The sequence below is a fragment of the Fibrobacter sp. genome (assembly GCA_024399065.1).
In the GTDB taxonomy this organism is placed as follows: domain Bacteria; phylum Fibrobacterota; class Fibrobacteria; order Fibrobacterales; family Fibrobacteraceae; genus Fibrobacter.
In genome coordinates this window covers 115,343-173,013 of record JAKSIB010000003.1, presented here as the reverse complement: position 1 = coordinate 173,013, position 57,671 = coordinate 115,343, and the positions used below count along the sequence as shown (strand labels likewise).

The following is a 57,671-nucleotide window of genomic DNA, read 5'->3' as shown; positions in this document are numbered from 1 at the left end:
TTAGCATTGGGATCCCAGTCGCAGTGAGCGGGGCCAATGGTACGGGGAGCAGCGGCAGCAGGTGCTGCAGCCGGAGCAGCGGCAGGAGCAGCCTTGACTGCGGGTGCCGGAGCCTTGTCCACATTGAGGCCAAGCTTTGCCATGACGAAGTTCATCAGGTAGCAAAGCAAGCAAAGGCCGATAATCACAGCCATCACTACGATAAGGCCAGTTGCCTGGAATTCAGCAAGCTTGCCGATAGTGAAGACTTCCTTTTCGCCCTGGCAGGTGCCTTCTACGACATTGCCATTGCAGTATTCCTTGCCCAAGGTTGCCTTGGCGATGGGGAGCACCTTTGCAGATGCATCGTCCTGAGCCTTGAGGGCATTACGGGCAGTCACGGACTGATCGTAAGTCTTGTAAAGAACCTGGTATCCACCGCCGTGGGCTTCGACAATTTCGAAGACAGCGGAATCGCCACCAGGAGTAAGGTCAAGCTGAGCCTGAACCTTGGCGGCATCAGTAGGAGACATCAAGCCGATCTGCTCGTCAAAACGTCCCTTAGCCTTTGCCGGGGTAGCCACTACAGCACCTTCGGCAGCGGGAGCTACCTGGGATTCTGCAGTATTCTGTTGCGTTTCATTCATATTGGATTTTATCCATTCTTTTAGGTGAACATTTTGATAAAAATCAACGATGGAAATGTAGTATATAGACGAGAGGCGAAAGACGAGAGACGAGAGATTTGTAGGGAAAACAAGGTGTTTTTTCCACAAGAAAAGGTCCCGCGAGAAACCCGGGGACCTTTCATTGGGAATACTTTACAAACTATGAAAAACTACAGCTTCATGGTGCCGGAATCAAGGCCACGGACAGGCACGTAGCGAACCTTGCCTGCGGTATTGTAAATCACGGCCACCCCCGCCAGGAAGTTCAGCCAGTTGCGGGTTCCCTGGACATCAAAGAAACGCAGGTCCACCTTTCCTTGGGAAGCGTAAACAGCAAAGGGAAGAACCATCATGTCATGGGAGATATAGAAGTTCACCTTTTGCAGTTTGTACTGTCTTGTCAAAATGTAGCTGGAAACAAATTCCTGACTGCGAAGTTCCAGGTCATAGAAATCACCGGCCGGCTTCCCTGTGTAGGCCCAGCTAGTCAGGGATTCAATAGACGGATCACCATTCTTGACATACCAGTTACCATCAAGACCATCAAGGATCTCCGGGCTAGCACTCACTCCCGCTCCAGAAGCGATGCCTTCGCAAGTTTCCAACGTGCGGGTGTAACCGGAATAGGCAAAATGTATGGAACCCGCATACTTGAACTTCGCACCAACGCTCTTTGCCTGGGCCTTGCCGTTATCGGTCAGATGTCCCTTGGAACCAGTTTCATTGGTACGTTCAGCATGACGGAGAACAAACACCACAGATTCATCTGCAGCCAAGCCATTGTAGACATCAGCGACATCAGTAAAGTCCATGATATCGTCGCTCGTTGCAGCACGCCACTGTTTCTTGGAAGCCTCGTAGATATAGCTCTTGTCCTTGTTGATCACGCCCGGACGAATTGCACCATCGTACTTGGAAGTATCTGCGCCAAGGCCCACCGTATCCTTTTCGATGTCGGTAGCTGCGCGCCAACGGCCGAGTTCCGCATCACAGGTAAAGCGAACCTTGGTCTTCGCGGTATCCTGGTAATTGCAACCAAAGTAAGAACTCTGGCTATAGCCGATGTGGGTAACCATGCCATCGTTAGATTTGTTGCAAGTGGGGAACTGGAATTCCGTGGTCCAGAACTTGCGCAGCAAGGATTCGAAATCAGGCACGTCACCCTGTTTCCAGCCGGCAATGTTCTTGCGAATCTTTTCAAAATCACCATTAACATCAAGAGCCATAAGCCAGTCGGCCAAATCGGCGCGAGAATTTCCGTCCACCCATCTTCCATTGCGGGCGATTTCCTCAGCAATCTTGCCAACGTACTGCAGCATTTCCTGACCGGAACCATTTCGCTGCATCATGATGGAAATAGCCACAAGAGCCTTACCAAATTCATCATCATCGAACAAATTGATTTCATCGGAAATCTTGGAAACAGTCTGGGTCGACCCAAAACCAAAGCCACCCTGACTCTGATTGAAAAGATTATCATTGAAGCCAGAAATCACCACACCAAAAGAGTAAAGAATTCGCTTCAAAGACAATTCCTTAACGGATCTAACCGTGGAATTGTAACCGCTCTGTTCTACCAGCAAGGACGTAACCACCGCATCAATATGCGTCAGGATGTTGACGTTCACGGAATCTCGTTCCGTCAAGTCGGTCACGTTTCTCAAGGTAATCAAGTCTGCAGAAAGACCGCCAGTCAATTCGCTCTTGAAATAACCGGAAGCCTCCACTCGAACATAAGGAGAAACAATATTGAAAGCGTCAAAAGTGTAGGAGCCATCACTGGTAGTAATACAGGTCGTGTGCTTTCGTTCAGAATCAGCCAAACGTTTCGCACTATCCAGTTCCACCACTGTTACGGAAGTTCCATGGAGGAACGTGCCCTTTTCTACAAGGCCTGCCATAGGCACGCCTTCGCGACGATAGACAACAGCTGCGGTCAGTGTGTCATAGCCGAAACTATCCGGGCCTTCTTCAACCGCCTCGACTTCAGCGGCACCAAGAATCAATTTTCCATCGGCACAGGATACCCCAAGAGTTTCTACGGCATCCTTGTCCCATTCACCCTTGACGCAGAAATACAGCGTATTTTCTGCAGCCACAAAAAAAGATTCACCTTCGTTGGAGGAGGTACATTTGGGAAGCTGGTTTACGTCGGAAACTGCGGTAGTATCTTCCACCACAGGCTCATCAGAAAGCCCTGTATCCGGAATACCGGAAGAACTGTCCGAACCATTATTCGATCCGGAATCTGAGCCACCCTTGTTATCTTCGAATCCTTCTTCAAATTCAGGTGCAAAATGCTTTTTGTCATCGCAGGCTGTCAACAGGGCCATGACAGACAACGCAACAAAAAACCACTTAAATGGAGAGGAATTTTTTTGCAAATCTTTCTTTCCAAACATCATAATTGGAGAATATAAAAAGCCAACCAAGGCTTTCCAACGAAAAAATTAATTACAACACCTAGATTGCGGTTTTTTAAGGCAATCTAGGCGGAATTTTACACTATTTGTTTAGAAATTGCTGGTCCAACTACAACATGCATCCCGTTTCCAGGAATTTTTGATGCATTTCGAAGGCGCGGTTAATAGCCAGAGGCATATGGATGCCCTTGGCATGCTTTAGACTGTATTCCAGGAAGTCGCTCAGCGGTTCCTTGAAATTGGGGTGGGCGCAGTTCTTGATAATCAAGCGGGCGCGATCTTCGGCGGCAAGGCCACGAAGGTCGGCAAGTCCCTGCTCCGTCACAAAGATCATGGTGTCGTGATCCGGATGGTCCACATGACTTACGTAAGGTACCACGGAACTGATAGTTCCATTCTTTGCAACAGAAGGAGTCATGAAGAATCCCAGCAGGCAGTTACGTGCAAAGTCTGCAGAGCCGCCGATACCATTCATCATGGCGGAACCCGTCACCAGGGAACTGTTCACGTTACCGAAGATATCCACTTCCAAAGCCGTGTTCATGGAGATGACGCCAATGCGCTTGATAACATCGGGGCTGTTGCTCACTTCCTGCTGGCGGATAATCAAATGCTTCTTCCACTCTTCAGCGTTAGCCACAAATTCCTTCTGGGTGCTTCCAGACAAAGTAAGAGCCGTGCCGGAAGCGATACCAAGTTTGCCATTCTTCAGCAGCGGAAGAACCGCTTCCTGGATAACTTCGGTATAAAGGTCAATCTGATGGAGGCGACTGTCCGCAGCCATGGCGGAGAGAACAGCGTTTGCAACTTTACCCACACCACTCTGGTAGGCAAGCCCCTTCAGGAGGCGACCCCGTTTTTCCTCGTAGCGAACAAAATCCAAAATGCGGTCGCCGATATTGCGGGAAATCTCATCTGGTTCAACAAAAGGCGTCACTTCATCGAAGCGGGACTGTTCCACAATGGCGACGACCCTGTTCGGGTTTACGCGGGCGAAAGTATCGCCAACACGGTCGCCAGCAGCATCAATAGGCAAAGCCTTTGCGTGAGGCGGAAGTTCCGGCAGCGCCACATCGTGAATGCCGATGCAAGCTTCCCCAAAGCGGGTGTTCAATTCCAGAATAATCTTTTCTGCAGATTCCAGGAAGGTAACGGAATTGCCGCCGGAAGTAGAAAGGCACACGCGGCCATCGGGCAAAATCTGGGTCACTTCCACAATGGCAACTGTGGGACGGGGCAGCGCACCCGTACGGATCCAGTAGCCCATCTTACCCAGGTGGGCGTCAATGTACTTGATGGAACCGGAGTTGATAGCCTTGCGGAGAGCGGGATTGGACTGGTAAGGCATGCGGAAGCTGACAGCGTCTGCTCGGGCAAGTGCTCCATCGCAGGAATCACCGGTAGAAGCTCCGGAGAAAAGCGTCACTTGAAAAGGCTTTCCCTCAGCATGAAGTCGCTCGGCACGGGCAGCAAGTGCAGTAGGCACCACCTTCGGGTATCCGGCCAGCGTAAATCCGGAAACGCCAAGAACATCACCATCGTTAATAAGGAGAGCCGCTTCTTCTGCGGTGCACTTTTTGTCTTCAATCCAATTCATGATACGACAAAATAAATATTTTTCGCACATGCTTCACTTCATTAAGTACAACATCATCGGCATCATGAACACCCTAATCACCCTTTTGGTGGTCTGGGTACTTCATCAGCTGCTGGACTGGAATTTGGAACTGTCCAATTTCCTCGGCTTCGTGGCCGGAGGTTGTAATAGTTACCTCTGCAACCGCATTTGGAATTTCAAAAGCCATAACGACAAGAAATCCGAAATCATTCGATTCCTGGTGGTGTTCGTCTGCGCCTATGGAGTGAACCTCGCCGTATTGGAAGGCTGCGTCTACGCCCTCGCCCACTTCAGCTGGCTTGCTGGTTTCAACGAGTTCGTATCAAAATTTATGAAGCCCAGCTATTTCGCCAACATCGTTGCAAATGTGGTCTACGTTCTTGTAAGTTTCACTATGTACAAGAAATGGGTTTTTAAATCCAAATAAAATTTCGGCTTTATATACAAACAAAAACGCCCGCCAGATGGCGGACGTTTTTATTTTTAATTCCTTTGAATCTCGCGAGAATTAGTCAAAGAACGGAACCAGTTCCACGCGACGATTCTTAGCGCGGCCCTGCTTGCTCTTGTTGTCGGCAATGGGCTTTTCGGGACCATAACCCACAGCGCGGACGCGTTCTGCAGCGATGCCCTTGCTAATGAAGTAGTTCACCACAGTTTCTGCACGATCCTGAGAAAGCTTCTTGTTGGTTTCTGCAGAACCGGTGTTATCGGTGTGGCCCTGAACTTCAAGCTTTGCATCCGGAATCTTGTTCATCAGTCGAATAATGTCATCCAAGGTTGCATAGCTGGGCTTGGTAAGCTTAGCGGAGTTGGTCTGGAAGGCAATGCCCTTCTTCAACTGATCCGGGTCTTCCTTCTTGTTAACCGGGCAACCCTTCTTGTCGATCTTCACACCAGCCACAGTGTTCGGGCACTTGTCTTCGTAGTCAGGTACACCGTCGCGGTCGGTATCGAGGAAGCAACCAGTGGAATCAACCGGAGCATCCTTCGGAGTATTGGGGCACTTGTCGTAGCCATCAGGTACGCCGTCCTTGTCGGAGTCAAGAGCGCAACCAGTGGAGTCAACAGCGAGACCGGAAACAGTGTTCGGGCACTTGTCCTGAGCATCAGGTACGCCGTCCTTATCGAAGTCGAGAGCGCAACCGGTTTCATCAACAGCAGTACCTTCAGCAGTGTTCGGGCACTTGTCAAGACCGTCAGGTACGCCGTCCTTGTCGCCATCGAGAGCGCAACCAGTGGAGTCAACCTTCACACCCTGCTTGGTGTTCGGGCACTTGTCCTGAGCATTGGCAACGCCGTCAGCGTCAAAGTCGTCATCGCAACCGTGTTCATCAACCTTAGCACCTTCACGAGTATTCGGGCACATGTCGAGACCGTCAGCAACACCATCCTTGTCGGAGTCAACCGGGCAGCCAACAGAGTCTACCACAGCACCGTTCGGAGTGTCAGCGCACTTATCCTGGGAATCAGCAACGCCATCCTTATCAGCATCGGCAACGCAACCAGTAGAGTCAACTACAGCACCCTGCAGAGAGTTCGGGCACTTGTCGAGACCGTCAGGTACGCCATCCTTATCAAAGTCAGCAACGCAACCATCCTGGTCAACAGGAACGCCAGCCGGAGTGTTGTCGCACTTATCAATACCATCGTAAACGCCATCCTTATCGGAATCCATCGGGCAACCGGTAGTATCGATGATTGCACCCTTCGGAGTGTTAGCGCACTTATCGAGACCGTCGAACAAGCCGTCCTTGTCGGAGTCGATGGGGCAGCCAACAGAGTCAACCACAGCACCTTCCGGAGAATGATCGCACTTATCCAGTTCGTCCTTCACGCCGTCCTTATCGGTATCCTTGTCAAGCTTGCCACCGAAGCGCCAAGTAAGAGTAGCAGTGCCAGCATAGTTCGGAGTCGGAACATAACCGTACTTGATGGTCTGTCCCTTGGAGTCGTAGTAGTGAACAGTGTACTTGTCCACATTTTCAAGTTCCTTATCCCAGTCCCAGGTAAAGTTTCTGAGGGTTCGGATAGAAACATCGAGACCTGCGGAGAATTCGAGGTTCCACGGCAAGTGGAAACGGAGACCCGGGGTCAAACGCATGGGGTCTTCCAGGAAGTTGATTTCGTAGTAGTCGCCTTCCAGACGGAATTCGCCAGAATATTCCACAAAAGCTTCCAACCAGTCGGTAGCGACGAAGTTCAAACCAGTACCATAGGTCAAGGTAGAGGAGCCTTCGTCAGCATAAACGATACCCACGTTGGTGTTCCAAATCAAAGGAATGCCCTTGTTGGTGAAATTCAAGGTAAACACCAAGGAAGCGCCAATGTTCAAGTCAGCAGAAGTGTACGGGAAAGTGGTACCACCAACATCGCTCAGGTACCAAGCATGACGGGGACGCATACCTACAGAAACGTCACCAGTGGGGAGGTACAAGTCAATGACAGTAGCCAAGGCGAAGACAGTGCTTTCGTCGCCAATCGGGTTGATCTTCATCCAAAGGTTCACGTCACCACGGGAAGCCTTCATCATGTCCATAGGATCCATACCCAAGGTATTGGTATGGTCATAGTACAGCGGCAAGGACATACCGATGTCCAAGAAATCGCTCAAACCGATTGCACCGTTAAAGTTACCAGTGATGGTTCCAGCCCATTCACTGATGCCAGCACCCTTTCCATCGCGGTACAGAATACCACCACGAGCAATTGCCCAAGAGTCCAAAGCGATATCGCCACCGGTACCAACTTCGATACCCCACTGACCCAACGTATAAGCGTTGTGCTGGTGAATACCAGAGGTTCCACCCATCAAGCCGGACTGAGCAAAAGCCATTCCGCCTGCGAGCAATGATAATGCAACGAATTTTTTCATCGTCTCTCCTATGAAATGGTAATCCGCATGCTAGAACAAGGAACCAAACCCACACGGACCACTTTTATTAAATTTCGGTGCAAATTTAGCATTTTATGAAACAGTGTCAAAGAGCATATTTTTTTGATACAACATAAAAAGACCGTAATTCACAACAAATTCACATTTTTTTTTGCAATAGCACGCAACTTTTTGCCCATCATAAGCATCCAAACGACTGAATATGCAAGAAAAAGACCCCATCCTTTCCATACAAAGTCTTAAAAGAGACTTCAAAATGGGCGAAGAAACCGTCCATGCGTTGAAGGGCGTTAGCTTCGATATTCATCGAGGTGAGTTCGTGACTATTATGGGAACCAGCGGCTCCGGCAAATCCACCATGCTCAACATCCTAGGTTGCATGGACAAGCCAACAAGCGGGCACTATATATTAGATGGGGAACACACGGAAACGCTTTCCCGAGACGCCCTGGCCCGCATTCGAAACAAGAAAATCGGTTTCGTATTCCAGAGCTACAATCTCCTGAGCAGAACCACCGCCCTGGAAAATGTGGAACTGCCTTTATTATATAATTCAAAAGTTTCTGCCGCAGAACGCCGCAAGCGCGCTATCAAGGCTCTTGAAATGGTAGGCCTTTCCGACCGAATGAACCATTTGCCCAACCAGATGTCCGGTGGCCAGCAGCAGCGCGTTGCCATCGCCCGCGCTTTGGTCAACGATCCCGTCATTATTCTTGCCGACGAAGCCACGGGTAACTTGGACACCCGTACCAGCTACGAAATCATGATGATTTTCCAGGAACTTCACCGTCAGGGGAAAACCATCGCATTCGTGACCCATGAACCCGACATCGCCACCTTTAGCCAGCGAACCGTCACCCTACGCGATGGCTTGTTGAAAAAAGACGCAATCAACGAAAATATCCAAGACGCCCGAGCCGCCTACGAAGCTTTGCCTCCGCCGGAATCTTTTGATGAGGAGGGAGACCAATGAGTCCGTTGACACTTATCAAGATGGCTTTGAAGGCTCTGCTCCGTAACCGCATGCGCACGGTGCTTTCCGTACTCGGCATTGTCATCGGTGTAGCTGCGGTCATCACCATGGTCGCTATCGGCGAGGGCTCTAAGCAAGCCATCAAGGACCAGATGACATCCATGGGCACCAACGCCATCATCATCATGCCCAACCGCGATCGCCGTGGCGGCGTGCAAACCGAATCCGCAGTTTCCCTGGAAGAGGCCGATGTCATCGCGTTGAAAAACGAAGCCCAATACATTGACGCCATTTCCCCCATGATATCCGCCAATGGGCAAGCTATCGCGGGCAACAACAACTCCCCCACCCAGCTTAGTGGCATTTCCAGCGACTACCTGAAAATTCGCAACTACGAAATTGAAGATGGCGTGATGTTCGATGATGTCTCCGACCATATGGCAAAGGTTTGTGTCATCGGTCAGACCGTGGCAAAGAACCTTTTCCCCGATGCAGACCCCATCGGCAAAACCATTCGCTACAAGAGCATTCCTCTAAAAGTCATTGGCACTTTAAAGTCAAAAGGTTCCGGCGATTTTGGACAAGATAATGACGATGTGATTTTCGCTCCGTACCAAACGGTGATGAAGCGTTTCAACGCCACCACGGAAATCCGAACTATCTACGCCAACTCTATCGGCGAAGGCTATGCCGACCAGGCTACGGAAGAGATCATGGGCATCCTGAAGGAACGCCGTCAGTGGACAAGACCCACGGACCCGTTCCGAATCTTTACCCAGGAAGAAATGATCACCACCATGACAGCCACATCCGACATGCTGTCCCTAGTGCTTACGGCCATTGCAGCCATCAGCCTTCTGGTGGGCGGTATCGGCATCATGAACATCATGTACGTTTCCGTTACCGAACGCACCAAGGAAATCGGTTTGCGCATGGCCATCGGCGCCCGCGGCCGCGACATACTTCTGCAGTTCCTTTTTGAATCCGTGATGATTAGCCTGCTGGGTGGCGCCATCGGAATCGCTCTTGGCTTTGGAGCATCCCAGGCGGTCAAGTCCATATTGAACTGGCCAACCATCGTCTCCATTTCCAGCGTTGTGGTAAGCTTCGGCGTGTGCTTTGTCACCGGCGTATTCTTCGGCTGGTACCCCGCACGCAAGGCAAGCAGGCTTGATCCTATCGAAGCCCTGAGATTTGAATAAATCTCCCATTAGCTAAAAATCGCCAGCATTTTCTTACATTTTGCTTGCATAATTTGGATGTAATTTTATATTTCCTCTTATATAGCGAGGAGATTACGGCAAGTATGAAGAAAAAGCTTTTTATAACGGCCTCAACCATTGCAGCACTTTCTGCCACTGCAGCTTTTGCAGCCACCACACCTTATGACTTGATTCGCCCCACATGGCCCCTGACCTGGGACGACAAGGTCATAGACAAGTTTGACATAACCATTACCAAAAAAATCGGTGTCCTCGATATCCCCAGGACCCCTGCTAGTTTCAAAGCCGGCGCCCTGATGCCCGATACCTTGGACCAGGCCTATCTCGACGCCATCAATACCAAGATTTCCCCTATCCGCGTAAACCAGGCAGGTTACCTGAAGAAGGATACTGAACGCCAGTTCTACTTTGTAGGTTCCGCCGAAGAATTCGAAGTGGTTGACGAAATGGGCAAATCCCTGAGCCCCAAGGTCACGGGAAACTTTAAGAACAGCGAAGTAGAAACTTCTTCTGACTGGACTATTATTGCAGGCACAAACAATACCAGCAGTGACAAAAAACGCTACCAAATTGATTTTACCGGAACCACAGGAATTATCCAAATAGGAAACATTCCCCAGTCCGTTCCTACCGAGAAGCGCCTTCGCATCAAGGTAGGCAACGAGATTTCCAGCACCTTCATTGTAAGCGAAGACGTTTACACCATGGTGAAGGACGCCTCCCTGAAATTCTTTGGCATCCAGCGTAGCGGTGATTCCCAATCCTGGTTCCACGGCCCCAGCCACACCAAGGATGGATCTGGCAAGGTTGTTAAAACAGAAGGTTATAAGTCCACCGTCGTTGAAGACATTTCTTTTGAGGCAGGTGATTTGCAGGGCGGTTGGTACGACTGCGGCGACCATCTGAAGGAATCACAGACCCAGGCATTTGCCTTTATGACTTTGGCCGTGATGTCCGCCACCAACCCCGCAAAGGACGTGGACCATTACGCCTACAACCAGGGCGATTTTGTAAAGACAGACGATGTTCCTGACGTTCTTCGCGAAGCAGCCCATGGAGCAGCATTCTTTGTCAATTCCTATCGTGCAGCCAAGGGTGTAATCGATAACATGGTCGTTTCCGTGGGTAATTACGGTTCCGATCATGGCTGGTGGGGACGCCCTGAAGTTCAGGACGCAATCACTGTTTCTAGTCGTGGTGGTGCCGCTGAACGAGACCTGCGCCTTGGCGAGATCGGTTCGAATATCGGTGGTGAAATTGCCGCAGGCCTTGCCATCGTAGGAAAGCTGTACGCCAAGTACGACAAGGATTTTGCAGACAGCTGCCTTACCATTGCCGAAAAGATGTACTACTTCGCCAAGTCCTTGGCTCTCGGCTTGGACACCTACGATGACGGCAAACCATTTGTTTATAACACAAAAGCTGCAGGCTGGAGTTCTTCCGCATATAACGGAAACAACGACTTCGAAGATGATATGGCTCTGGCTTCTGTAGCACTTCTTTATGCTACCGGCAAAAAGGAATACCTGTATGACGCCTTGTTTAACACGGAAACCGGTAAAACCGGGGATTCTGGCGCAGGCTTTTTTGAAAACGGATGGTTTGCCTATGAAGGCGAAAGAGGAGCACTTTTAAAAAACCGCAAAAACACTTCTTGGGCCAATAGCCATAGCTACGCCTTGTACGCTCTTTACAAACTGATTCTTGCGGACAAGGATAAGGCTGAGGCCTTTGGTTTTACAGAGGCTTCACGTTTGGCCGCCATTGAAGACTGCGTTGCAGACATGGTGGCAAACCTTGGAGACGTAAGTGGTGAAGGAAAAGGTTCCATTACACTTCCCAAAAGTGATATTGGCTGGAAAAGCAATACCGTCAACTATGGCCCTACCTGGTACTCCATGCTTACCGATCAAACCTGGATTTACAACCGCTGGCAAGCAGGCAACATCTTTGAAGTTCTGGCCTACGCCGACGTGGCTGCAGACATAGAAAAACAAGGCTTGAAGTTGTCATCTCTAAGTGGCAGCTTAAATTCCAAGGAAATGCTCCAGTTGGGAATCAACCAGTTGAACTACATGCTGGGCGTAAATCCCTGGGATATTTCCTTTGTCTACGGAGTTGGTGACAAGAACGATAACCATCCTCACCATAGGGCATCCAATCCCGAAGGCAAGAACACTCCTGCTTGGAATTACAAGTATGTACGTCCTGTCGGAGGACTGTTTGGCGGCGTAACCCCCGACAGCAAGAATTCCATGGTTCCCTATAACATGAGTTGGGAGGATTATCACATTTCCGAAATTTGTCTTGACGCCTCCGCAGTCCTTACATCCTCTCTCACCATTCTAAGCAATGGCGGCAACGACTACTACGAAAAGAAGTGCGACAACTGCAAAACTACCGACGCAACACCGTTTAGTGAAGACAATGTCTATGCGGCTGCATACCGTTATAAATTCGGTTCATTAGATTATGTCCATCTAGAAATTGTTAACGGAACTACAATTCAGCAAGACAGCGTTGTTACCTATATTTACTACGAAGCTACCGAAGATGACGTGAAAAAATGTGCTGTAACAGTTGATTCTGACATCTGTCAAGCCTACGATGAGGCTGGTTTTAATAAGCCCTGCAACGACGATGCTGCCCCTAGATATCAGTTACGCATTGATAGCTACAACCCGAAAAAAATTGACGGAACCTACAACGACGAAACCAAGACCTATACTTGGGCCCTGCCTATCGTTCTGGGTTCTATTGAAGCAGGAAACAAGATACAGCTTGATCTTTCCATCTCGAAAGGGTTGTATAATGGAGGCACCTGTGAAACCTTGCTCCAAACATCTATCGTCAAGCTGGAAGATGCTTGGAGTTTCTCCTCTCACTCCGCAACCAAGGATGCGCCTGTCTACGCAGGCGCCCCTATTTGGGATAAGGACCAGGGAGACTACCAGGAAGCCCCCGCCGACCCCTATATCGTTATCCGCAGCAAGGGCAAACTCCTGTGGGGTTACGGCCCCGGTAACGAAACCAGCGACAGAGTTATAGAAGAACTTGAAGCAATCAAGGTTGTCGCCCCTGCAGCAAGCGCCAAGATGTTCGTTACCGGCCAGAGCCTCCTTGTTCAAGCTAGCGCCCAGGGAGTAAAGACCCTCAAGATCTTCGACCTGCTTGGCAATCAGCTGATGAGCAGGTCTTTCGAAGGCACCTATGGCGAAGTCCGCTTCGAGGAACTTCCCAAGCGCGGAACCCTTATTGCAAAGCTGGTTTCTGGCAACAAGGTTCTTGCCTCCAAGGCTTTCAGGGTGAAGTAAACACCTCGATACTTTAAAAACATCAAAATGCCGGCGGTAAAACGTCGGCACTTTTCATATCCTGTAAAGTTTTCGTTCTTTTCAAAAACGGATAAAGTCAAAACATCTTTTTATAGTTTTCCCCTTCTATTTTTTCTTGTATATTTAGGGCATGGATTTACTTGAATTTTTAAAAGACATGCCGGTCATCGGCATCCTCCGCGACATCCCTAAGGGATCCGAGGAACTTTGTGCAAAGACTGCACACAAGTGCGGCCTCAAGGCCATTGAAGTCACCATGAATACCGATGGCGCTGCAGAAATCATCACCGCGTTACGCGATGCATGCAAGCCCTACGGCATCGCCGTCGGTGCAGGCACGGTTCGACACGACAAGGACCTTGAAAAAGCGTTGCTTGCTGGCGCCAGCTTCATTGTGACACCCAATACCCGAAGCAACATTATTCGTACTGCGGCGGCCCAGAATACACCGATCATTCCAGGGGCCTTGACTCCTACCGAAGTGCAGAAAGCCTACGATCTTGGCGCCACCGCCGTAAAGATTTTCCCGGTGGATTGCGTTGGCGGCCCCAAGTACATCAAGGCCCTCCGCGGTCCCTTCCGCGACATCCCGCTTCTTGCCTGTAGCGGCGTCAGTGCAGAAAACGCCGGCGAGTACCTGAAGGCCGGAGCCAACCTCCTTGCCTTTGGCGGAAGCATCTTTAGCGCAAAATTGATGCAGGAAGGCAACTGGGACGAAATCGGCAAACGCCTCACCGCCCTGCTTGACGCAGTTCGTAAAGCTTTATAATGACATGAGGGGCTCCCCTTCCAAGTGAACTCCTGAAAAAAAATTAAAGCAGGCCAAACGGTCTGCTTTTTTCAATAAAATCTAGGGGGAAGGGTTCAGCCCATCATCGCTTCATTACCTAACTCTATTGGGGTTGAGGGGAATGCCCCTCTATCGGAAATGTGCATCGCACATTTTCGTAGGGGTTCCAAGGGGGATCTTGTCCCCCTTGCATCTCATCGACCAGCTTTCATCTTCTTCTTGCACTCGTACATGGACACGTCTGCACTATGCATCATGTCGTCCATTTCCTTGTAGTCTTCAGAAGAATGCGCTACACCGTAAGCGAAGGAAACCTTCTTGTCCACAATGGTGATTTCCGAGATTGCCTTCTGCATACGATCCACACAAATGAATGCACCCTGCTTATCAGTTTCCGGACAAATCACCATGAACTCGTCACCGCCCATACGGAACAATAGGTCGGATTCACGAAGGATACCCTTGGCTGCGCTTACCACGGAGCGAAGCAACAAATCACCAGCCTGGTGTCCGTACATGTCATTGATAACCTTCAAGCCGTTCAAGTCAAAATAAATCAAGCCAAACTGGGTACCATAGCGTTTACTGCGGGCAAACCACTCACGCAAGGAATACATTCCATGGCGACGGTTGAAGCAACCGGTCATATCATCGGTCAGAGAAATATCACGAAGGTAGCGCAAGGAGCGGGAAAGTCGAATATGCACATTCACGCGGGCAAGCAAAATGTCGGAAAGAGCACTCTTGCTGACAAAGTCAGAAGCGCCAGAACGGAAGCCCTTGGAAATGCTGTCCGTATCTTCGCGGCTAGTCAGGAAAATCACCGGAAGATCATCCAATGCATAAGTCTGACGAATGCGCAAGCAAACTTCGTAGCCATTAAGACTGGGCATATTGATATCCAGAATGACCAGATCCACACGATTATCTTTCAGGAATTCCAGGGCGTCTTCACCGCAGTGGCATGCCGTTACATTGTAACCCACCTGGGTCAATAGTTCGCGAGTCTTTTCAAGAACCTCGGCGCTATCATCAACAATAAGAATCTTTTCTTCTACCATTTTATCCTCTAACCTAAGCCATCCATCTTGGCAACCCAATAATAGAAATTAAAGGAACTCAAGCAAAGGGACCTCTTGCACAAGACCCTTCTTTTGCGCATATTCAAAGAACAGGCTCAGGGATTTTTTTCGTTCATCTGTAAAACGATAATCAAGAGCCGTGTAGTAATCATCAATTACGGAACGAGGCAATTTCACCGGATATTTCGCAAGCCATTTATCCAAAGCCTGCTTGGGATCAGCCTTAAAATTTTCAACACTTCGCTTGGTAGCGTCCATGTAGTTCACGAGAGTTTTTTTCAAACCAGGTTGTAACGCAGATTTGGAAATAATCCATGCACCAAAAACAAAAGGCAACTTTTGCCAGTCCAGCCATAGGGAGCCCAAATCATAATCAAAGGCGAAACGATGACGTTCATTTTCTTCGAGAGCCTGGTCCCCAATCAGAAGGCAGGCATCGTCGGAATCTTCGTAGGCACCATTCAAGTATTCCGGACGAAGACCGTAGCGTTCTTCCAGAAGAATTCGAAGTAACGTTACCGAAGTCATGCTTTGTGCCGTCATGCGAACTTTGCAACCATCTAGTTCTTCAATAGGACGTTTTGCAAACAACTTAACAGAACGAACCTCGAAGGAACAGGACGTACAAATTTCAGGAGACAAAACGAATGCACCCGGCTTCTGGGCAAAAGTAATGGAGGACGCTGGAGACAAATGAACAGAACCATCTTTAAGCCCGGCGCAATGAACACTAGGCGGACCATCCAGAAACTCAACATCCGGATATTCCGACTCACGACCTAAAAAATCGTGAAAAAACGGCGCACAGACCAAAAATGGGATTCGACCAACTCGTAAAGTCATGTAAAAAAGTTAACTTTTATCCCACGCCAATTTGTGGCTTCAAGATAATTAACTGATGAATAACTGATAATGGCTAAGGAATAATGGCTGTATTTCACGTGAAAAAGACTTCGCTGGGCGACGATCAGACAAGCCTGGTGTTCAAAGGCAAGATTATTGAAGGTCCCATCAGCAAGGGCATGACTATCGAAATCCCTGTGACTCAAGAAGCCGTCGTCAAGATGAAGATTTACGACGTAGTCCAGTTCGATAAGCAGAAAGACGAAGACAAGAAGGTCGGTTTGGTGGTCGACTTCTACAATCTTCCCGACGACATGGAAGTCATTATGGACTTGAACATCGCCGACGAAGACTTGAACATCGTCAACGAATAATTTTCTAAAAAAAATTGCGATCAATTCCGGTCGCATCAGTATGAGGATGACACAATGAAAAAAGAAAGGCTGCGTGGAGTGAATTTGGGTGGCTGGTTCAGTCAGGTTGACTGCATCCAGGAAAAAGACCCCGTAGGTTTTCCTGGGGTCGTCCCGCACATCAAGACCTTCCTTGGCGAAAGCGATTTTAAGCGCATCCGCGAGGCGGGGTTCAACCACGTTCGTTTGCCGGTGGACTACTTCAACGTGTTCAAGGGCGAAGAACTCAAACCCGATGAAGAAGTCTTCGGTCTCTTGGACAAGGCATTGAAGGACATCCAGGCTGCAGACCTGGACGTGATTCTGGACTTGCACAAGTGTCCGGGACACGATTTCCATCTGGCAAGTTACGAAGAACAGGCTTTCTTTGCCAGTGCCGAAGCCCGAAAGGACACCAACAAAGTGTGGTCCTACCTGGCTGAGCGCTATAGCGGAGAATCTCGCGTTATGATGGAGCTTCTGAACGAGCCCGCAGCATCAGACTCCAAGATTTGGGATAAAGTAAAGGATGAAATTTTCTGGACTATCCGCAAGCACGCTCCCAAGAACACCATCGTGGTGGGCTCCAACAAGTGGAACAGCGCTCGCGAATTCGAGTTCCTCACACCCATGGACGACGACAACGCCATCTACAGTTTCCATACCTACACTCCGGTGACATTCACTCACCAGGGCGCCGCATGGATCAACGACCCGTTCTTCAAGATCACCCGCCCCTGGCCCGGTGACTACGCCGCACCTCAGGAAGGCGCTACCACACGTCTCGACGTTGAATTCGGCAAGTGGGACAAGGCCCGTCTCCAGGCAAGCATCCAGAACGCTCTGGATTTCCGTGCCAAGTACGACCTGCCCGTTGCATGTAACGAATTCGGCGTGTACGTTCAGGTGCCCCGTCAGTACCAGATGGCCTGGATGCGCGACTTCATGGATATTCTCCGTGAAGCTGACGTAGGCTACAGCTACTGGAACTACAAGAACCTGGACTTCGGTCTGGTTTCCAAGGGCGAATCCCTGCACAACGACCTCGCTCAGTACAACAATCCTGACCGTCTCGACAACGAACTCATGGATTTGTTGGCTAAGGGCTAATACATAAAGCAAAGGCTCGCACACGTGCGGGCCTTTATTTTTCTTAAAGGAACAATAAATGGAAAATATCACCGCAGATCGTTTTGAAGCCATCAAGAACTTCGTCATTGACAACAACCTCATTTACAAGGTCGCAGCAATCTTTCTCGTCCTCGTCGGATACAAGGTCGCAAGGATTATCATTCACAGAATGCTGAACCGCGCACAGACCAAGGGCCTGGACTCTTCCGCAAGACCCCTCGTGGAATCCCTTGGACGCTACGCCGTCGGAATCGTGGCATTGCTGCTGATCCTGAACATTCTCGGAGTGAACACCGCAAGCCTGGTCGCAATGGTTGGTGCCGCCAGCTTGGCCGTCGGTATCGCATTGAAGGACATGCTGACCAACATCGCCTCTGGTTTGCTGCTTCTCTTCTTGCGCCCCTTCAAGGCTGGTGACTACATTGAATGCGGAAGCATCAAGGGCAAGATCACCGGCATCGGCCTCTTCAACACCATCTTTGAAACCCTGGACGGTCTCTACGTTTCCGCTCCTAACGGAAGCCTCTGGGGAGCACCTATTGCCAACTTCAGCAGAAACGAAAAGCGCCGTATCGACCTGGTCGTTGGCATCGGCTACGATTCCAATACCGACAAGGCCATGGAAATCATTCGCAACCTCATCGCAAGCGAACCCAAGTTCCTCAAGGAAGGCTCCGACGTATTTGTTTCTGAACTGGCAGACAGCTCCGTCAACATCAACATGCGCGTGTGGGTGAACAACGCCGACTTCTTCCCTCTCAAGGCTAAGTACACTGCTCTTATCAAGGAAGAATTCGACAAGGCCGGCATCGAAATTCCGTTCCCGCAGCGCGTTGTCCACATGGTAAACGCCAAGTAAGGATTTCGTCAGACGCGGTTGCAAAAAGCCGCTTTGCAGAAAGACTGTTTATGCAAAAGGTCGCACATCCGTGCGGCCTCTTTTGATTTCGCTGAAGCGCGTTGTCCTAGATTTCTACAAGTACACCGACTTGCAAAAAGACGTAGCCCTTGCCGAAGTTATCCAGGAACTGGTAACCAGCAGTAGCCAGCAAAGAGGAATTGTCACCGCACTTGATATCGGCACCGCCTGCGACACGCCAGAACATCTGATGGTGTTTTCCAATGAGGTAACCCCAGTCCGCAAGCATCACCGGCATTACATGAATGCCCACCGGAAGGCGCATCCAGAAACTTGCAGAAACGGGAACAAGACTTTCGTTATTGATTTCTTGGTAGCCGCTTCCCACACCCACAAAGAACATCTGGTCGATGGGATACCACCAGTGTCCAAAAACGTTCAAGTTGAACTTGGTAATCTCGCTGACATGATTCACCACACCGCCCTGCAAATCCATGGTGAAGGGGCGGGCGCAAGCAGCGGACGCTCCAACAAAACAAAAGATCAGCAAAGCCTTTAAGAGGTTCTTCATACCATTTACACCAAGAATTCGTAGAGATTACGCTTCGTCGTCACTACGAGCTTCACGGGCCCAGCCACCGCTCTTTTCACGAGTAAAGGCCAGGAAGAAACCCTTGAGCATAGCGAAGTTCATGGACAAGAAATAATATCCGCTAGGAACAATCTTGAACAAAGCCACTAAAAGAGCCAAGGTCATAGCGCCAAAGAAAATCTGGTAAATCAAGCCGCTAGTCAAAAGCAAGGCGTTGGCCACAAAAAGCAAAATCAAGATGTGGGGAGAGAACCAGCGCAAAATCTTGTGAGAGAAGAACAAGTAGGCAGTCAACGGGCGGAACGGGCTCAGCAACGGCAAATAGGAAAGCAGGAAATTGAAGTTTGCTCGGCCGATACGAACCTTACGGCGGAATTCACCGCTGGACTCCTTGGAAGTCTGTTCCGTACCGATGGCGCTGGAAACGAAGGTACAGAAATAACCTTTCTGCAAAACCTTGGTTGCAATGAAGAAGTCATCCATGACGCTCTTCTTTACCGGAAGCTCCGTGTAGAGTTCACGACGAATTGCGTACAAGGCGCCGTTACCGCCAATAAGCCGGTCCAGGATTCCTTCGAACTTCTTGATTTCAGATTCCAAATCCCAGTAGGAACTTTCACCACGTCCAAGAACGCTGCCGCTCTTATCGGACAAAATCAAGTGGCCACAGGCGCATCCGATTTTCTTGTCCTGGAAAGGCTGCACCAGTTTGCGGACCACGTTGGGGAAGAACATGGTGTTTGCATCGCACAGCACAAGAATATCATTTTTGGCAATGCTGTTCAAACGGTTCAGCATGGCGGCCTTGCCGGCATTCTTGGGAGCCTTCACCAAAGTGATGCCCTGGTCGGCATAACGAGCAACAATTTCTGCAGTACGGTCGGCGGAACCATCATCGCCAATCAGCACCTCGAGCTTATCCTTGGGGTAGTCTATTTCAAGGATATTCTGAATCTTGCGTTCGATGACCGCCTCTTCGTTGTATGCAGAAATCAAGATGGATACTGTCGGAAGATCACCAGTAACATCCGCAGTTTTTTTCTTGCGCTTGAAAATTTCGCTTACAAAGGGAAGCGTCACCGGGAACAGCAAATAGCAATGCAGCGTCAAGACGAGCATCACCCAAAAGACAATCTGAACCACAAAAAGGAATTCTTCACTCATCGCGCAAACCACTCCTTCTCTTTTTCTAGAAATTCATAAAGTAAATATTGCATTTCTTGCGGGGACATGGACTGTGTCACCGTTAAAATAGAGTTTCCCTTAGGCGCCAGCAGTACGAATGCAGGCAAGGCTTCCAGTTCCCACACATCAAAATAGCAGCGTTGGATGGTATTCTTCTTTCCATCGCACACAATGGAATCCTGGGATTCGGCATCAAGCTTTACCGGATAAAAACGGGTGTTCAAAAGGGAAGCCACCGTCGGGTCGGTATAGACACTTTGATCCATCACTCGGCAAGGCACACACCAATCCGCATACATATCCACGAAAACCAGCTTGGGAGTCTCCTTGGCCTTGGCCAGGGCGTTCTCGTATTCCATCCAGCGGACCATGCGCTTGGGAGATTCCGCGGCAATAGCGTACACCGCAAGTAATAGGCACAAGACGACAAGAATCTTTCTCATCAGTCCTCCCCTCTACTCTTGGGAGCGTTAGGAACACTGGGCGGCGGAGTCTTTCTTGCATTATTAAGTTCTGCGACCAATGAATCCACACGGACCGTTACAGCCTTCTGGAACGGAACCCACATACTCTCGTCTTCAAGAAGAGCATCTGTCTTTGCAAGGAATTTTTCGATAGTGTAGCCGTGCTTTTTCAGCACATCCTGTCGCACCATGCGAGCCATGGGAGACGTAGCACCATAGGTAACCTCCACCACTCTGAGTTCAATGAAGGTATCTACGAAATTCTGGTCCACAGACACTTCGCCGGAACAGCCGATCATTGCAGCCACAACGAAAGAAAGGGCAAGTAACTGCCCTCCCCTCAATTTTTTCGCGATGCAAGACATGCGGACCATTATGGAATTTTCCTACTCGGATTTTTCTTCCAGTGCGTTTTCGAACAGACCTTCCACATATTCAGCCTTGCTGAACGGCACCAGCTGATCAATGCGTTCACCCATGCCGATCCAGCGGATAGGAATCTGCAGGGAACTTGCAATGGAAAGAACGGCGCCACCACGGGCGGTACCATCCAGCTTCGTCACCACAAGACCCGTCAGCGGGAAGCTCTGGTTGAAAATCTTGGTCTGGTTGATAGTGTTCTGTCCGGTGTTGCCATCGATGACAAGCCACATGTCCTGAGGCATATCCGGGCTCACCTTCTTGATGACGCGGACAATCTTCTTCAGTTCTTCCATCAAGTAGTCCTTATTGTGCAGACGACCTGCGGTATCAATAAGAACCACATCGCAACCGCGGGCAACGGCGGCGCTGCAAGCGTCAAACGCCACGGAAGCGGGATCGGAACCTTCCTGGTGCTTCACGAATTCTGCACCGGAACGTTCTGCCCAGGTTTCAAGCTGGTCAATAGCGGCAGCACGGAAGGTATCGCAGGCGGCAATCATCACCTTCTTGCCTTCGCCGATAAGGCGGGCTGCAAGTTTACCGATGGTGGTTGTCTTTCCAGCACCATTCACACCGATTACGAGAATCACATGGGGCTTGCCCTTCAGTTCAAACGGAGGAGGATCCTTCAGAAGGCGTTCCGCTTCACTGCGCATGATGTCCAGCACCTGCTCCGTGGTAAGAGACTTACCCAGGGCGCTTTCACGAAGTGCGTCAGTCAAAAGGAAGGCAGCTTCCACACCCACATCAGCCTTGATCAGGTGTTCTTCAAGTTCTTCCAAAGTATCATCTGTAATCTTGCCGGCACCGACAATACCCTTCAATTCACCCATGAGGGCGTCGCGGGTCTTGGCAAGGCCACTTTTAATCGCAGAAAAAAGTCCCATTATATATCTCGCAAATCAGGGCAGCGACAACTGCCGTTCATATTAAAGCTTGCTTTCAACCACGTCGATGAGGCCGTAGGCCTTAGCCTGTTCAGCACTCATGAAGTTGTCGCGTTCGGTATCGCGGTCAATTTCTTCCATGGTGTGGCCGGAAGTTTCAGCAAGAATCTTGCCCGTAATGTTACGGATGCGCAGCATTTCTTCAGCCTGGATCTGGATATCGCTTGCCGGGGCAACAATTTCACCGTGAATCAGGGGCTGATGAATCATGATGCGAGCGTTGGGCCATGCATAGCGCTTGCCCTTGGCACCGGAAGTGAGGAGCACTGCGCCCATGGAGGCAGCCTGGCCGCAGCAGACGGTAACCACATCGCTCTTGATGGCATTCATGCAGTCATAAATAGCGAGACCGCTGGAGATTACGCCACCCGGGCTGTTGATGTAAAGAGTAATATCGTCGTGGTTCAAGGAATCCAAATACAAAAGCTGCTTGACAATACGTTCGGCGCTTTCATCATCCACACCGCCCCAGAGGAAAATACGGCGGTTGTTGGCCAAGTATTCTTCGGCCTTCTTCAACATATCCGGGGCTTGAGCTTCTTTCTTTTCGTTACAATCTGCCATGATAGCATCCTTTTTTTGTTCATTTGCAATTTAGTAAAATAATATGGGCGACCCACAGGCCCATCCCCTATTCCATTGGTATTATCGCCTTTTAAAAGCAAACCGTCAAAATAGGGGAAAAACGACATAACTCACTTTTAACTATCTTTCACTCCATGCAGAAAGTATCCCAAAAGTACCTGGTGGGCCTGGTGGGCCCCGAAGTCCTCGAAGCAGCAGAAAACGACCCCTTCCACCCGGTCCGTCTGGACCTGGAATCCTGTGGGGCACTTGAAATCCGCTACGACTTTTTCGATACCGCTCTTTGGCCGAAACTTTCTGAACGAGTCCGCAAGATCGCCCCCCAGCAGCTGCAAATCGGCACCATCCGTCTGAAGCACGACGGCGGAACCTTCGACGACGCCCGCGCCGTGGAACGTCCCGCCCTGTGGGAAGCCATCTTAAACGCCAGGGAAGTCCCGGAATGGCTTGACCTGGAACGCGACTACCTCTGCGATCACGAACAACTTAACGCCAAAGCCCGTAGCCGTGGCGTAGGAATCATCATTTCCGAGCATAATTTCGTCCGCGTCCCTGGGGAACAGGAACTTGAAGCCTTCGCCAAGGACGTCAAGCGATTCAAGGCCGGCGGTCTGAAGATCGCCGCCATGAGCAACGACCAGGACGACTGCAGCAGGCTCTACAAGTTCATCAAGAAGCAAGCCAAGCATTTCGAGATGTTCGCCGCCTTCGGCATGGGGGAAACCGGAAAGGTCAGCCGAATCTGGTCCCTCAAGGAAGGCGCCAACCTGACCTACGGAGCCATCGGAAAGGCAGCAGCCCCCGGTCAAATCGACGTTTGCACCTCCAAAAAAGCCCTGAATCAGCTGGATTATATCAATTCGGAATTTGAATTATTGGCGTTTTTGAGCAAATTTTAAAGGTTTTTATTATTTTCATAATACAAATGCACTAGCCCCCTCGTAAAAGCGGGGATTATTTGCTAAATATCCTTTACAAAGAATTTCATAAGGAAAATTAAATCTATGCGTCTTTCCGAAAGGTTTGTAGACAATTGCATCTTGATCAACTCTTCTAGCACGACCAAGGAAGCAATCCTGAACGAACTGGTAGACACCCTCTGCAGTGCCTACAAGCTGGATCACCGCGCCGAAATTTTTGACGCCGTATGGAATCGTGAACAGAGCCGCTCCACCGGTATCGGTTGCGGTCTGGCCGTCCCCCACGCCAAGATCGACTACGTCGACCGTATGTGCATGGTGGCAGCAACCATCGAAAACGGCCTGGACTTCGCCTCCTTCGATGGCGAACCGGTCTACCTCATCATCCTCATCGTAAGCCCGGGAAACACTGTTGGACCGCACCTCAAGGCCCTGTCCTCCGTCAGCCGCCTCCTGGCCGATGGCGGTGTCCGTAAGGATTTGATCGCATCCAAGACCCCGGCAGACTTCCTCACCATCCTCAGAGCCGCCGAAGATAAATATCTGTAATTTTGTCCTAGGGGCCAATATCTTGACAACCTTTTAAAAGGTTTATATATTTGGTCTCACCTCGGACGGTTAGCTCAGTTGGTTTAGAGCGCTGCTTTCACACGGCAGAGGTCATTGGTTCAAATCCAATACCGTCCACTTGAAAAGGTCTCCAGGAATGGAGGCCTTTTTTTATATTTTGCAACCAAACTAAGAACTCAGGCATCAAAAAAGCATGATTAATCAGAAATCGATCATTTTTGGACTTCTTGTCAGTACCTCCGCGCTCTTTGCCGGTGGCACCTGGACTCTGGAAGACTGCCTGAAGCAGGCCAAGGCCAAGAGCCTCTCCATGGAAATTGCAAGCCTCCGCGAACAGGCGGCCGACATTTCCATCCAGCAGAACAAGATTAGCCGCTATCCTTCTGTTAGCGCAAACATCAACAACACCCTCTCCGACAACCCCTTCAACAACGGCGCCAAGGACCATTACAGCCTGAGTTTTGGATTGAGCGGCTCCTGGACCATCTGGGACGGCGGTGTTACCTCCTTGAACACAGAGTCAAGCGAATTGAACAAGCAGGCCGTACAGCAGTCCACCAAGCAGACCGAGCGTAACGTTCAGGAAAACATCCTCAACGCCTACATGAACCTGCTTGCCGCCCAGGAAAAGCTGATTACCGCCAACGCCTCCGTGGAACTTGCCCAGGCCGAGTTTGAAAACTATACCAAGCTTTTTGAAGCAGGATCCATCACCAAGAAGGACTTGACCCAATCCCAGTCCAACGTGATGCAAAAGCAGGTGGCAAAGCTTAGCGCGGAACTCAGCGTGAATTCCGCCAAGACCACCCTTCGCCAGTTGATGGAACTGCCCGCCAACGAAGAAATTGAAATCACTGACCCCAATGCGGAGCTGACCTCCCCCGACTCCCTGGAAGCCATTCCACCCTACGATCAGCTGCTGGCCGACATCCGCAAGGTGAATCCGGGCCTGAAATCCGACAGTATCGCCATCCAGGTCGCCCAGAAGAACACCAAGGTGGCAAGCAAGAATAGCTCCATCACCGTATCCCTCGGCGCAAACGCCGGCTCCGGCATCCGCGCATGGCATACCGAAGGAACCGCAAACCAGACCACCGTCACCCCCGTCATTGACACTGATGTTGATCAGAAAAACGAGAACCGCTTTGTACGCCAGCTCAAAAGCAACTACCAGCATTCCATTTCTCTCGGCATCAACATTCCGCTGGTCGATCGCGGAGCAACTGCAAACAAAGTCCTTCAGGCCCAGATCAACGAAGCTGAATCCCAGATGTCCCTCAGAGAATCTTCCAAGAATCTCGAAAACAATGTGGAAAAACTTTACCTGAATGCAATGAGCGCCGATATGCAATGGAAGGCCGCAGCACTTCAAGTCGAAGCGGAAACCGAAGCCATGGCCGTCGCCGAGGAACAGCGCAACGCAGGCGCCCTCACCTACACCGACTATCTTTCCCAGAAGAACAGCTTGGAAAACGCAAAGGTCACATTGACCAACGCCAAGTACACAAGCCTCCTGGCACGAAAGCTTATCGACCTGTACTTGGGCAAGATGGATTAACTAAAAGGTTTTGAACAAACAAAAAAAGGTCCGCTTTCAAAGCGGCCCTTTTTGTTTAATGCGACTAGGCGTTCTTGCGTCTTAGGAAACAGACAGTCTGGAACGGCCGCCTTCCTTGGACTTGTACAGGCGTTTGTCTGCGCATTCGTAAAGTTCGTTGAAGGAGTTGAGTTCGTCATCTGCAATGACAGCACCCATGGAGAGGCTGGTGGCATTGGGATTCATGGAGAGCACCATGTTTATCTTGTCAAAGATCTGCTGGGCACGCTGGTACATGAATTCGTCAGTGCATTCCTTCGAGAAGAAGAGGGCTGCGGCAAACTCATCACCACCCATACGGCCAGCAATATCATCACGACGTAGTGTTGAGTTCAAAGTCTGCCCCACAAGCGCCAGGAATTCATCACCGGCAACGTGACCGTAGGTATCGTTGTATTCCTTGAAATGGTCCACATCGATCATCAGGAGCATGACCTTAGTCTTGCCCTCAAGCAGCTTGAACTCCGTATCGTTCTTGAAAGCCGGGCGGGTAAGCACACCAGTCAAGGAATCCCTACGGAACGCATTTTCAATTTCACTTTCGCGGCGCTTAGCCTTGTTACGTTCCACGTCAGCCATGACTCGCAGGCTATACGTTGTAGACGCATCTGTCACGATAATTTCGGAACGACCGGCACGGGCTGCCGAGTCATAGAACTGGCGACCCATGCAGAACACATAGATAATGGTTCCGTCCTTACGGACAAGACGATGTTCAAAGAACGCCTGGGGACGCTTTGCAGTTTCTTCCATCACAAGACCCATGTATTCCGTACGGTCTTCTTCGGGGATCAACTGCATGTGGTTCATGTGGCTGTCACGAACTTCATCCGCAGTAAAGCCTGTCAACTTTTCAAAGGCCTTGTCCACGCTTACGATATTGAACTGTTCATCCACCACATAGCGGCTAAAGTTCAAGTTATGGACAGTATGGGTTCTGGAAGGTTCGACACCCTGATTCAATTCTTCGCGAACCAAGGACTGGGCTTCTTCAGAAACCTTCTTGACGGTTTCCGGTTTCTTCGGGAGGCTTTCCAGCAGCTGGATAAATTCAGAAACAATACCCGGATCGAACTGGGAACCTGCACAACGCTTCAATTCGTTGATGGCCACATCCTGAGGCAATGCAGGGCGATAGGCGCGGTCATTTACCATGGCGTCGTAGGCATCCACCACCGCAATCACACGGGAAAGCAGCGGAATGGATTCACGACTCAAGCCATCGGGGTAGCCAGCGCCGTCCCAGCGTTCGTGATGGTGCAAGATCATTTCCGCAATGCCGCAAAGTTCCGTGGAGCTATTTGCAATCTGGTAACCCTTGGTAGCGTGGGAACGGAGCACATCCCATTCCTCGGAAGTGAGCTTGCCCGGCTTATTCAAAATTTCCAAAGGAACACCGATCTTACCGATGTCATGAAGCAGGCAAAGCAAGGAAAGATCACTCTGTTGAACATCGCTAAGGCCGATACGCTTACCGAGGGCGGCACCCATGGCCTGGGTCCTGCGGACGTGTTCCTCGGTATCAGGGTCGCATTCCTGCAGGGCCTGCACCAGGGAATTCAAAATCACGGAATGGCTGGAGCCCTTGTCCAGAAGTTTTTTCTGTTTCAGGCCCTTGATTGCTTCCGCTATACCATCAGAGACATCTACACTACTAGGTACATAATTCGTGGCATATTGAAGCGCCAAATCAAATTCCGCCTTGACCTTTTCAATACTTTCGATAGCAGAGCTCTCGTCCCCCACGACCTGGATAACGATCAAGTTCACATCTTGGCCGCGAACAAAGTAGGAATCCCTGGGAAAATGCTTTCTAAGCAAGTCTGCCAAGACTTTTATCTTCTGGTCACCAAAATGGCGGCCCTTCGTGGAGTTCACAAAGGAAAGTCCCATAATGTCACAAGCAGCGACAACAACAGGAGCACTTCTCTTTTCCTTAGTTTCATCTATGAAGTAGCAGAAGTCGTCCCAGTTGTGGAAACCGGTCAACGGGTCTGTGGCAAGGGTTGCGTTGGAGAAGGTAAACAGGTTACCAATGACCCGTCCACGTTTATTTTTTAAGGTTCTGTATTCACAGCGCAGAGGCTTGTTTTCTCCATTGACTTCAACATAGCACTGTAGCACACAGGATTCCACCTTGGGGTCGATTTCAATGTTGCACAACTTCTTGAAATCTTCGATCTTCATCAATTCAGTCATTTTGACATCAGGCCACTGGCGGTCGGCCATGTCATTATGCAAAATCAATTGGCCTACATAATCAAACAACACCAAGCCCTGGTCGATATTTTCAAAAACACTCATCTTGAACAGTTTCATCATACCCTTGGTGGAATACTGGAAGCAAGCCCAATAGAAAACATACGCGCCAAGGCTATAGCCAAGAATGGAGTAGTCCAGGAAGTTGTAAACAGAAAGACCCGGCAAGAATAGGAAGACGCCATTGATTGCAACGATAGCGACAACGCCAAACACGGCATACAAATACTGCCTCTTGTATTCCAGAGGAACCCTGACCAGCTTATAGATCAAGAAATAGACACAGGTCGCCACCATGGCATAGCAGAATGCCAAATGTGCATAGAACCAGAAGTGCATATCGTAGCTGTACTTGGCAAATTCCGTTGCACGGGGCACATAGCTGACAGCCACTTCCCAGAAGGGGTTGATTGCAAAGAATATAATATCAAGGGCAATGAAGGCGTGAGCAAGTTTAAAGTGGCCCGCACCAACCATGGATTGTTTCAACTTACAAAAGTCACAAACAAATATCACAAGACTGATCAGCATGATGTCTATGCACACAAAGTAGATGCTGGACATGCAGGAGAACACGAAATAGTTGTCGCTGAGGCAGCTGACCAGGTAGCTCAGGTCCACCAGGGCGCAGCCGACGCAGGTGGACCCCAAGGCACGACCCTGGACGCCACCCTTTTTAAAGGACATAGATGCTAAAATGACATCGATGGCGGCAATCACCAAAGATGCAATTATATACTCAACCAAGAAAAGAGACAAAGGGGCCTCCAAAACAAAATCACACACTCAATTGTAAGAGAAATATAAACTTTTTTGGAGTGGGAAGTAGCCCTGGGCTATTTTATATGTGATTTAGGCGACTTTATGGAAAAATAGACAACGGCGCAAATGACCACTGACAGGAAGGAGCCGGTCAAGGTGGCGATACCCATGGGGAAAAGGGTATCCGGATACCAGACGGAGGCGAAATAGGCCCCAGGCACGCGCAGGGTGACAATGGAAATGGCGTTGTGGACGAAGGATATGATGGATCGTCCGCAGGCGCAGAAGTATCCGCTGAAGCAGAAATGGATGCCGGCCACCATGCAATCAAAGACGTAGGCGTGAAGGTACTGGGTGCCGAAAACGATAACCTTGGGGTCTTCCGTGAACAGAGCCAGCACCGGTTCGGAAATGAACTGGAAGAGTATTCCACAGAAAAGGCCGAAGCCTGCGGCGATTCCCATACCGCAGTAGAGGGTTTTGCGGGCGCGGTCGTAGCTTCCGGCGCCGATGTTCTGTGCGCTGACTGCGGAAACCGTGGACAGCATGGCGGACGGGACGAGGAAAAGGAAGCAGATGATCTTTTCCACCACACCGACGGCGGCTGCGATTTCAAGACCGCGGGAGTTTGCGATCAACGTAATGAACAGGAAGGAGACCTGGATGAAGCCATCCTGGGCGGCCACCGGAATGCCGATTTTTGCAATGGCGGCCAGGAGGGCCTTATGAGGCTTGAAATCCTTGCGGGCAAGGCGTACGCCGAAATTCACCCGGCGGGAGTACTTGATGGCCCAAAGGGACAGGGCTACACTGAAAGTCTGGGAGACGATGGTAGCGACAGCGGCCCCCGAGGCGCCCATCTGCAGCCCCCCGATGAAGAGGTAGTCCAACGCAATATTCAGGACGCAGGCTACCGTAATGAAATACATGGGGCTCTTGGTATCGCCAAGCCCGCGGAAGGCTGCGGCAATTACGTTGTAGGCCGTAATGAAAGGAATCCCGAGGAAGCAGATAATCAAATAGTTTACGGTACCTTCCACCGCCTCGGTGGGCGTCGAAAGCAAGGACACGATCTGGGGGCAGAATACCAGCAGCAGCGCCATCAACAAAACCGCCAGAACGCAGAACACGAGGGTCGTGTTACCAAGAATCCTGGAAATGCTCCGGTTGCGCTTTGCCCCCACCGCCTGGCTGATCAGCACCGTGGAGCCCATGGTGAGGCCCACCAGGATCACCGTCACAAAATGCATGACCTGGCTTCCCACGGCAACGGCGGTAATGCCAGCGGCATCCGTAAACTGGCCCACGATAAACAAGTCGGCCATGCCGTAAAGAGTCTGAAGGAAATTGGAAATCAGAAACGGGATGGAAAAGATCCCGATGTTCTTGAGAATACTTCCTTCATATAAGTTGCGCGGCATACCATAAATTTAGAATAAAACAACGGGCTTTGGATATTTTCAAACAATCGCATTATTAAACGCCCCATGTTTCGCAGGTGAAACATCCCGCGTTTCCGAATGAACCACACCCACATCAAGACGATCATGGTTTTCTAAAAATCACGAAAAAATCATTGTTTTCATCATTTTTCAAAGCCATTCCGAAAAGTTGGCACGGGGTTTGCAATAGGTAGGGCGTAAAGCAAAAAACAATGGGCCACGACGAACGCCAAGCCCGCAACTCAAACAAAGAGGTAAAATATTATGATTAACGCAAACGTCATCCCCACCGCATTCTACAGCCTTCAGAACATCATCGACAGCCTGAACAGCATCAACAACGCTGCAACCGAAAAGGCCGACAACGCTGAATGCGTCAAGCGCGAATACACCTACTGCCCCAAGGCTGACTACTACGAAATCGAGAACGGCTTCATGCTGGAAGTGGAACTTCCGGGCGTCAAGAAGGAAGCCCTCGACGTACAGATTGAAAAGAACATCCTTACCGTCAAGGCATCCCGCGAACGTAAGGATAACAAGGTCAACTACGAACGTAGCTTCCGCCTTGCCGAAGACATCGACTTGGAAAACATCCAGGTGTCCCTTGAAAACGGAATCCTCGCATTCACCTTGACCAAGAAACAGCAGGCAGGTGCCCGTAAGTTGAATATCGCATAGTCCCCCTAAACCAAAGGTTAGCGCCACCTCAAAAGCGCAGATTTTCTCCTTTCATCGTACTCCTTAAATACATCAGAGGTTCCGTAGGCGACTACGGAGCCTCTTCTTGTTTTTATTCAGAATCGGGAAAAAAGCACGGGCACAGCAATTTGTAAACGCACGTTTACCAGCCGACTCATTCTTACACAGGTTTACACATTTTAAACAGGCCAAAAGCTCAAAAATAGTGAAAAAACGCCACTTCATGATTATTTTTTCGTCGGAGTTTTGGAAAAAATAAAGGAGTAAAAATGAAAAAGCAATTCGGCATTGCAGGCGCAGTATTACTGGCCTCTGCTATGTTCGTCGCCTGTGGCGATGATACCGGTACAGGTTCCATCAACAACCCCGATATTTCTGCAAACTCTTCTTCCTCCGCAGAAATCTTGGATTTCACCTCCAGCGCAGACGCCCAGGTGCCCGCTTCCAGTGCAGACGTACAGGTTCCGGCGTCAAGTTCCGATATCCAGGCTGCAGCATCTAGCTCTAGCGTTGCCGCACCGACAAGCTCTAGCGCACAAGCTCCCGCAAGTTCCAGCGCAAAGGCTCCGAAGAGTTCTTCCAGTGCAAAGGCTCCTGTCAGTTCCAGCAGCGAAATTGCAGCTCCCTCTAGTTCCAGCGTGGCAGTTCTTGAACCGGGAGAAAAGACCTACAAATTCGGTTACGCTCTAAAGAACAAGCCCCGTCCCAGCGCAGGTTGCGGCAAGAATTCTACCTTGGTGAAGACCAAGAGCGTTGAAAATGGCGATCGCTTTACCATGAACGTAGCCGGCTTGGATCGTGAATATTTCATCACGTTACCCAAGAATTACGACAACAAAAAGCCATACAAGTTGCTCTTCGCCATGCACTGCATGGGCTCCAACGCCGAAGACTTCGTCCACCACTACGCAGACCAGGATCATCCGTCTCCGTACTATGGCCAGCAGAAGTTGGACACCGAAGGAAACTACATCTTCGTTTCTCCCCGCGGCGATACACAGGAATCCGGAGCCATGTGGCAAGCCCCTTGGCGTGGAGGTGACGACAAGGACCACCAGTTCTTCGATCAGCTGCTGACCACCATGGAAGACAACTACTGTATCGATACCTCCCGCGTATTCGTCACCGGCTTTAGCTTCGGTTCCATGTACAGCTACTCCCTGGCAGAAGAATTCCAGGAAAGAGTCCGTGCTGTGGTTACCTACGCTGTGGCAGACTACAACATTTACGAACCCCACAAGAGCGGAACTGAAAAGCAGCTGCCCATCGCCTGGATGAATGTTCACGGCAAGAACGACGGCACCTGCCCCTACAACACCGCCCTCACAAGCGCACTGCCCCGCGTTCTCAAGAAGAACGGTAAGGCTTCCGATGGAGACAGCCAGTTTACTGACGCCAGTTCCGAAAAACCCCAGGAAGTGGGCGGTTCCGGCCATCTCTGCTACGACTTCAAGAACGTTGACGAACGTTTCCCCGTGAAGTGGTGCAGCTGGAATGGCGGCCATCAGTGGACTGCTTACGACAACGGCAACTGGCAGAGCACCTGGGTTCCTGAAGAAGTGCACAAGTTCTTCGAACAGTTCTAGATTTTCTCTCTAGCACACCTTGATCCCTGCGGTTTGCGTCAACGCGCAATATACCCCGCAGGGATTTTTATTTTTTTCGCTTGTTAACCAAATCGTTAACAAACAACCGTCAAAACAAAGAAATTTCGCAATTCTTAGTTAACCAAAACGTTAACAAGCGCTGAAAACAACATTGCGGGCATTCATTTCGTCAAACTTCTTCGTTATACAGCGATCCCCGGAAATTCTAACATTCCCACTTTACCCTTTATTTCACTAGGTTCGACCTCCTTTCTGAAATATTCAACGAATTGCTTAATTTGATTGCGATCCAAAGAATATTTCTTATGAGTCCAACTTGTGGTAGAATGTACAAGGCCAGCCTGTTCCATGATTCTCAAATGCTTGGACAGGGTCCTTAACTTCACATCTTCATCATAGATATCGAGTTCCTGCTGGATTTCGTAGGTATACATATCTCGTTTATTCAGCAAGTTCACAATGCAAAAGCGAGTTAAATCAGCCAATACCTTGCATAAATCAACAACTTCTAAAAAGTTCATTTCGTTACTCAAATCAACCATACATGCCTCGCTTTTTTAGATATTAATACAATGGTTGTTACTTGCATAAGCATAAAAAAATCGACTGCCAAAATATGACAGTCGTCTTTTTTCAAATATTTTTCGTTGATTAAATAAGTTTTTCCACCTTGGAGCAGAGAGCTTCGGCTTCTTCTGCGGTGGGGGCTTCGGCAATCACGCGGATCACAGGTTCGGTATTGCTTGCCCGGACATGGACCCAGGACTTTTCAGAACCAAGCCAGAGGCCGTCGCGTTCATCCATGGTCCAGCCAGCAAATTCGGCCTTGACCTTGGGGAGAATTTCAGCAACGCTCTTGTTGCCAAGTTCAAACTTCTTCTTGGGCATGGCGTAGGACGGATTTTCTGCAACGAACTTTTCCGGACCGCCATCGTGATGTGCCATCCAGCTGAGGACGAGGGCTGCAGCCACCAGGGAGTCGCGACCGTAGTGGAGTGCCGGCAGAATCACACCGCCGTTACCTTCACCACCGATAACGCAACCGTTTTCAATCATCTGGAGGCTAACGTTGATTTCACCCACCTTGGCACGGCTGAATTCGCAACCGTACTTGGCAGCAACATCTTCGTTCATGCGGCTTGTAGACAAGTTAACGCAAACGGAACCCTTCTTCTGGGAAAGGACTTCTTCGGTAGCAATGGCGAGGGTGTATTCTTCACCGATGCTCTGACCGAGACCATCCACGAGAGCGCAGCGGTCTGCGTCCGGGTCAACAGCAAAGCCCACGGCACAGCCGTTTGCCTTTACAGCGGTACGGAGGTCAGTGAGGTTTTCAGGAATAGGTTCTGCACCGCGAGGGAATGTGCCGTTGGGTTCGCAATGGATACGAACCACTTCACAACCCAGCTGTTCCAAGAGACGGGGCACAATGTAGGAGCCAGCGCCATTCACAGCATCCACAGCCACCTTGAACTTCTTGGCTCGAATGGCTTCCACATCCACAAACGGGATCTTCAAGGTTCCATCAATATGAACGCCATCGGCATCGGGGGTCACTTCGTACTTACCCATGGTGCGGTAGTCAGGATAATCGAACTGGTTTGCGTCAGCCAATTCAAAAAGTTTCTTCACGTCATCGGGACCCAGGAAAAGGCCCTTGTTGTTCAGGAACTTCAAAGCATTCCATTCCAACGGATTGTGGCTAGCGGTAATGATAATGCCAGCATCGGCCTTCATTTCGGTGGTAAGAATTTCCACAGAAGGAGTAGTGCTGAGGCCAACGTCAACGACATCCACACCGGCCAGGCGGCATACGCCAGAAACAAACTGCACAATAGCATCACCAGTGGGGCGACTATCACGACCGATTACGATTCGCTTGGCCTTGGTAATTTCAATAAATGCACGAACGTGGCTCTGCAAAACTTGCGGGGTGAGAGTATCGCCAACAATACCGCGGATACCCGAAATAGAACGCATCAATTTAGACATACGTAATCCTTTTTGTTTTTACAGATACAAAATAACAAACTCTCGCAAAAAGAACGCCCCCGTTTTGTCGGGGGTGATATTAAACAATACGTTTCTTTTTATTCCAGGTACACGACCTCGCCCATTTGCGGCATCAGCACCGGCTTGCCGGATTCCTGGGCCGCGCGCTTCGCATTTTCAAGGGGCTCGCGATAATCATGTTTTGAAAGAGCGAAACGGGAATGATGAACAGTCAAGTAACGTTTTGCATTCAGCTCCACCATTTCCTTTCCAAGGTATTCAGGCATCGTGTGCACAAATTCCCAGTCCTTGTTGTACTGACCATTTTCCATAATGGCTAGGTCAATGTCCGTGAACTTTTCTCCTATCATGGCAAAGTGCTTTCCATAGCCAGAGTCACCACCAATCCAAACAGTACGTTTTGGTGTTTTCAGAGCATAGGAACACCAAAGAGTTTTGTTTTGATGCAAATCGCGTCCGGAAAAATGGCGGGCTGGTGTTGCCGTTACTTCAAAGTTCTCAACTCCAAGACTAGACTTATCCCACCAATCCAATTCAATCAGTTTTTCCTTAGGATAGCCCCAGTATTCAAAATGTTCGCCCACACCCAGGCCAAGAATCACCTTGCCCACACGAGCTTCCAATTCCACCACGGCTTCGTAATCCAAATGATCCCAATGGTCATGACTGATCACCAAGTAATCAATATCCGGGAAATCCTTGGGCTTGTAGACATCGGTACCCTTGAACATCTTGTTCACAAAACTTACCGGGGAGCCCGCATAAAGAATCGGGTCCACCAGAAACGTCTTTCCAGATAAATTCATCAAGTAGCTGGAATGGCCAAACCACACAAGCCAATCCTTGTCCTTGGGAAGAGACTTCAAGTCTGTGCGAATAACCTGCAACGAGTCATCGGGAGCCAACTGAACATTGGTGCCATCACCAAACAAGAATTCCTTCCACACTTGAAGTTTGCTTTTTTCATAAACAATATTGACAGTGGAATCCAGACTTTTAAACTGCTTGCCATCGTAATTGGGAGATTGCTTGATTCGCTCTAAGCGTTCACCCTGAGGCAAACGGCCAAAACATTTCTGACTCAAGAAAAGAACACCGGCATTACCCAACGCAAAAATAATCGAGAAAATAATCGCAGTTACCATAAATCACTCACTATTGTTTCCAAGAAAATACAAAAAAAAAAATCCCGGATTATAATGGTCCGCATTTTTTTATCTTTAGGGCGAAAATAAGAAGGTTATTATGACTATAGATGAAATGCTTGGCAAGGCAAAGACTGTCGCCATTTTCGGACACGTTCGCCCCGATGGCGACTGCGCAGGTTCCACCCTGGGAATCTACAACTACATCAAGGACAACTACACGGAAATTGACGTCACCGTATTCATCGAAAAATTCCCTGATAGTTACAAGCTCATCAACGGTGCAGACAAGGTAATTCACGAATATGACGGCCGCGAAGTAGACCTGGCATTTTTGATGGACACACCCTCCTTTGAACGTGTTGGCGCAAACGGTGTGGAATGTTTCAAGAAGGCAAAGTTCACCTGCAACGTTGACCATCACATTAGCAACCCGCAGAACCTTTGCAACGTGAACATTGTGGAGCCCGAAGCAAGTTCTGCCAGCGAAGTTTTGTTCTACCAGCTTGACAAGGAAAAGGTCAGCAAGAACACCGCCAACAGTTTGTACCTGGGCATAGTCCACGACACTGGCGCATTCAAGTTCAGCTGCACCAGCAAGCGCACCATGAACGCCGTAGGCGACTTTATCGACAAGGGTTGCGATTTTGCAAAAATCGTCAACGAAACCTACTACACCCGCACCTACAAGCAAACCCTCATGACGGGTTTTGCCCTTGAAAAGAGCAAGCTTGCCCTGGACGGCAAACTGGTCTATTCCTATGTCACCACCGAAGACATGGAACGTTACGGCGTTCTCCCTGTGGAAATGGGAACCGTCGTAGACACCCTTCGCGAAGTCAGCGGTACCGAAGTCACCGTATTCCTGTACCCCGTCAATGGAAAGTACAAGATCAGCATGCGATCCAACTACTATGTCGATGTCAACGCCGTGGTCAAGGAATTTGGCGGTGGCGGCCACGTACGCGCAGCAGGCGGAGATACCGAACTTGCTCCGGAAGCGGCCATCGAAAAAATCGTGGAACTGGTCAACAAGCAAATCTAAATCCGGCTAAATTGCGGAAAATTGCAGAAAACACCCGAATTTCGGGTGTTTTTCTTGTAAAAACGTGCGAAAACGCAAACTTTTCGCCCTTGTGAAACTTTTTGCAGCCCAAAACGCAATTGTAATGTTATTTTCTACATCAATGAGAATATTGCCAAAAGATATTGATGCACAAGACTTTTACCAGTCCAAGTTCGAATTCTATAGACGCTTTTCTTTTTGGGCTGTCATTTTTGCAGCCGTAGGAACACTTTCCTATTTCGTTTCCGATTGCCAGTTGTTCGGTGGACGCTTCGCCTGGGAAACCCTCCCTGCAAGACTTACGCCCCTTATTCCCATGACAGCCTTTATTCTTCTCAGCAGGAAGACAAAGAATTATAAAATCATGGGGTATGCCACCTACTTCGTGATTCACTGTTGTATTTGGTGTACCATGTGGTCCGTTTACTACCTCCCGGACAAGACCCATTTTTCGGAAGGAAGCATTGTTTTGCAATTGGCGTTCTTTGCTGTGAACTTCGCATTCCCCTGGACAATGGCCGTACCTATGCAAACCCTGCATATCGTCACCATTCTGCTGACGCACCCGTTTATACATTATCCCAACATCGACTTGCTGCTGTCCCTGAACATTCCCTGCTGGGCAGCCATCTGCCTTGCCCACTTCGTAATGCAGAATCTCTACGTCAAGCACTATCAAACTACGAAAAAGCTCCAGTACATTTCCATGTTTGACGCACTCACCGGCGCTCACAGCAGAAACATCACCAAGGATCTTCTCAAGCCCGATTCCACGGAATTCAAGGAAAAGTATCGTCAGCCTCTTTGTGTCGCCATGTTTGACATCGACTTGTTTAAACAGGTGAACGACCAGTACGGCCATGCCAAGGGCGATATCGTCCTCAAGGACTTTGCAAACATCGTCCTGGAATCAAAGACAGATACCGACGTATTTATCCGCTGGGGCGGTGAAGAATTTATCCTCCTCATGCCCAATACAGAGCTGGGCGCAGCAGTGGCCACCGTGGAATCCATCCGCAGGAAGGTACAACACTTTGACCAAGGCATTTGCCCCATTACCATTTCTGCAGGCGTTGCAAAGTACGACGGCAAGGATTACAAGCTTGTGATTGATAGCGCCGATAAGGCTCTTTACACCGCCAAGAACAACGGCAGAAACCAGGTTGTGGCCTACCAGAAATAAGCCACACCGATTTTTATTCTTTAGTCGCGGAGTTCCAAAATTTCTGCTTCAATAGTCTGGTCCGAGGGATAGAAACCTTGGGCCTTTTCTAATATGCGGAGAGCTTCTTCATTACGCTTCTGGGAACGGGCTTCGAAGGCCAGGTTCTTGAAGCCATAAACCGCCTCCTGGCTACCGGACTTGGCGGCCATTTCATAGGCGGATTCGGAGCGTTCCCAGAAATGAGCATCATAGGCAAGATTGCCCAGGAAGATGGCTGCATCTGCAAAATCAGGCTTGATGGAAAGAATATTAGTCAACAAGTCCATGGCAACAAAATTCTTGCCATCTTCTACAAGAACGTCTGCAAGTTTATACATGGTGGCCACGTCATCAGAACGAATGCTAAGCGCCTCTCGGTACGCGCCCGCGCTCTGATCGTAATCCTTATGCAGTCTGTAAACGTCTCCCAGGTAGACAAGGAAATCGGTCTCTTCGGGATGGTTGGCGTAGCCCTCGCGAATCACCGCTACGGCGCGATCAAAGTCGTCCATGGCGATGTTAGCTTCGGAAAGCTGATACACCACACTGATGTCGGATTTGTCCAGCTGGTAAGCCTTTTCAATGGCACGAAGGGCCCCCACCTTGTCGCCCGTACGGGTGTAGGCTTCGCCCAGGAAGAGCCATGCGGAAACATTGTCCGGTTCCAGCTTAAGAGCGCGATGGTATGCGGCTACACATTCCGGATACTGCTTTAGGCGATAATAGACGCTTGCCATATTGAACAGTGCAGGCGAGAACTTTCCGCTGGAGAAATCCACAGCCTTGCGGTAACTGGCGGCAGCCTCGGCATACTGTTCCATTTGATAGTAGCTGTTAGCGATATTGAAACTTACAGCAACAGGATCGGCTCCACGTTCAAGAGCCTTGCGGTAAAGGATTACAGCCTGTTTAAAACGGCCATCGCGGTAAAGTTTATTGGCACGGTCAACAATATCTGCAGCCTGCTGAGCGGCAAATGCCGGTGCAATGGAGAACAGCGTCAAAACAAGTGCAACAAAGAATTGCTTTGATTGCTTCGTCGTTACACTCCTCGCAATGACATCACAAAATCTAGTCATGGAACTTCACCTCGAACGGTTGTTCCATACCGCAGAACGGCACCGCCTTGCCGTCTTTTTCTGCAGGTTCAAAAGTCATTCTCGCAAGAGCTTCCTTACCCGCCTGGGCAAGGCCTGTTCCTGCAGGAGTTTCCTCAATAATACGAATGTCATAGGCGCGGCCACTGGCATCCACACAGAAACTCAGACGAAGCATTGCGTCAATTTCACGATCGCGGATCTGGGCAGGCACCTGGAAGTTTGGCATGCTACGACCACTCGGCTTTTTATCCACTTCGCCATTTTCAGTGCTGAAATTACCACCGCGGAATTCAGCCACAAGTTCTTCGTTGATGGCTGCACCACCAGTACCACCGACAGCACCCAAATTCATTGCCATGCGAGGGCCAGCCTTCGGTGATCGGGAATTGGATTTCTGGCGATTGGGCTTGCGGGAAGGCTTCTTCTTTTCAACCTTCTTTTCCACTTCATCAACTTTCTTCACGGCCACTTCAGTCTTGACAAACTTTTTCTCATGGAACATTTTTCCATTCAAGAACAAGTTGGCCATCGTCACGGAAAACACCAGCAGAAGGCTGCTGCAAACCGCCACGGTAAGCACCGTGAACCGCTTGACGATTTTCAAAATTCCCTTGATGACGGCCTTTACAATAGACATTAATCCGCCTGCGCTGCGATAGAAACTTTCTTTACACCGGACATATTGCAGGCATCAATTACCTGAACAAGTACGCCCGTTTCCGCGCCCTTATCCGCAATCACGACGGCTTCACGATCCGGAGTCTTTGCCAAAGTCTGCTTGAGAATATCCTGAAGGCTAGCCAAGTCCACCTGACGTTCGTTAATATGAATCGTGCCTTCGCGGGTAATGGCAATTAGAATATTTTCCTTTTCCAGCTGGCTTGCACTCTGGGCTTCCGGCTTGGTCACGTCCACACCAGTTTCACGGGTAAAGCTGGAGGTCACCACAAAGAAGATAAGCAAGATGAACACGATGTCCATCAGCGGGCCCATATCGATGCCCATATCTTTCTGCTTGCGTTGCGGTAAGTTAAAATTCATTTTTTCCTCTAGTTCATCGGCGGGCGATTGGAGATATAGTTTTCTATAACCGTTGCGCCCAGCTGCAATTGCTGAGACAAAATATCAATACGTTCATCAAGGCGCTGTTTCAAAAGAGTCAACGGGAAAGCCACCAAAAGTCCACTCTGGGTAGAAATCAAGGCTTCAGAAATACCGTCTGCCATCAAGACCGGATTCTGGTTTCCGTACAAGGTAATCACATCAAAGGTGGAGACCATGCCTGTCACCGTTCCCAAAAGACCCAAGAGCGGCGCCGCAGCAGCCATCATAGATACAATGTGGTTTCCCTGCTGCATGTAGCGCAAAGTCTTGATCATGCGCACCTGCATATAGTCTTCATATTCGGCAGGAGTTTCAATAGCAACTTTCAAAGCCAAGTGCAATTCGCGAGCGAGAATACCGCCGCGTTTCTTGAGGCGTCCGCGAGCTGTTCTCGCGCGACCGCTGGTACTATTTTCCAAATCCTTACGGAGGCGTTCCACTACCTTGCCGGAATCCTTGCGGAAATAGTCCCTACCGATGCGGAACCAAGCGCTGTACAGGAAATAGAAACCGATAACACCGCACAAAAGGATAGGCAGCATCACCACACCGCCGGCCTCGTAGGTGTTCTGCATCGCTTCTATGAATACGTACAGGTTATTGTCCATCATATTTTATCGGTTTATTTCGTCGCGATTTGTGGTTTAGCTCTTTGGGAAAATCTTGTTCAAAAGTGCGGTACTCTGAACATAAAGTTCGCTGGTGACCTTTTCAATCTTTTCGCTCAAGAGGCCATGAAGGATCATCACCGGGATTGCAATAATCAAACCAGTTTCCGTAGTGACCAGGGCTTCGGAAATACCGCCAGCAAGAACGCGAGCGTCATTGGTGCCCACTTCGGTAATCACCGTGAACAAGGTGATAATACCAGTCACCGTACCAAGCAAGCCAAGAAGCGGAGCAATGGAGCCCATGGCGGCAAGCAAGCCCATGCGACGTTCCAGTTTCGGCTGTTCTCGGAGCAATGCTTCCTGCAGGGACTTTTCAGCAGAGTCACGACCGTCCTTGGCCTTGTTCAGAACGGCAAAGAGGACCATGGAAAGGCCTGTGTCGCGTTTGAGACAAAGGTTTGCGGCTTCCTCAAATTTACCCTCAGCGACAAACTTGTCAATCTTCTTGACGAAACGACGGCCGACGCGTCCGCGGAACATCAACACAAGGAAACGTTCCAGGCAGAGGAGCAATGCGAACAATGCGCACAGCATCAACGGATACATCACAATACCGCCCTTCTTGAAGAAGGCCTGCAGTTCCTGCTGCCAGGTGAGTTCCTCTACATCGGAAATGGAATTCTTTACGGCCTTGTTCTGCAAGACATCCAGAGGAATCGTTACAGAGGATGCGGTAGGAGCTTCGCTCACAGCCTTGCTGATAGAAGCGGACATATCCTGGGGCAATGTGGTGGTCCATTCGAAGATCTTACCCTGCAGTGCGCCGGAACGAATCAAGGCCTGAACTTCCCCATTGTCAGTAGCAACTTCACCAAGGAAAACAGTACCCAAACGCAAACGGTTCACGTTCACATCAGGGCGAGTTCCCACCTGGGAAATCTCCTTGCCCGCAGACTGGGTATAAGTCAGCTGATGACGCAGCAGCAAGTCTTCAAGATAAGTGCGTGCCACGGCAACCGTGTTGGGGTTCTTCTTGTCGGATTCATCCTGAGCCTTCTTCAAGGAAAGAAGACGGTTATTCATTCCCACAGGATAGTCACCGGTAATTTCACCCAAGATTTTTTCCAAGGAAAGCTTCACCTGGGTATGCAAGGCATCGTAGCCGGATTCATCGGACTTTGCCTTTTCTTCAGCGTCGGTAGTCACGTCCTTACTGGCCATCACTTCTTCGTTGACGCGGCCGAGGTCTGTAGAAAGCTTGGAATAGCGACCATCAAGTTCACGAGTTTCCACCTGATGCTCTTCGGTCAGCTTGGTTTCGTTATAACGCTTGCGCCAATGTTCTGCTTCCAGCTTTTCAAGGGAATCAGCCTTCTGCAAACGCATACGGGTAAGAGCGTCCACTTCACGCTGCAAGTTCTTGAATTCTTCGCGCTTCAGGGAGTCCCTAATCTGAGCCTGCTTTTCCGCCTCGTCTTTCTTGTTATCAGACCAGGGCCATGCAAACGCACTAGGAGCCACAAGCGTGATGACAAGGAACATAAAGGCAACGACGCTTCGATTGCCACGGCTCTGCGAGCCTCGCAATGACTTTTCAATAAACTTCTTCATTATTCATTCCCTCCCGTCACAGAAAGGCTTACAGGCAAGGTTACCATCTGAGGAGGTTTCTTAGCCTGCTTCACATCCAAAGCAAAACGGACTGCTTCACGTTCTGCCAAAGTCAAGTCTTCATTCCATTCATAAACGATCTTGGCTTCGGTCTTGCCATCTGCGGAACCACCTTCCAGCTTGCGGACAAGGGCTCCGTAAACAGTTCCGTTTTCATCGCTATAAACCATCCACTGATTTCCAATGCGCAAAATCTGTGCATTAATCAATTCGCCATTCTTACGAGTCAGCGGGGAATTGATGATGGCCACTTCGTCACCAAAACGGGTTTCTTCGGCAATCAAGGATTTCAAGCGGGAGAAAGCTTCTTCTTCGGAAGCATTGCCGCTTTCAATATCTCGGGTCAAGGACTTTGCACGATCCAGGCGGGTTTCGCGATCCCAGGGCAAAGTCTGTTCAATCTGTTTTTCAAACTGCTTGCTGATAAGAGCCAGCATGGTGCTCAAGGCCTTACGTTTGGCCTTCACATTATCGCTACGGTTCTTGGCGCGAGCTTGTTTGTTGCGTTCGTCCTGCAGCTGGGCGGCCACATTACGAATCTTTTCATTCAAGGAATCGATTTCTGCGGTACGGCGACTTTTGTCAGCCTTGTAGCGGTTCACCAAAGTCTTATAGCGGTTATCATCCGCCCTCAACATGGAATCCGTTGCAGAAATCTGCTTGGAAAGTTTCTGGATGTCGGAATTCAGCTTTTCCTTTTCCAACTTCAAATCCTTGATATCGGATTCTACATCGGCAAAGGCGAAGGCCGACAACAACAGAACCATCAAAGTAAAAAATATGGTTTTCTTCTTAATCATATTCTTGTTCCATCCTTAAAGTCTTGCGCATTGTTTGTCATCAGGATGTTCATCACACCAATTACCCACAACGCGATCTAAAATACTTGATTTCATCTTTTCAATGATATAGCGGCTCACCAGGCCAGTTCCGCACTGAGGATATTCCAACATATCCCAATCGCGATCAGAACACCATTGCCACAAATATTTCTTGCAGTAGTTCTTTTCCGGGGCAACCTGACAATCGTTATAAATATCATCGCACTTGGCAAGGGAATTGTTCTTGAAATTGTTGGCGACACAATAGCGTTTCAGCCCATCGGCGTAAGCCTCGTCCTTCTTTTCCTGTGCCAAGGTATCTGGCAAGAAAAGGGACCACTTGTTGGTATCCAGGGACATGGCAAGTTTTACGGCCATGGGATAGCACATGCCCATTTCCTGATTCACCTCATACTTGTAGCCGCACCCTTCAAAGCATTGAACGGTATCGATGCATACGCTTTCACCTAAAAGGCGGCAGGCCTTGGAACTTACACTGTCCGGGTCGTAGGAGGTATTGGCACAGTTGACCTTCTGTATATGGTCAAAGGGAACATAGTCCTCCGCAGTCACCTCCATCAGCAAGGAATCCTTAAACATTCCGCTAAACACGCCCATGCCGTTTTCAACATTGGACTTGGGTTTTATACGGGGATCGTCAAGAGCCTGGAGAACCGTATTCCTGTAATCGGAATAGGCCTGGTCCGTAGCATAGAACCGAATCACCATTTCGCCAATAGGAGTGGTCATCCCGGTAAATTCGAAGGTGTCCAAAGTATTCAAGCCACCAACAGACATACGGGTGGTATAGCCAAGGCTGGTCTCATTGTAGTTAGGGGAAATCAACGAAATACCAGTATATCCCAGGGAGTCGGGTTCCACAAGGCTTCCCATCATTCCGTTGATGGTATTGTTCATGGATTCGCCGCCTTCCTTGTTGTCGTAACCCATGGTTGTCAGGACACCACGAACACTTTCGTCAAAATCCAGAGGTATCTTGTAACTCAATACATCAAAAGGGAAATCCAGATGCTTGAAGGATTGTCTTTTGTAATCATTGGGAACAAAGGTAGGCTTACCCATGCTGGGCGGAACAATACCCTTGGCTTTCAACTTAGTGGGAATTTTTGCAACGGCCTTGAACTCGCTTTCCACCGTATGACCGGCACTATCCCACTTGAAGAATGCTTTCAGCGTGTAGCTTTCACCAGGAATTCCGGTGCTTGAAACATAGGTGTGGAAACAGTTGGGTTTACTATACCGATCCACGGGTCCCATATCCACTTCCGTTTTTCCATCGCTGAACTTTCCAGAAATGGTCACGTTGGCGCTATCATAGAAGGCGAAGTTTTCCGCAGAACTTTCGTCTAACTTATACACCTTGGAGAAGCACACATAGGGAGATTCGTCCGCCACGATATAGCCGTAAGTATAAATGCCCTGGTAAACAGCAGTTTCTTCCGGATAGTAGCTCCACGGTCCCTGGAAATCACAGGACGCAAGCATCAAAGCCAACAGCGACAGCAAGCGCACAATCTTTTTAGAAGCAGTACTCATAGTTCACCATCACAGGCAAAAAGGGGAACTGACTCATAGTCTTATACTCAGGCGGGTTCTTGCTAGTATCGTAGTAGGAATAGAACATGTTCTCATGGTCCGTCAAGTTGATAATGGACCAACTCAGGTTCCACTTGTTTTCACGGCCCATGTCAATAGCCTTCACGTCAATACGGAAATAGTCTGTCTGTCGGCCGGCATTACGGGAACCGGGTACCACCTGGACCTTTTCAGAATAACGCTTGTCCACAAAATCCTGTTCGTAGAAATAACCCAGGTATTCACTGATTGGCATACCGGCGGAATACTTCAGCACCACAGAGGAACGTAAGTAGAATCCGTTTTTCTTGTTGGACCAAATTCCATCTTCGCCCTTCCAGTTAATGCCCAAATCAGCCTTGATGGCATAGGGCTGATGCCAGTTGGGGAAATAAGCCTTGCTGCCGTCATTGCTCTTCAATACGCTAAGACTTTGGCTCCAGTTGATGCCTCCAAAGATGGAGCCCTTTTCGCGACGGAAGGAAAGTTCATAACCCAAGGAGTAACCTTCCGCCGTACCAAAGTAATCTGCCAGCAGGAAATCCGCAGCGGAAGTTTCTTCCGTAGAATCCTGGCTCATGACGTAGGTATTCAAGTTGTTCTGAGTCTTGAAATAGGCACCAGCAATAAAGTCGAACTGATCCTTGATTTGTGCCTGCTTATATTCCACCGCAAAGAGGTTGGAGCTGGCAGGTTTCAAGTGCTTACCCTTGGACGTTGTTACGGAGGGATAGTAGAATTCATTAAGGGATTCACCATCACTGAACATAATGGAGTTCATGTACTGCAGGTAATGACCGCCATACAATTCCAAAGTCTTTCGATCATCCAGGTTCCAAACCAACGAGAAACGAGGTTCGACACCGAAATCCTTGGAAAGGGTCTGGTAGTTCAGGCGGAGGCCGTAAGTCAACAGAAGATTGTCATTGATGCGCCAGGCATCTTGGCCATAAAGTACATGGTGGAAGGGTTGCTGGGTGTCCGCCACCTTCATGGTGGAAATGTATTCGTAGAACTTGTCCCAGTCGTATTCCAGTTCGTAGCCAGCCGTAATGGTGTGGTTCGTGACGCCACGGAAATTCAACCACTGCTTTGCCGCCCAGGTATAAATATCCTGACCAAGATTGATCATATCCGTCAGCTTCATGGTTTGATAGAAACGGCTAAAGAAAAGAGTGGCGTTATAGTCCCAATCCGCATTGAAACGATGGGAGAAATTAATCGGCAAGGCTACGTTACCCCAGTCCACATACAAGGGGTCAAAGGAAAGTTCATCCTGACCTACATAGAAACCCACTTTTACACGGGTATCCTTGGAGAAGTCGTAGATAAATTCACCCTGCAGGTCCGTAAATTCATAATCAATGGCCAAGTCCAAAATACCCAGAACTCGGAACAAGTCCAACATGTAGCCGATGTAAGTGGTACGGCCAGCCACAACCCAGCGGGCATTGCCCTTGTGGCCTTCGGTATGGAGCTGGGCAGCGAAGGTACTGATCTTGATACTGGACTTGCTGAACCATTCCTCTACAGAATCCTGACCACCGGCGCGGCCATCCATCTTGAGCACAGAACTGAGGCGGTTGCCGTACTGGGCCGGAAACCCGCTCTTGTAGAACTGAACTTCGTCAATGGTTTCCACCAGGAAGGTACTGAACAATCCGAAGAAATGGGTGGGAGAATAGACTACAGCATTATCGTACAGGAACAAGTTCTGGTCGGCGGCACCGCCACGTACGTAAATCTTGGTACTGAAATCGGAACTGGCCACCACACCGGGGAGCTGCTGGATACTGCGGATCACATCGGCTTCACCCAGGCTAGGCATACGCTTGATACTCTTGGTGCTGACAACAGATTCACCGGCAGTGCGCTTGGGGCGACGACGCAACTGCACCACCACCTTTTTCATTTCGGTAACCTTGCCGTTATTGCCAGCAGCGAGGAGAGCGTCAACGTCAACATCCTCAGATTTTTTCGCAGCATCAGCAGACTGTTCACCATTGTCCGCGCCATCACCGGCATTGTCATTGCGAGGCGCAGCCGTGGCAATCGAAGCCGACCCTTCCGAGGAATCCACTGCGCTAGAATCGGTCAACCCCGCATCGCCAAGCACATGACTAAAGACAGAATCCTTCCCCAGGTACACCAGTTCGTAGCATTTTTCCTTTTCTGCACCGCTGGTATCGGAGTTGGTGACGCAAACATTCCACAAAGTATCTTCAGGAAGAACTACGGAGAAGGAGGCACCTACGGTTGTTTCCACCGCTTCGCCCGATTCAAGAATTTCAACGTAAAGTTTTTCGCCTGCGGCGAAAGCGGTGTCCTGAACCACACCATTAAAGAGAATACCCTTCGGGCCCGCTTGAGCCAGCGAGTCACTTGTTGCATTTTGCGCAGCCGTCCAAACCGGGAGCAAAAGCAGCATAAAGAGGCTTGTCAGTAGTCTTTTCAAATTCTCTCTATTCCTATGCTCCAAATGTAGAAAATAACACCCATTCAATACAACAGTATAACACCTTGGCAACTAGAAAATGTCACCTAAAATTCAAAAAATCTGCCAAACTAGCGTCGGCAGACTTCCTTAGTTTATAATGAAAACTTTATTTACAATTTTTTAGAAACGTCCAAAAGTGAAACCAGCAAATACCCCGGGCCAAGCTCTCACTTTTCGATCCTTCACTTCGAAGTTTCCATGCCATTCACCACGAGGTTCCAACTGGATTTCGCTAGTGTAACCTTCGGTCACCACATTCATGGAAAAACCACTGGTCATACCGAATCCCTTGACGAATTCATAAGTTCCGTGAAGACGCAAGCGATGATGGAATGAAGTTTCACCCTTCACATAATCCAAGGAATTTCTCTTGAAATGTTTATCCTCAATTTCAAAAGTATTCAGGAATGTGTAATCCAAACTGAGGTGAGTTCCGTAGCGTCCAAACTGAGTACCCAAACCTAAACCAGACAGGAAACGGTCTTCATATTCAAATTTCTTTTTCCGATCCAAAAGACGACCAAATTCAAAACTGGTATAGAAGGCTGCGGTACCCAACTTCAGGTCTATAGATGTGTTACCCATTTCATCGACACCCATGGTGGTAGACCATACACCGTTGCCCACAAAGTTGAACAAACCGATAGGAGTCTTTTCACAGTGGCCACAGACATTGAACACGCCAATCTGGCGACCCTTAACCTTGCCACCGATATTGAATACGCCAATCTGAGCCGTATTCAAGTGAGCGTTCGCATTAATCACACCCACAGCCACATCCGTGTAATCAGAAATATTTCCTACACCAAGCTGTACATTGGACTTTGCAGCAAAATTCATTTCGGCCAACTGGAATGTAGCATCCTTAGCTACGTTGACACCCGTAGAAATCTGACCACCGCTCATTCCCCTGGCAACGTTTGCACCAGCAGACACCTGAATACCAGAAATATCCTTGGCTACGTTAATGCCCGTAGAAATCTGGGTTCCAGCGAATTCCTTTCGAGCGATATTGGCAATAAGGCTCACCTGGGTGCCAATCATATTTTCACGAGCATCAGTCACGAAAAATCCAATCTGTACACCCTTACGCGGGTTCTTTTCATGATCCACGGCGTTGAAAGTCACCTTAGTTCTTCCATAGCGATCCAGGGAATCCATGGAGGAACCTTCTTCGAAGAGTGCATTGCTATCAGCAGGAGCGGAGCCACGAGAAACAGTCTTTTCAGCAGAGGCAACCTTAAACTGATAGCCACCCAACTTTTCGCGTTTGCCTTCGGCCAGCACTATAGAAGCTTCCTTGAATTCTGCCGGGCGTTCCAGGCGAATAGTGTACTTGCCGGCAGGAAGGCCCAAACTCATGGCATGGCCAGACTTCTTATTCAATTCCGCAAGCAGTTCGCCGTGAGCGTCGCGGATGAACAGGCGACCGTCAACGTTTTCGTCAAGATCCAGGCCTGCGCTGGTGCTGCGCAAATCGGTCATCACCACGTCGCCAGTGCCAGCCAGATTCATATCGCGGCTAGGATGCTGGGCGCCGCCCATGGTAGCTTCTGTCTTTTGCAAAGTCTCGTTAAAGGCAAACTGGTAGGCTTCGGACAGAGTCACTTTTCCGTCACCACTGGCATCGCCAGCGCCTCGGAGGCCGCTGACCAGAGAATGTGTGAAGAAGCTTCCGCGAAGCTTATCGCTTTCCTGGCTGGATTCGTCTTGAGTGCTGCTGGTGATAAAAGCATAGCCACGCATATCGCTGCTCTGGTCCACCATGAAGGCAGGGACTGCAACGCCGCCCTTGGCGCGAGTAATAGCGCCGGAACCGCAGGCATCGATCACAGCAATTTTCACGTCGGCGCCCAATTCGTCTACACGCTTACGCAGTGCAGTCCAGGGGTACACCTCGTTACCCAGGCGCAGGCCCTTTTCATCGGCGTGACCGCTGTAGTAAACCAGCACTTCATCGCGACCGCTCTGGCCCTTCTTCAGATTAATGATCTTATCGAGATTGTCAAAATGATTTTCCAGGTAGCTAACGCTAGGTTCCTGCACCAGGAAAATGTTATTGCGGGGAACCCCACCCATTTCCTTAAGCACTGCGGCGAAAGCCTTGGCATCGCTTTCAGCATAACGAAGCATGGGGCGACCCTTACCACCATTGTTAGCGCTAATGGCAATGACATAACGGTCAATGGATTTTTCCACATCAGGCACCGCATTACCCGCAGAACCTGTAGCAGCATGAGCGTTGGTCACCATGGCAAAGAGCATGACAAAAGCCAGAATAGAAAGGCAAACCATGCTAGTCCACGGGCTAGATTCCATGACGTGATCAAAAACCTTACTCAAAGTCTTATTCATTTTCTCCTCCCCTAATTCTTGGCCTGCTTACGAACGGTAAAAGAAATTACCTGAATGTTCGGCTGTTTCAAAGACTTATCAAATTCCTTTTCATCCACACTGAATTCTTCCTTAGAAGTAAGCAGGAAGAACTTTTCGAAGTGAGGAGCATTATCCAAACGGTAGGCGAAAGGCAAAGTATTCATCTTGCCCGGTTCCAAGGCAATTGCCTGTGCGCCCTGGCCCACATGAACCGTGACCACACCGTTACCATCCATACTGATCAGCATACCAAAGCACTTTTCAGGAACCGCATAACGAAGCTGTAGTTCGTCACCTTCGCTGGCTGTGCCCATTTCTTCAAGCTGCACCACGCCCTCGTCGGACTTCTTCCAGACTTCCATGCGGGATTGCAAGCCCTTAATGCGAGTTCCATAATCAGCGTCGCTAACCATGGCCACATCTGCGCCAGCAGCCTGCTGGCTTGCATCCATCTGCACCAATTCGCTGCGGCCACTGAAGGCTACCGCGGAAAAAATTCCCAAGGCAATCACCAAGGCTGCAGCCACCTTCAAGAAAAAAAGGTTGGAGGGGCGGCGATTTTCCACCACATCCACAAGACCCAACCTCTCAGCCAGATCATCAAAAGGATGATCCGCCAAAATGGATTCATTCTGTTCACGGAGCGCAGCGACGCGGGCAGCGAAAATTTCGTCAGAAGCTTCGCGATCACGAAGTTCCTTCATTTTATTTTCGGGCAAAGCACCAATCAGGTACCGCTCCATCTCGAAGTCCGATACAGGACCATTCTTTCTGGAATTCATTACTTTACCTCCAAGTTCTTGACCTTCTCCTGCAAAGTGCGGAGACGTTTACGGACGCCGCTAACGGAAAGCCCAACGGCTTCGGCGGTCTCTTCTAAAGTCATGTTGTCGACATAATGCAACACAGCCATGGTGCGGGTAGATTCAGGCTCCCTGGCAAAAATTTTCCTGAGGACACCGGCAGATTCATAAGCCTCCAGCTCGTCATCGGCGGCAGCAATCTGCAAAAGCATTTCGCTGCAGTCCACATTCAGTCCGCGGCGTTTCTTATCGCGAATGCGGTTCAGGCATAGCCTGGTAGCCGTATTCCACAGAAGGCTGGAAGGACTGGACAAGTCCAGAGTATTGCGGTTGGAATAAGTTCTCAGGAAAACATTCTGCATCATATCGCTGGCCTCAGCCTCATCCTTCAGGAGTGCGAGGCAACGACGCATCACCATGGGTGCGAAGGTCTCGTAAGCCTTGGAAAAAGCTGCTCTGTCTGCAATATCTTGCCTATTCATACCTGTAAAACACCACAGGGAAGTAAAAGTGTTACCGAAAGTTAGAAAAAAGGTGGTTTTATTTCATAAATTTGTGTCCGTGAAAATCGGTTTAAAAAATTCCTCCGGATCCATGGCCATTTGGCACATCCTAGCCATCTGCACCATCGTATTCTGGGGCACCAGCTTTGTAAGCACCAAGGTGCTGATTAACCACGGTTTTTCCGCGGTGCAGATTTTCACCATCCGGTTTGCAGCCACCTACCTCATGCTTTTTCTGGCAGGGCTTCGCCACATCCGATTCCGCTCCAACTCCCTGAAGGACGAACTGTTCTTTTTATTGGGCGGCGTCACCGGCTGCACCATTTATTTCTGGGCGGAAAATACGGCACTGACCATATCCCAGAGCAGCAACGTTTCTCTCATCGTCTGTACCAACCCGCTGTTGATCATGCTGGTGGGCATTTTCATCTTCAAGCGCGAGAAGCTTTTACCACGGCAGATTGCAGGATCCCTCATCACCTTTATGGGAATGATCCTGGTGGTGCTTAACGGAAAATTCATCCTGAAGCTTTCTCCCGTCGGCGACATGCTGGCATTCTGCGCCGCCATAGCCTGGACGGTCTACGCCTACAGTACCGAAAAAGTCCGCAGCAAGTATTCTACACTTTTCGCCATTCGAAAAATCTTCTTCTACGGATTCCTGACATCCCTTCCTATTTTTGCGCTGGACTACTTCGGGCTCGAAGCCGAAGGACATTTCGTCGCCCACCCCATTCCCTGGAATGCATTCAAGGAGCCCGTAGTCATCGGCAATTTCCTGTGTCTCTGCATTTTTAGCAATCTCTTCGGTTACCTGATCTGGAATAAGGTAATGGAAAGGCTGGGAACAGTACTTGCTTCCAATTACATCTACGCACTGCCGCTCATTACCATCATTACGGCGGCACTCACCATCGGCGAGCACATTTCTGCCGTCGCCATCGCAGGGGCTGCAGCAATCGTTACCGGAATGATCATGGCTGAGTACAAAAAACATTAGCGTCCACAGCCGCTTTTGTACTCTAAAATGTTTGATTTTTAATAAAAAAACGCAAAATCACCACAATTTTTCAAATATTTTTAAATTTTTGTACTCTAGCTATTGACTTTTTTGTTTTTTGTGTTTATATTCATTTCCATGAAGCAAGTGACAGAGTACAAAGATTATCGCCTGTTCATTCAGGAGTACTACGAGGAGCGAAAGCAAAAGTCCGCATTCACCTGGCGCGATTTTGCAGCTCAAGCCGGATTTTCCTCTCCCGTGTACCTGAAAGATGTAAGCACAGGCAAAAAGAACCTGAGCGCAGCAGCCGCAGAACGAGTCGCCAGCGCAACCGGTTTAACGGAACACGACGCGGCCTACTTCTGCGCCCTGGTCGCCTTCGCCAACGCAAAGACCGACGACGACAAGAAAAAGGCATTTGACAACATGCAAAATATTGCAAACGCCCTCAAGGTTAAAATCCTTGGCGCCGACGAATTCGCCTACTTCGACTCCTGGAAAAATCCGGTGCTCCGCGAAGTGGCCCCTGCAATGCCCGGCGCAAAGCCTTTGGAAATCGCCCACGCTTGCAAACCGAAAATTACCGCAGCCGAAGTGACTGAGACTCTCCAGTTCCTCACCAAGGCAGGCTTGTTGCAAAAAGATGAAAACGGGAACTACCGCCAGACCGACAAGGTACTGAGTTCCGGAAAAGGCGAAATGGTTCCGTTAGCAATCCGCAACATGCACCGTCAAATGGGAACGTTCGCCCTGGAATCTCTCGAGAACGATCCCATCAACGAACGAAAGTTTACAGGTCTCACCTTGGGCGTGTCCGAAAGCGCCTACGGCGAAATCCTTGAAGAACTGGACCAATGCCGCAAGCGCATCGCAGCTATCGCATCAAGGCCCCAGGAAGTAGAAAAAGTTTTCCGCGTGAATATGCAAGTATTCGCGCTAACAAAAAATTTAAACAACCGCGGTTCCAACCGCTGAGGAGAGCACCATGAAAAGCATCAACTTCAAAACAATAACCACACTTTCCGCCATAGCCATGGCAGGTGTTTTCTCCGCTTGCGGCGACACTAGCCCCACCCAGGGAGCCGGCGTCAGCATTGACGAAGACGGCGTTATCGCCGACAACAACATCTCCTCCGACAGCCAGGAACCTTCCAGCAGCGAATCCGGACCACTCGGCAGCAGCGACTCCCAGGTGCCGGGCAGCAGCAGCTCCTCTGCTTTTAAACCCGAAGTCAGCAGTTCCTCCATTTACATTCCTCCTGTCATCGGTTGCAAGACCAAGACATTGATGGGTTGCGCATTTACAACTCTAGGCGATCACAAATGGGATGCTGACGAAGGCTACAAGATTGACACAGGCATGGACAACGGAACCAAAACAAGCGGCTACTGGTACGAATACAACGATAACGTAGATGGAGGAAAATCCTATATCGAATGGCCTGCAGCAAAGGGAAACGACTACCATAAAGACGCCATGGACAACATTATTGACTACTGTATGGGCGTATGCGGTACAGCCCACTTCGACAAGGGAACTGTGACATACGACCCGTTCGTTGGCATAGGTTTCAACCTGGTTGGCGAAGACGAGAAAGGCAATGTTCAATCCGGAGACATCACTGGTTGGACCAAAATCTGCATCCATTACTCTTCCGATATTTCCGCTGAATTGCAACTTGGTTTCACTGACGAGTATACCAAGGATAGTCTCGGTTTCGACGTTCCTAAAAAGGGCTTGCAGAAATCATCCTCTGGAAAACAAATCTGTTATGACGTAGACTCAACGAACTTTAGGCAAGATGGCTGGGGTATTAAACAGCCTTGGGAAGAAATATTGAAGAATGTTACAAGCATCAACATCAAGTTCAGCGACAAAAGCGGCACCGAAGCCAAATTCGACATCATAAGTATCGGTTGGTACGGTGAAGGAAAACCCAACAACTAAGATATACCTTAAATACTGAGAGAGAAAAAGAAGGCCCGCGACGAACGTCGCGGGTCTTTTTGTGCTCGAACCTCGAGCCTGGAGCCTCGAGTCTAAACCTGTGCCAGAGCCTGTTCCAGGTCGGCAATGATGTCTTCGATATTTTCGATACCGACGCTGAAGCGGATCAGGTCAGGTGCAACGCCTGCTTCGATGAGCTGTTCGTCGGAGAGCTGGCGGTGAGTGTGGCTTGCCGGGTGCAGCACGCAGCTGCGGGCGTCGGCCACATGGGTCACGATGCAGATCAGCTTCAGTGCATCCATGAACTGGATGGACTTGTCGCGGCCACCCTTGATACCGAAGGTGAGCACGCCGCAGGGCAGGCCGCCCTTGAACTGCTTCTGGGCCAAAGCGTAGGAAGCGTTGTCCTCGAGACCTGCGTAGTCAACCCATGCAACCTTCGGGTGCTTCTTCAGCCACTTGGCAGCAGCGAGAGCGTTTTCGCAATGACGGGGCATGCGGAGGAACAAGGTTTCAAGACCAACGTTCAGGAGGAATGCATTCTGCGGAGACTGGATGGAACCCAGGTCGCGCATGAGCTGCACGGTAGCCTTGGTGATGTAGCAGAGCTTGCCGAAGGCTTCGGTGTAGCGAAGGCCGTGGTAAGACGGATCCGGTTCGGTGAGGCCCGGGAACTTGTCGTGATGGGCTTCCCAGTCGAAATTGCCGCTATCGACCACTGCGCCACCCACAGCCATGGCATGACCGTCCATATACTTGGTGGTGGAGTGGGTCACGATGTCCACGCCGAATTCAAAAGGACGGCAGAGGATCGGAGTGGGGAAAGTGTTGTCCACAATCATGGGAACGCCATGCTTGTGAGCCAAATCTGCAAAGCGCTTCAGGTCAAGAATCTTGCCAGCCGGATTTGCAACAGTTTCACCGAAGACGCACTTGGTGTTGGGGCGGAAAGCCTTCTCGATTTCTTCGTCGGAAGCATCCTGGTCAATGAAGGTGCATTCGATGCCCAGCTTCTTCATGGTAACGCTGAAGAGGTTGCTGGTACCGCCGTAAATTGCGGAAGTGGAAATGAAGTGGTCGCCAGCTTCGCAGATGTTGAACACTGCGTAGAAGTTTGCAGCCTGACCGGAGGAAGTGAGCATGGCACCTACGCCACCTTCCAGCTGGGCGATCTTGGAAGCCACAGCGTCGTTGGTGGGGTTCTGGAGACGAGTGTAGAAGTAGCCGGATTCCTTCAAGTCGAACAGGTCAGCCATCTGGGCGGAAGTGTCGTACTTGAAAGTGGTGCTCTGGTAAATGGGGAGAACGCGGGGTTCGCCCTTTTTCGGGGTCCAGCCAGCCTGAACGCACAATGTTTCGAGATTTGCCATTTTGATGATTCCTCTGGTTTAAAAAGTTTCGATTGCTTCGCGACGTTGTCGCTCGCAATGACATGCTGTAGTGTTTTTATGACGTAAATATAGCTAGTTCCTATAGCTAGGGCAAAAAAAAGGCAGGTTTATCAACCTACCTTTACAAAAATCACCCCTAATACAAGGAAAAATTTATCATTGGTAATAGATAAAATCTATACCACGACCATGGCTAGCGTTTGCGACGGTCCATGCTAATGTTTTCCGCGTAGTAGTCCCTCTTTTCTTCGTACATGCGGCGGTCGATTTCGTTGATGAATGCATCCACACGCATTTCAGAGAAATCCAGCTTGCAAGAACCCATGGCCGCAGACAGCACATAAACCGCACCAGAAACTTCATTGAATTTTCTCAGGGCGGCTCTTGCGCGATTCATAACATCCTCAATAACAGCATCGTCCTGGCTATTGACGAAAATGATGAACTCGTCACCGGCATAGCGGATCACAAGTCCCAATTCGCCCACCACCTTCTTCAATATGGAAGCGGCGTTGATCAAGGCTTCATCACCCACAGCGTGGCCAAATTCATCATTGATGCGTTTAAAGTCATTCAGGTCCAGCATGATGCCAGAAACCAGATTCTTCTTACGACGGGAATATTTTTTCAGGAGGTAATCAAGATAGGCACGGTTGTACAGGCCGGTCAGGGAATCCCTGAAAATCCGTTCGTTCTGCAAGCTGGCAAGAACGCCTGCCACAGCTACAGCCAGGCTAACATAGGAAACCGACACACCGTAGAACAAAGTCTGTGCGACGCCGCCTGCAAAAACAGGCAAGATATACACCCATATCGGGAAGAACTTGAGGGAACCACCACGGTACTTGCTGTGAAGATAGGACACCAAAGAATCCATCACGAACAGGTAGTCTACCGCAACATAGTAGAAGAACAAGCTTTTACGATGGTACACATTATTGGCATCCACTTCAAACACGATGGGAACAAAGAAGTTCACAACCATCAAGGCCGCACCCACAATAACAAACGCCTTAAGCGTCCACAAATGACGCTTGGAAATGGAGCCATTCAGATGGACTTCTACAAAATGCACCCAGAATTCCGCAGCCATCATAAGAGCGATATACAACCAGGCGTTTCCAAAAGTAACAAGGAACCTATTCAATGCACCCGGGTGGCCATCGAGGGAGTAGGATACCGGATCGATCAGGCAATTGGTAAAGGCGAGGACCATCATGACCATAAGGCAACGGTTTTCCTCGCTGCGTTCACGCAAGCGCCACACATTGGTCGCCATCAAGATAATCAACAGGAACGCGCCGATAACATTCGCCACGTACACAGACGCCAGGTTAAAAGTACTGATCATTAAAAACCCACTTAACAACCCCAAAACACCAGCACCAATTATAACAAATCTATTTCGGTAAAGCGGTCTGCCACCGTTCCATCGGGCAAAATTACCTCACTGCGGTAAATCACCAGGGGCTTCACATCCTCGCAATCCAGGGCGTTGGCCTCCACCACCGTGTAGACCATGGTTTCCTTTTTGTAATGACGATAGCGGTGACCGGTAATAGCCTTGGACATATTTTACCTACAAGGCCAATAGCCAGTTAAAATCCTTGGGATGGTCCACGAATTTACCAGGATCAAGTTTGTGCTTGGCAAAAAATTCCTGGCGGGTCATCCACACGAAATCATCAACTTCACCAGGCTGCGGCACCAAAGCAGCAGCTTCCTCATCGGACAAACGAATTCGATAAACGTCATAATATTCATTGTCCAGATATTCGCCGCCATTCAAAACGCTTTCATGGGTGGACTCGAAGAGATATTCCAGATCATCGGCGTTTTTCACCACGCCAAGTTCCTCACGGAGTTCACGGACGGCTGCATTGCGGCTATCATCACCAGCGGAAATATGGCCGGCGCAACTGGTGTCCAAAAGTCCCGGATTATTCTCCTTCACGCGGGCGCGCAACTGGAACAGGATTCTGTCATCCTTGTCGAAGGCCCAGATATGCACGGTGCGGTGCCAGAGGCCCTTGGCGTGAACTTCGGTTCTTCCGCGAGCATAACCCGCAAAAGTTCCATCCGGATTCAGGACATCAATCTGCTCTTCCACAATATCCTCTTAAAGAATTTCGGTTAACGCGTTAATCAAGTGATTGTATTCGCGAATAAAATCCTGGTGATGCATCTGCACGTAATCGTAGTGGCCATCCTTGCAGGCGAATTCCATTGCCTTCGCACGGCTTGCCACATCGATTGCGCCAATAGTCAGGGCGGCACTTTTCAGGGACCTCATTTCGATTCGATAAAGTTCGAAGTCCTCATTATCCATGGCAGCTTCAAGAGAATTTCCCCTGTTCAGCTTTTGGAAATCCACCAACAGATTACGGTACAGTTCCTCGTCATTCTTGCAGAAATTCAAGCCTACGTTAACATCAATGAAACCCGATGCAGAAAGCTTAAGCAAGTCCGACGGAATCTTTGAGTCTTGAATCAAGGCTATCAGCGTCTTTGCATCAATTTCCTTAGGCTCATTCTTTTGTACCGACACGCCATCT

General features: G+C 49.6%; 51 protein-coding genes and 1 tRNA gene (2 of these 52 running past the window's edge). 19 read left to right on the top strand and 33 right to left on the bottom strand.

Annotation, left to right across the window (positions count from 1 at the left end):
• The 3 genes from MJZ25_02695 to MJZ25_02685 all read right to left on the bottom strand — a co-directional run.
• On the bottom strand, positions 1–626 hold the 5' portion of the coding sequence (locus MJZ25_02695) for a hypothetical protein (protein MCQ2123072.1). It extends 202 nt beyond the left edge of the window; 626 of the gene's 828 nt are visible here — the first part of the coding sequence; it begins with the start codon at positions 624–626; its stop codon lies off the left edge, out of view.
• Positions 627–817: 191 nt separating this feature from the next.
• Entirely contained in the window at positions 818–3,052 is a 2,235-nt protein-coding gene (locus MJZ25_02690; GenBank protein MCQ2123071.1) for a histidine phosphatase family protein, read from the bottom strand.
• A gap of 127 nt (positions 3,053–3,179) precedes the next feature.
• On the bottom strand, positions 3,180–4,667 hold the full coding sequence (locus tag MJZ25_02685; GenBank protein MCQ2123070.1) for an acetyl-CoA hydrolase: 1,488 nt from the start codon (positions 4,665–4,667) through the stop codon (positions 3,180–3,182).
• Between the two features lie 28 nt (positions 4,668–4,695).
• On the opposite strand from MJZ25_02685, the gene MJZ25_02680 reads away from it, so the two are divergent.
• On the top strand, positions 4,696–5,115 hold the full coding sequence (locus MJZ25_02680) for a GtrA family protein (GenBank protein ID MCQ2123069.1): 420 nt from the start codon (positions 4,696–4,698) through the stop codon (positions 5,113–5,115).
• Positions 5,116–5,196: 81 nt separating this feature from the next.
• On the opposite strand, the gene MJZ25_02675 is transcribed toward MJZ25_02680, so the two are convergent.
• Positions 5,197–7,563, bottom strand: a complete 2,367-nt coding sequence (locus MJZ25_02675; GenBank protein MCQ2123068.1) for a thrombospondin type 3 repeat-containing protein — start codon at positions 7,561–7,563, stop codon at positions 5,197–5,199.
• Positions 7,564–7,840: 277 nt separating this feature from the next.
• Here MJZ25_02675 and MJZ25_02670 point away from each other — a divergent pair, with 277 nt between their 5' ends.
• From MJZ25_02670 to MJZ25_02655, 4 genes are all read left to right on the top strand, one after another.
• Positions 7,841–8,557, top strand: coding sequence for an ABC transporter ATP-binding protein (locus MJZ25_02670; protein MCQ2123067.1), 717 nt, complete (start codon positions 7,841–7,843; stop codon positions 8,555–8,557).
• Positions 8,554–9,759: an ABC transporter permease gene (locus tag MJZ25_02665; GenBank protein ID MCQ2123066.1), complete on the top strand. Its 1,206-nt coding sequence runs from the start codon at positions 8,554–8,556 to the stop codon at positions 9,757–9,759. The genes MJZ25_02670 and MJZ25_02665 overlap by 4 nt, the downstream gene beginning before the upstream one ends.
• Positions 9,760–9,863: 104 nt before the next feature.
• Entirely contained in the window at positions 9,864–13,094 is a 3,231-nt protein-coding gene (locus MJZ25_02660) for a glycoside hydrolase family 9 protein (protein MCQ2123065.1), read from the top strand.
• 151 nt (positions 13,095–13,245) lie between these two features.
• A complete protein-coding gene (locus MJZ25_02655) occupies positions 13,246–13,884 on the top strand; it encodes a bifunctional 4-hydroxy-2-oxoglutarate aldolase/2-dehydro-3-deoxy-phosphogluconate aldolase (GenBank protein MCQ2123064.1) in 639 nt (212 codons plus the stop codon).
• Between the two features lie 215 nt (positions 13,885–14,099).
• Here MJZ25_02655 and MJZ25_02650 read toward each other — a convergent pair whose 3' ends face one another.
• Both MJZ25_02650 and MJZ25_02645 read right to left on the bottom strand, forming a co-directional pair.
• The gene (locus MJZ25_02650; GenBank protein ID MCQ2123063.1) at positions 14,100–14,966 is read right to left on the bottom strand and encodes a diguanylate cyclase; all 867 of its coding nucleotides are present in this window, start codon (positions 14,964–14,966) and stop codon (positions 14,100–14,102) included.
• A gap of 48 nt (positions 14,967–15,014) precedes the next feature.
• Positions 15,015–15,830, bottom strand: coding sequence for a menaquinone biosynthesis protein (locus MJZ25_02645; protein MCQ2123062.1), 816 nt, complete (start codon positions 15,828–15,830; stop codon positions 15,015–15,017).
• 83 nt (positions 15,831–15,913) lie between these two features.
• Here MJZ25_02645 and MJZ25_02640 point away from each other — a divergent pair, with 83 nt between their 5' ends.
• Genes MJZ25_02640 through MJZ25_02630 form a run of 3 tightly spaced genes read left to right on the top strand, consistent with a single transcriptional unit; the run spans position 15,914 to position 18,212 of the window.
• Positions 15,914–16,204 (top strand): hypothetical protein, encoded by a 291-nt coding sequence (locus MJZ25_02640; GenBank protein MCQ2123061.1) that lies wholly within the window; start codon positions 15,914–15,916, stop codon positions 16,202–16,204.
• 54 nt (positions 16,205–16,258) lie between these two features.
• On the top strand, positions 16,259–17,332 hold the full coding sequence (locus MJZ25_02635) for a glycoside hydrolase family 5 protein (protein MCQ2123060.1): 1,074 nt from the start codon (positions 16,259–16,261) through the stop codon (positions 17,330–17,332).
• 58 nt (positions 17,333–17,390) lie between these two features.
• On the top strand, positions 17,391–18,212 hold the full coding sequence (locus MJZ25_02630; GenBank protein ID MCQ2123059.1) for a mechanosensitive ion channel: 822 nt from the start codon (positions 17,391–17,393) through the stop codon (positions 18,210–18,212).
• Positions 18,213–18,318: 106 nt separating this feature from the next.
• On the opposite strand, the gene MJZ25_02625 is transcribed toward MJZ25_02630, so the two are convergent.
• From MJZ25_02625 to MJZ25_02600, 6 genes are all read right to left on the bottom strand, one after another.
• Positions 18,319–18,783, bottom strand: coding sequence for a hypothetical protein (locus tag MJZ25_02625; protein MCQ2123058.1), 465 nt, complete (start codon positions 18,781–18,783; stop codon positions 18,319–18,321).
• Between the two features lie 27 nt (positions 18,784–18,810).
• A complete protein-coding gene (locus MJZ25_02620) occupies positions 18,811–19,968 on the bottom strand; it encodes a glycosyltransferase family 2 protein (GenBank protein MCQ2123057.1) in 1,158 nt (385 codons plus the stop codon).
• Positions 19,965–20,432, bottom strand: a complete 468-nt coding sequence (locus MJZ25_02615; protein MCQ2123056.1) for a thioredoxin family protein — start codon at positions 20,430–20,432, stop codon at positions 19,965–19,967. The genes MJZ25_02620 and MJZ25_02615 overlap by 4 nt, the downstream gene beginning before the upstream one ends.
• Positions 20,432–20,761 (bottom strand): hypothetical protein, encoded by a 330-nt coding sequence (locus MJZ25_02610; GenBank protein ID MCQ2123055.1) that lies wholly within the window; start codon positions 20,759–20,761, stop codon positions 20,432–20,434. Before MJZ25_02610 ends, MJZ25_02615 begins: the two co-directional genes overlap by 1 nt.
• A gap of 78 nt (positions 20,762–20,839) precedes the next feature.
• Positions 20,840–21,763 carry a signal recognition particle-docking protein FtsY gene (ftsY, locus tag MJZ25_02605; GenBank protein MCQ2123054.1) on the bottom strand — a complete coding sequence of 308 codons (924 nt, stop codon included), beginning with the start codon at positions 21,761–21,763 and terminating at the stop codon, positions 20,840–20,842.
• Between the two features lie 42 nt (positions 21,764–21,805).
• Positions 21,806–22,387, bottom strand: coding sequence for an ATP-dependent Clp protease proteolytic subunit (locus MJZ25_02600; GenBank protein ID MCQ2123053.1), 582 nt, complete (start codon positions 22,385–22,387; stop codon positions 21,806–21,808).
• 155 nt (positions 22,388–22,542) lie between these two features.
• Between MJZ25_02600 and MJZ25_02595 the strand changes: the two genes are divergently transcribed.
• The 4 genes from MJZ25_02595 (at position 22,543) to MJZ25_02580 (ending at position 25,456) form a co-directional block, all read left to right on the top strand.
• Positions 22,543–23,307 (top strand): type I 3-dehydroquinate dehydratase, encoded by a 765-nt coding sequence (locus MJZ25_02595; GenBank protein MCQ2123052.1) that lies wholly within the window; start codon positions 22,543–22,545, stop codon positions 23,305–23,307.
• A 105-nt stretch (positions 23,308–23,412) separates the two neighbouring features.
• Positions 23,413–23,877: a PTS sugar transporter subunit IIA gene (locus tag MJZ25_02590; GenBank protein MCQ2123051.1), complete on the top strand. Its 465-nt coding sequence runs from the start codon at positions 23,413–23,415 to the stop codon at positions 23,875–23,877.
• A 63-nt stretch (positions 23,878–23,940) separates the two neighbouring features.
• Positions 23,941–24,015 (top strand) — tRNA-Val (locus MJZ25_02585).
• A 76-nt stretch (positions 24,016–24,091) separates the two neighbouring features.
• Positions 24,092–25,456, top strand: coding sequence for a TolC family protein (locus MJZ25_02580; GenBank protein MCQ2123050.1), 1,365 nt, complete (start codon positions 24,092–24,094; stop codon positions 25,454–25,456).
• Positions 25,457–25,537: 81 nt separating this feature from the next.
• On the opposite strand, the gene MJZ25_02575 is transcribed toward MJZ25_02580, so the two are convergent.
• Together MJZ25_02575 and MJZ25_02570 are read right to left on the bottom strand one after the other, a co-directional pair.
• Positions 25,538–28,513 carry a diguanylate cyclase gene (locus MJZ25_02575; protein ID MCQ2123049.1) on the bottom strand — a complete coding sequence of 992 codons (2,976 nt, stop codon included), beginning with the start codon at positions 28,511–28,513 and terminating at the stop codon, positions 25,538–25,540.
• A gap of 77 nt (positions 28,514–28,590) precedes the next feature.
• The gene (locus tag MJZ25_02570; GenBank protein MCQ2123048.1) at positions 28,591–29,937 is read right to left on the bottom strand and encodes an MATE family efflux transporter; all 1,347 of its coding nucleotides are present in this window, start codon (positions 29,935–29,937) and stop codon (positions 28,591–28,593) included.
• Positions 29,938–30,222: 285 nt separating this feature from the next.
• On the opposite strand from MJZ25_02570, the gene MJZ25_02565 reads away from it, so the two are divergent.
• Together MJZ25_02565 and MJZ25_02560 are read left to right on the top strand one after the other, a co-directional pair.
• Positions 30,223–30,636, top strand: coding sequence for an Hsp20/alpha crystallin family protein (locus tag MJZ25_02565; GenBank protein ID MCQ2123047.1), 414 nt, complete (start codon positions 30,223–30,225; stop codon positions 30,634–30,636).
• Positions 30,637–30,926: 290 nt separating this feature from the next.
• Complete coding sequence (locus tag MJZ25_02560; GenBank protein ID MCQ2123046.1) at positions 30,927–32,243, top strand: hypothetical protein; 1,317 nt, start codon at positions 30,927–30,929, stop codon at positions 32,241–32,243.
• Positions 32,244–32,446: 203 nt separating this feature from the next.
• Here MJZ25_02560 and MJZ25_02555 read toward each other — a convergent pair whose 3' ends face one another.
• From MJZ25_02555 to MJZ25_02545, 3 genes are all read right to left on the bottom strand, one after another.
• Positions 32,447–32,806 carry a winged helix-turn-helix domain-containing protein gene (locus MJZ25_02555; protein ID MCQ2123045.1) on the bottom strand — a complete coding sequence of 120 codons (360 nt, stop codon included), beginning with the start codon at positions 32,804–32,806 and terminating at the stop codon, positions 32,447–32,449.
• Positions 32,807–32,915: 109 nt separating this feature from the next.
• The gene (glmM, locus tag MJZ25_02550; protein MCQ2123044.1) at positions 32,916–34,256 is read right to left on the bottom strand and encodes a phosphoglucosamine mutase; all 1,341 of its coding nucleotides are present in this window, start codon (positions 34,254–34,256) and stop codon (positions 32,916–32,918) included.
• Positions 34,257–34,354: 98 nt separating this feature from the next.
• Positions 34,355–35,422 carry an MBL fold metallo-hydrolase gene (locus MJZ25_02545; protein MCQ2123043.1) on the bottom strand — a complete coding sequence of 356 codons (1,068 nt, stop codon included), beginning with the start codon at positions 35,420–35,422 and terminating at the stop codon, positions 34,355–34,357.
• 100 nt (positions 35,423–35,522) lie between these two features.
• On the opposite strand from MJZ25_02545, the gene MJZ25_02540 reads away from it, so the two are divergent.
• Together MJZ25_02540 and MJZ25_02535 are read left to right on the top strand one after the other, a co-directional pair.
• Positions 35,523–36,467: a bifunctional oligoribonuclease/PAP phosphatase NrnA gene (locus MJZ25_02540; GenBank protein ID MCQ2123042.1), complete on the top strand. Its 945-nt coding sequence runs from the start codon at positions 35,523–35,525 to the stop codon at positions 36,465–36,467.
• Positions 36,468–36,609: 142 nt separating this feature from the next.
• Entirely contained in the window at positions 36,610–37,671 is a 1,062-nt protein-coding gene (locus tag MJZ25_02535; protein ID MCQ2123041.1) for a GGDEF domain-containing protein, read from the top strand.
• Between the two features lie 20 nt (positions 37,672–37,691).
• On the opposite strand, the gene MJZ25_02530 is transcribed toward MJZ25_02535, so the two are convergent.
• From MJZ25_02530 to MJZ25_02480, 11 genes are all read right to left on the bottom strand, one after another.
• Positions 37,692–38,771 carry a tetratricopeptide repeat protein gene (locus tag MJZ25_02530; GenBank protein MCQ2123040.1) on the bottom strand — a complete coding sequence of 360 codons (1,080 nt, stop codon included), beginning with the start codon at positions 38,769–38,771 and terminating at the stop codon, positions 37,692–37,694.
• Positions 38,764–39,429: an energy transducer TonB gene (locus tag MJZ25_02525; protein ID MCQ2123039.1), complete on the bottom strand. Its 666-nt coding sequence runs from the start codon at positions 39,427–39,429 to the stop codon at positions 38,764–38,766. Before MJZ25_02525 ends, MJZ25_02530 begins: the two co-directional genes overlap by 8 nt.
• Positions 39,429–39,833, bottom strand: coding sequence for a biopolymer transporter ExbD (locus tag MJZ25_02520; GenBank protein ID MCQ2123038.1), 405 nt, complete (start codon positions 39,831–39,833; stop codon positions 39,429–39,431). The genes MJZ25_02525 and MJZ25_02520 overlap by 1 nt, the downstream gene beginning before the upstream one ends.
• Positions 39,834–39,841: 8 nt before the next feature.
• Positions 39,842–40,507: a MotA/TolQ/ExbB proton channel family protein gene (locus tag MJZ25_02515; GenBank protein ID MCQ2123037.1), complete on the bottom strand. Its 666-nt coding sequence runs from the start codon at positions 40,505–40,507 to the stop codon at positions 39,842–39,844.
• 33 nt (positions 40,508–40,540) lie between these two features.
• A complete protein-coding gene (locus MJZ25_02510; GenBank protein ID MCQ2123036.1) occupies positions 40,541–42,118 on the bottom strand; it encodes a MotA/TolQ/ExbB proton channel family protein in 1,578 nt (525 codons plus the stop codon).
• Positions 42,118–42,978, bottom strand: a complete 861-nt coding sequence (locus tag MJZ25_02505; protein ID MCQ2123035.1) for a DUF3450 domain-containing protein — start codon at positions 42,976–42,978, stop codon at positions 42,118–42,120. The genes MJZ25_02510 and MJZ25_02505 overlap by 1 nt, the downstream gene beginning before the upstream one ends.
• 15 nt (positions 42,979–42,993) lie before the next feature.
• A complete protein-coding gene (locus MJZ25_02500) occupies positions 42,994–44,556 on the bottom strand; it encodes a hypothetical protein (protein ID MCQ2123034.1) in 1,563 nt (520 codons plus the stop codon).
• The gene (locus MJZ25_02495; GenBank protein ID MCQ2123033.1) at positions 44,540–47,050 is read right to left on the bottom strand and encodes a TonB-dependent receptor; all 2,511 of its coding nucleotides are present in this window, start codon (positions 47,048–47,050) and stop codon (positions 44,540–44,542) included. The genes MJZ25_02500 and MJZ25_02495 overlap by 17 nt, the downstream gene beginning before the upstream one ends.
• A gap of 162 nt (positions 47,051–47,212) precedes the next feature.
• Positions 47,213–49,447 (bottom strand): caspase family protein, encoded by a 2,235-nt coding sequence (locus MJZ25_02490; GenBank protein ID MCQ2123032.1) that lies wholly within the window; start codon positions 49,445–49,447, stop codon positions 47,213–47,215.
• A gap of 11 nt (positions 49,448–49,458) precedes the next feature.
• Positions 49,459–50,250 (bottom strand): hypothetical protein, encoded by a 792-nt coding sequence (locus MJZ25_02485; GenBank protein ID MCQ2123031.1) that lies wholly within the window; start codon positions 50,248–50,250, stop codon positions 49,459–49,461.
• Positions 50,250–50,753: an RNA polymerase sigma factor gene (locus MJZ25_02480; GenBank protein ID MCQ2123030.1), complete on the bottom strand. Its 504-nt coding sequence runs from the start codon at positions 50,751–50,753 to the stop codon at positions 50,250–50,252. Before MJZ25_02480 ends, MJZ25_02485 begins: the two co-directional genes overlap by 1 nt.
• 79 nt (positions 50,754–50,832) lie before the next feature.
• Between MJZ25_02480 and MJZ25_02475 the strand changes: the two genes are divergently transcribed.
• The 3 genes from MJZ25_02475 (at position 50,833) to MJZ25_02465 (ending at position 53,725) form a co-directional block, all read left to right on the top strand.
• Positions 50,833–51,774: a DMT family transporter gene (locus MJZ25_02475; GenBank protein ID MCQ2123029.1), complete on the top strand. Its 942-nt coding sequence runs from the start codon at positions 50,833–50,835 to the stop codon at positions 51,772–51,774.
• Positions 51,775–51,912: 138 nt separating this feature from the next.
• A complete protein-coding gene (locus MJZ25_02470; GenBank protein ID MCQ2123028.1) occupies positions 51,913–52,752 on the top strand; it encodes a TIGR02147 family protein in 840 nt (279 codons plus the stop codon).
• Positions 52,753–52,762: 10 nt separating this feature from the next.
• Complete coding sequence (locus tag MJZ25_02465) at positions 52,763–53,725, top strand: hypothetical protein (GenBank protein MCQ2123027.1); 963 nt, start codon at positions 52,763–52,765, stop codon at positions 53,723–53,725.
• 92 nt (positions 53,726–53,817) lie between these two features.
• Here MJZ25_02465 and MJZ25_02460 read toward each other — a convergent pair whose 3' ends face one another.
• The 5 genes from MJZ25_02460 to MJZ25_02440 form a co-directional block, all read right to left on the bottom strand.
• Positions 53,818–55,095 carry an O-acetylhomoserine aminocarboxypropyltransferase/cysteine synthase gene (locus MJZ25_02460; GenBank protein MCQ2123026.1) on the bottom strand — a complete coding sequence of 426 codons (1,278 nt, stop codon included), beginning with the start codon at positions 55,093–55,095 and terminating at the stop codon, positions 53,818–53,820.
• A 214-nt stretch (positions 55,096–55,309) separates the two neighbouring features.
• Positions 55,310–56,467, bottom strand: a complete 1,158-nt coding sequence (locus MJZ25_02455) for a GGDEF domain-containing protein (GenBank protein MCQ2123025.1) — start codon at positions 56,465–56,467, stop codon at positions 55,310–55,312.
• Positions 56,468–56,505: 38 nt separating this feature from the next.
• The gene (locus MJZ25_02450; GenBank protein MCQ2123024.1) at positions 56,506–56,688 is read right to left on the bottom strand and encodes a hypothetical protein; all 183 of its coding nucleotides are present in this window, start codon (positions 56,686–56,688) and stop codon (positions 56,506–56,508) included.
• Between the two features lie 7 nt (positions 56,689–56,695).
• A complete protein-coding gene (locus MJZ25_02445) occupies positions 56,696–57,226 on the bottom strand; it encodes an NUDIX domain-containing protein (protein ID MCQ2123023.1) in 531 nt (176 codons plus the stop codon).
• Between the two features lie 9 nt (positions 57,227–57,235).
• On the bottom strand, positions 57,236–57,671 hold the 3' end of the coding sequence (locus MJZ25_02440; protein ID MCQ2123022.1) for a response regulator. 1,265 nt of this gene lie beyond the right edge of the window; the window shows 436 of its 1,701 coding nt (coding positions 1,266–1,701); its start codon lies beyond the right edge, outside the window — the gene reads right to left on this strand; its stop codon occupies positions 57,236–57,238.

Coding starts and splice junctions, on each gene's coding strand:
- MJZ25_02690 (MCQ2123071.1), bottom strand. CDS start 3,052: ATGATGTTTGGAAAGAAAGATTTGCAAAAAAATTCCTCTCCATTTAAG.
- MJZ25_02685 (MCQ2123070.1), bottom strand. CDS start 4,667: ATGAATTGGATTGAAGACAAAAAGTGCACCGCAGAAGAAGCGGCTCTC.
- MJZ25_02680 (MCQ2123069.1), top strand. CDS start 4,696: ATGCTTCACTTCATTAAGTACAACATCATCGGCATCATGAACACCCTA.
- MJZ25_02675 (MCQ2123068.1), bottom strand. CDS start 7,563: ATGAAAAAATTCGTTGCATTATCATTGCTCGCAGGCGGAATGGCTTTT.
- MJZ25_02670 (MCQ2123067.1), top strand. CDS start 7,841: ATGGGCGAAGAAACCGTCCATGCGTTGAAGGGCGTTAGCTTCGATATT.
- MJZ25_02665 (MCQ2123066.1), top strand. CDS start 8,554: ATGAGTCCGTTGACACTTATCAAGATGGCTTTGAAGGCTCTGCTCCGT.
- MJZ25_02660 (MCQ2123065.1), top strand. CDS start 9,864: ATGAAGAAAAAGCTTTTTATAACGGCCTCAACCATTGCAGCACTTTCT.
- MJZ25_02655 (MCQ2123064.1), top strand. CDS start 13,246: ATGGATTTACTTGAATTTTTAAAAGACATGCCGGTCATCGGCATCCTC.
- MJZ25_02650 (MCQ2123063.1), bottom strand. CDS start 14,966: ATGGTAGAAGAAAAGATTCTTATTGTTGATGATAGCGCCGAGGTTCTT.
- MJZ25_02645 (MCQ2123062.1), bottom strand. CDS start 15,830: ATGACTTTACGAGTTGGTCGAATCCCATTTTTGGTCTGTGCGCCGTTT.
- MJZ25_02640 (MCQ2123061.1), top strand. CDS start 15,914: ATGGCTGTATTTCACGTGAAAAAGACTTCGCTGGGCGACGATCAGACA.
- MJZ25_02635 (MCQ2123060.1), top strand. CDS start 16,259: ATGAAAAAAGAAAGGCTGCGTGGAGTGAATTTGGGTGGCTGGTTCAGT.
- MJZ25_02630 (MCQ2123059.1), top strand. CDS start 17,391: ATGGAAAATATCACCGCAGATCGTTTTGAAGCCATCAAGAACTTCGTC.
- MJZ25_02625 (MCQ2123058.1), bottom strand. CDS start 18,783: ATGAAGAACCTCTTAAAGGCTTTGCTGATCTTTTGTTTTGTTGGAGCG.
- MJZ25_02620 (MCQ2123057.1), bottom strand. CDS start 19,968: ATGAGTGAAGAATTCCTTTTTGTGGTTCAGATTGTCTTTTGGGTGATG.
- MJZ25_02615 (MCQ2123056.1), bottom strand. CDS start 20,432: ATGAGAAAGATTCTTGTCGTCTTGTGCCTATTACTTGCGGTGTACGCT.
- ftsY (MCQ2123054.1), bottom strand. CDS start 21,763: ATGGGACTTTTTTCTGCGATTAAAAGTGGCCTTGCCAAGACCCGCGAC.
- MJZ25_02600 (MCQ2123053.1), bottom strand. CDS start 22,387: ATGGCAGATTGTAACGAAAAGAAAGAAGCTCAAGCCCCGGATATGTTG.
- MJZ25_02595 (MCQ2123052.1), top strand. CDS start 22,543: ATGCAGAAAGTATCCCAAAAGTACCTGGTGGGCCTGGTGGGCCCCGAA.
- MJZ25_02590 (MCQ2123051.1), top strand. CDS start 23,413: ATGCGTCTTTCCGAAAGGTTTGTAGACAATTGCATCTTGATCAACTCT.
- MJZ25_02580 (MCQ2123050.1), top strand. CDS start 24,092: ATGATTAATCAGAAATCGATCATTTTTGGACTTCTTGTCAGTACCTCC.
- MJZ25_02570 (MCQ2123048.1), bottom strand. CDS start 29,937: ATGCCGCGCAACTTATATGAAGGAAGTATTCTCAAGAACATCGGGATC.
- MJZ25_02565 (MCQ2123047.1), top strand. CDS start 30,223: ATGATTAACGCAAACGTCATCCCCACCGCATTCTACAGCCTTCAGAAC.
- MJZ25_02560 (MCQ2123046.1), top strand. CDS start 30,927: ATGAAAAAGCAATTCGGCATTGCAGGCGCAGTATTACTGGCCTCTGCT.
- MJZ25_02555 (MCQ2123045.1), bottom strand. CDS start 32,806: ATGGTTGATTTGAGTAACGAAATGAACTTTTTAGAAGTTGTTGATTTA.
- glmM (MCQ2123044.1), bottom strand. CDS start 34,256: ATGTCTAAATTGATGCGTTCTATTTCGGGTATCCGCGGTATTGTTGGC.
- MJZ25_02545 (MCQ2123043.1), bottom strand. CDS start 35,422: ATGGTAACTGCGATTATTTTCTCGATTATTTTTGCGTTGGGTAATGCC.
- MJZ25_02540 (MCQ2123042.1), top strand. CDS start 35,523: ATGACTATAGATGAAATGCTTGGCAAGGCAAAGACTGTCGCCATTTTC.
- MJZ25_02535 (MCQ2123041.1), top strand. CDS start 36,610: ATGAGAATATTGCCAAAAGATATTGATGCACAAGACTTTTACCAGTCC.
- MJZ25_02530 (MCQ2123040.1), bottom strand. CDS start 38,771: ATGACTAGATTTTGTGATGTCATTGCGAGGAGTGTAACGACGAAGCAA.
- MJZ25_02525 (MCQ2123039.1), bottom strand. CDS start 39,429: ATGTCTATTGTAAAGGCCGTCATCAAGGGAATTTTGAAAATCGTCAAG.
- MJZ25_02520 (MCQ2123038.1), bottom strand. CDS start 39,833: ATGAATTTTAACTTACCGCAACGCAAGCAGAAAGATATGGGCATCGAT.
- MJZ25_02515 (MCQ2123037.1), bottom strand. CDS start 40,507: ATGATGGACAATAACCTGTACGTATTCATAGAAGCGATGCAGAACACC.
- MJZ25_02510 (MCQ2123036.1), bottom strand. CDS start 42,118: ATGAAGAAGTTTATTGAAAAGTCATTGCGAGGCTCGCAGAGCCGTGGC.
- MJZ25_02505 (MCQ2123035.1), bottom strand. CDS start 42,978: ATGATTAAGAAGAAAACCATATTTTTTACTTTGATGGTTCTGTTGTTG.
- MJZ25_02500 (MCQ2123034.1), bottom strand. CDS start 44,556: ATGAGTACTGCTTCTAAAAAGATTGTGCGCTTGCTGTCGCTGTTGGCT.
- MJZ25_02490 (MCQ2123032.1), bottom strand. CDS start 49,447: ATGAATAAGACTTTGAGTAAGGTTTTTGATCACGTCATGGAATCTAGC.
- MJZ25_02485 (MCQ2123031.1), bottom strand. CDS start 50,250: ATGAATTCCAGAAAGAATGGTCCTGTATCGGACTTCGAGATGGAGCGG.
- MJZ25_02480 (MCQ2123030.1), bottom strand. CDS start 50,753: ATGAATAGGCAAGATATTGCAGACAGAGCAGCTTTTTCCAAGGCTTAC.
- MJZ25_02470 (MCQ2123028.1), top strand. CDS start 51,913: ATGAAGCAAGTGACAGAGTACAAAGATTATCGCCTGTTCATTCAGGAG.
- MJZ25_02465 (MCQ2123027.1), top strand. CDS start 52,763: ATGAAAAGCATCAACTTCAAAACAATAACCACACTTTCCGCCATAGCC.
- MJZ25_02460 (MCQ2123026.1), bottom strand. CDS start 55,095: ATGGCAAATCTCGAAACATTGTGCGTTCAGGCTGGCTGGACCCCGAAA.
- MJZ25_02455 (MCQ2123025.1), bottom strand. CDS start 56,467: ATGATCAGTACTTTTAACCTGGCGTCTGTGTACGTGGCGAATGTTATC.
- MJZ25_02450 (MCQ2123024.1), bottom strand. CDS start 56,688: ATGTCCAAGGCTATTACCGGTCACCGCTATCGTCATTACAAAAAGGAA.